This window comes from Corynebacterium senegalense, from assembly GCF_900411315.1.
Taxonomy (GTDB): Bacteria; Actinomycetota; Actinomycetes; order Mycobacteriales; family Mycobacteriaceae; genus Corynebacterium; species Corynebacterium senegalense.
This window is the reverse complement of record NZ_LS990887.1, coordinates 809912-865375: the sequence shown is the minus strand read 5'-3', so window position 1 is coordinate 865375 and position 55464 is coordinate 809912. Positions and strand designations below refer to the sequence as shown.

The 55464-nt window shown below is 67.4% G+C and carries 52 protein-coding genes, 3 rRNA genes, 1 other RNA gene and 2 riboswitches (2 of these 58 only partly in view); of the genes, 29 read left to right on the top strand and 27 right to left on the bottom strand.

From position 1 onward, the window contains the following. Window positions 1-951, top strand: partial view of a BCCT family transporter gene (locus DYZ02_RS04230; RefSeq protein WP_115685123.1) — the 3' portion only. The gene continues 858 nt to the left of window position 1, outside the view; the window shows 951 of its 1809 coding nt (coding positions 859-1809); its start codon lies beyond the left edge, outside the window; it ends in the stop codon at window positions 949-951. On the opposite strand, the gene DYZ02_RS04225 is transcribed toward DYZ02_RS04230, so the two are convergent. The 9 genes from DYZ02_RS04225 to DYZ02_RS04185 form a co-directional block, all read right to left on the bottom strand. After that, on the bottom strand, window positions 948-1730 hold the full coding sequence (locus DYZ02_RS04225; protein WP_115685122.1) for a thiazole synthase: 783 nt from the start codon (window positions 1728-1730) through the stop codon (window positions 948-950). The two genes, DYZ02_RS04230 and DYZ02_RS04225, sit on opposite strands and share 4 nt — an antisense overlap. 2 nt (window positions 1731-1732) lie before the next feature. Next, window positions 1733-1936, bottom strand: a complete 204-nt coding sequence (gene thiS / locus DYZ02_RS04220) for a sulfur carrier protein ThiS (protein ID WP_115685121.1) — start codon at window positions 1934-1936, stop codon at window positions 1733-1735. A gap of 16 nt (window positions 1937-1952) precedes the next feature. Continuing rightward, complete coding sequence (thiO, locus tag DYZ02_RS04215) at window positions 1953-3044, bottom strand: glycine oxidase ThiO (protein ID WP_115685120.1); 1092 nt, start codon at window positions 3042-3044, stop codon at window positions 1953-1955. 8 nt (window positions 3045-3052) lie between these two features. Then, the gene (locus DYZ02_RS04210) at window positions 3053-3496 is read right to left on the bottom strand and encodes a GNAT family N-acetyltransferase (RefSeq protein WP_115685119.1); all 444 of its coding nucleotides are present in this window, start codon (window positions 3494-3496) and stop codon (window positions 3053-3055) included. 10 nt (window positions 3497-3506) lie between these two features. Then, a complete protein-coding gene (locus tag DYZ02_RS04205; RefSeq protein ID WP_115685118.1) occupies window positions 3507-4667 on the bottom strand; it encodes an MFS transporter in 1161 nt (386 codons plus the stop codon). A 9-nt stretch (window positions 4668-4676) separates the two neighbouring features. After that, window positions 4677-5330 (bottom strand): thiamine phosphate synthase, encoded by a 654-nt coding sequence (locus DYZ02_RS04200; protein ID WP_115685117.1) that lies wholly within the window; start codon window positions 5328-5330, stop codon window positions 4677-4679. Next, window positions 5320-5610 carry a DUF7218 family protein gene (locus tag DYZ02_RS04195; RefSeq protein ID WP_115685116.1) on the bottom strand — a complete coding sequence of 97 codons (291 nt, stop codon included), beginning with the start codon at window positions 5608-5610 and terminating at the stop codon, window positions 5320-5322. The genes DYZ02_RS04200 and DYZ02_RS04195 overlap by 11 nt, the downstream gene beginning before the upstream one ends. A 33-nt stretch (window positions 5611-5643) precedes the next feature. Continuing rightward, entirely contained in the window at window positions 5644-7440 is a 1797-nt protein-coding gene (gene thiC, locus DYZ02_RS04190; RefSeq protein ID WP_115685115.1) for a phosphomethylpyrimidine synthase ThiC, read from the bottom strand. 1 nt (window position 7441) lies between these two features. Then, window positions 7442-7555: riboswitch (TPP riboswitch) on the bottom strand. A 4-nt stretch (window positions 7556-7559) separates the two neighbouring features. Then, a complete protein-coding gene (locus tag DYZ02_RS04185; protein WP_245945638.1) occupies window positions 7560-8837 on the bottom strand; it encodes a DUF418 domain-containing protein in 1278 nt (425 codons plus the stop codon). A 137-nt stretch (window positions 8838-8974) separates the two neighbouring features. On the opposite strand from DYZ02_RS04185, the gene DYZ02_RS04180 reads away from it, so the two are divergent. After that, window positions 8975-10009, top strand: a complete 1035-nt coding sequence (locus tag DYZ02_RS04180) for a S1 family peptidase (protein ID WP_115686368.1) — start codon at window positions 8975-8977, stop codon at window positions 10007-10009. On the opposite strand, the gene hisN is transcribed toward DYZ02_RS04180, so the two are convergent. After that, window positions 9996-10793 carry a histidinol-phosphatase gene (gene hisN / locus DYZ02_RS04175; protein ID WP_115685114.1) on the bottom strand — a complete coding sequence of 266 codons (798 nt, stop codon included), beginning with the start codon at window positions 10791-10793 and terminating at the stop codon, window positions 9996-9998. The two genes, DYZ02_RS04180 and hisN, sit on opposite strands and share 14 nt — an antisense overlap. After that, window positions 10786-11592 (bottom strand): inositol monophosphatase family protein, encoded by an 807-nt coding sequence (locus DYZ02_RS04170; RefSeq protein ID WP_425451002.1) that lies wholly within the window; start codon window positions 11590-11592, stop codon window positions 10786-10788. Before DYZ02_RS04170 ends, hisN begins: the two co-directional genes overlap by 8 nt. A 37-nt stretch (window positions 11593-11629) precedes the next feature. Between DYZ02_RS04170 and prfB the strand changes: the two genes are divergently transcribed. From prfB to rrf, 13 genes are all read left to right on the top strand, one after another. Next, the gene (prfB, locus tag DYZ02_RS04165) at window positions 11630-12724 is read left to right on the top strand and encodes a peptide chain release factor 2 (RefSeq protein ID WP_115685112.1); all 1095 of its coding nucleotides are present in this window, start codon (window positions 11630-11632) and stop codon (window positions 12722-12724) included. A gap of 36 nt (window positions 12725-12760) precedes the next feature. Next, window positions 12761-13453: a cell division ATP-binding protein FtsE gene (gene ftsE / locus DYZ02_RS04160; RefSeq protein ID WP_115685111.1), complete on the top strand. Its 693-nt coding sequence runs from the start codon at window positions 12761-12763 to the stop codon at window positions 13451-13453. Next, window positions 13453-14355 (top strand): permease-like cell division protein FtsX, encoded by a 903-nt coding sequence (gene ftsX / locus DYZ02_RS04155; protein WP_115685110.1) that lies wholly within the window; start codon window positions 13453-13455, stop codon window positions 14353-14355. Before ftsE ends, ftsX begins: the two co-directional genes overlap by 1 nt. A gap of 34 nt (window positions 14356-14389) precedes the next feature. Further along, window positions 14390-14881: an SsrA-binding protein SmpB gene (smpB, locus tag DYZ02_RS04150; RefSeq protein ID WP_115685109.1), complete on the top strand. Its 492-nt coding sequence runs from the start codon at window positions 14390-14392 to the stop codon at window positions 14879-14881. Then, window positions 14878-15516, top strand: coding sequence for an SDR family NAD(P)-dependent oxidoreductase (locus DYZ02_RS04145; RefSeq protein WP_115685108.1), 639 nt, complete (start codon window positions 14878-14880; stop codon window positions 15514-15516). The genes smpB and DYZ02_RS04145 overlap by 4 nt, the downstream gene beginning before the upstream one ends. A 52-nt stretch (window positions 15517-15568) precedes the next feature. Then, window positions 15569-15948: a transfer-messenger RNA gene (gene ssrA, locus DYZ02_RS04140) on the top strand. Between the two features lie 204 nt (window positions 15949-16152). Continuing rightward, window positions 16153-17172, top strand: a complete 1020-nt coding sequence (locus DYZ02_RS04135; RefSeq protein ID WP_115685107.1) for a siderophore ABC transporter substrate-binding protein — start codon at window positions 16153-16155, stop codon at window positions 17170-17172. A 158-nt stretch (window positions 17173-17330) separates the two neighbouring features. Further along, on the top strand, window positions 17331-18299 hold the full coding sequence (locus tag DYZ02_RS04130; protein WP_115685106.1) for an ABC transporter permease: 969 nt from the start codon (window positions 17331-17333) through the stop codon (window positions 18297-18299). Window positions 18300-18357: 58 nt separating this feature from the next. Continuing rightward, window positions 18358-19302, top strand: coding sequence for an iron chelate uptake ABC transporter family permease subunit (locus tag DYZ02_RS04125; RefSeq protein WP_115685105.1), 945 nt, complete (start codon window positions 18358-18360; stop codon window positions 19300-19302). Continuing rightward, entirely contained in the window at window positions 19299-20054 is a 756-nt protein-coding gene (locus tag DYZ02_RS04120; protein WP_115685104.1) for an iron ABC transporter ATP-binding protein, read from the top strand. The genes DYZ02_RS04125 and DYZ02_RS04120 overlap by 4 nt, the downstream gene beginning before the upstream one ends. 617 nt (window positions 20055-20671) lie before the next feature. Further along, window positions 20672-22190 (top strand): 16S ribosomal RNA (locus DYZ02_RS04115). Between the two features lie 367 nt (window positions 22191-22557). Then, window positions 22558-25634, top strand: a 23S ribosomal RNA gene (locus tag DYZ02_RS04110). A gap of 130 nt (window positions 25635-25764) precedes the next feature. Beyond that, window positions 25765-25882: ribosomal RNA gene (gene rrf / locus DYZ02_RS04105) — 5S ribosomal RNA — on the top strand. Together the 16S, 23S and 5S rRNA genes form the textbook arrangement of a ribosomal RNA operon. A 479-nt stretch (window positions 25883-26361) precedes the next feature. Here rrf and DYZ02_RS04095 read toward each other — a convergent pair. From DYZ02_RS04095 to DYZ02_RS04080, 4 genes are all read right to left on the bottom strand, one after another. Then, a complete protein-coding gene (locus DYZ02_RS04095; RefSeq protein ID WP_115685102.1) occupies window positions 26362-28440 on the bottom strand; it encodes a YhgE/Pip domain-containing protein in 2079 nt (692 codons plus the stop codon). A gap of 152 nt (window positions 28441-28592) precedes the next feature. Then, window positions 28593-29243 (bottom strand): DUF3239 domain-containing protein, encoded by a 651-nt coding sequence (locus DYZ02_RS04090; protein WP_115685101.1) that lies wholly within the window; start codon window positions 29241-29243, stop codon window positions 28593-28595. Window positions 29244-29262: 19 nt separating this feature from the next. After that, the gene (locus tag DYZ02_RS04085; RefSeq protein WP_425451001.1) at window positions 29263-30897 is read right to left on the bottom strand and encodes a DNA repair helicase XPB; all 1635 of its coding nucleotides are present in this window, start codon (window positions 30895-30897) and stop codon (window positions 29263-29265) included. 9 nt (window positions 30898-30906) lie between these two features. Further along, entirely contained in the window at window positions 30907-32979 is a 2073-nt protein-coding gene (locus DYZ02_RS04080; protein WP_115685099.1) for a helicase-associated domain-containing protein, read from the bottom strand. A 52-nt stretch (window positions 32980-33031) separates the two neighbouring features. Here DYZ02_RS04080 and DYZ02_RS04075 point away from each other — a divergent pair, with 52 nt between their 5' ends. Both DYZ02_RS04075 and DYZ02_RS04070 read left to right on the top strand, forming a co-directional pair. Beyond that, on the top strand, window positions 33032-33223 hold the full coding sequence (locus tag DYZ02_RS04075; RefSeq protein ID WP_115685098.1) for a hypothetical protein: 192 nt from the start codon (window positions 33032-33034) through the stop codon (window positions 33221-33223). Window positions 33224-33376: 153 nt separating this feature from the next. Beyond that, window positions 33377-34831, top strand: a complete 1455-nt coding sequence (locus tag DYZ02_RS04070) for a YeeE/YedE thiosulfate transporter family protein (protein ID WP_115685097.1) — start codon at window positions 33377-33379, stop codon at window positions 34829-34831. Here the strand turns inward: DYZ02_RS04070 and DYZ02_RS04065 are convergent. Further along, the gene (locus tag DYZ02_RS04065) at window positions 34776-35399 is read right to left on the bottom strand and encodes a resuscitation-promoting factor Rpf1 domain-containing protein (RefSeq protein ID WP_115685096.1); all 624 of its coding nucleotides are present in this window, start codon (window positions 35397-35399) and stop codon (window positions 34776-34778) included. The genes DYZ02_RS04070 and DYZ02_RS04065 overlap by 56 nt on opposite strands. A 10-nt stretch (window positions 35400-35409) precedes the next feature. Continuing rightward, window positions 35410-35546, bottom strand: a riboswitch (cyclic di-AMP (ydaO/yuaA leader). A 306-nt stretch (window positions 35547-35852) separates the two neighbouring features. Here DYZ02_RS04065 and DYZ02_RS04060 point away from each other — a divergent pair. Next, window positions 35853-36236: a cold-shock protein gene (locus DYZ02_RS04060; RefSeq protein ID WP_115685095.1), complete on the top strand. Its 384-nt coding sequence runs from the start codon at window positions 35853-35855 to the stop codon at window positions 36234-36236. Window position 36237: 1 nt separating this feature from the next. Here the strand turns inward: DYZ02_RS04060 and DYZ02_RS04055 are convergent, their stop codons facing one another. Then, window positions 36238-36732 carry a DUF2771 domain-containing protein gene (locus DYZ02_RS04055; protein ID WP_115685094.1) on the bottom strand — a complete coding sequence of 165 codons (495 nt, stop codon included), beginning with the start codon at window positions 36730-36732 and terminating at the stop codon, window positions 36238-36240. 9 nt (window positions 36733-36741) lie between these two features. Next, window positions 36742-37506 carry a glutaminyl-peptide cyclotransferase gene (locus tag DYZ02_RS04050; RefSeq protein WP_115686367.1) on the bottom strand — a complete coding sequence of 255 codons (765 nt, stop codon included), beginning with the start codon at window positions 37504-37506 and terminating at the stop codon, window positions 36742-36744. 10 nt (window positions 37507-37516) lie between these two features. Here DYZ02_RS04050 and DYZ02_RS04045 point away from each other — a divergent pair, with 10 nt between their 5' ends. Continuing rightward, window positions 37517-38269: a DUF3027 domain-containing protein gene (locus DYZ02_RS04045; protein WP_115686366.1), complete on the top strand. Its 753-nt coding sequence runs from the start codon at window positions 37517-37519 to the stop codon at window positions 38267-38269. Between the two features lie 6 nt (window positions 38270-38275). Here the strand turns inward: DYZ02_RS04045 and DYZ02_RS04040 are convergent, their stop codons facing one another. Further along, entirely contained in the window at window positions 38276-38971 is a 696-nt protein-coding gene (locus DYZ02_RS04040) for a hypothetical protein (protein ID WP_115685093.1), read from the bottom strand. Between the two features lie 98 nt (window positions 38972-39069). On the opposite strand from DYZ02_RS04040, the gene DYZ02_RS04035 reads away from it, so the two are divergent. Together DYZ02_RS04035 and DYZ02_RS04030 are read left to right on the top strand one after the other, a co-directional pair. Beyond that, window positions 39070-40527, top strand: a complete 1458-nt coding sequence (locus DYZ02_RS04035) for an NCS2 family permease (protein WP_115685092.1) — start codon at window positions 39070-39072, stop codon at window positions 40525-40527. After that, window positions 40527-41327, top strand: coding sequence for a TrmH family RNA methyltransferase (locus DYZ02_RS04030; RefSeq protein ID WP_115685091.1), 801 nt, complete (start codon window positions 40527-40529; stop codon window positions 41325-41327). The genes DYZ02_RS04035 and DYZ02_RS04030 overlap by 1 nt, the downstream gene beginning before the upstream one ends. Here DYZ02_RS04030 and DYZ02_RS04025 read toward each other — a convergent pair whose 3' ends face one another. From DYZ02_RS04025 to serC, 3 genes are read right to left on the bottom strand one after another with little or no spacing between them, the layout of a single operon-like run. Next, a complete protein-coding gene (locus DYZ02_RS04025) occupies window positions 41328-42179 on the bottom strand; it encodes a DUF6928 family protein (RefSeq protein ID WP_115685090.1) in 852 nt (283 codons plus the stop codon). A gap of 18 nt (window positions 42180-42197) precedes the next feature. Beyond that, the gene (gene sepH, locus DYZ02_RS04020; RefSeq protein WP_115685089.1) at window positions 42198-43064 is read right to left on the bottom strand and encodes a septation protein SepH; all 867 of its coding nucleotides are present in this window, start codon (window positions 43062-43064) and stop codon (window positions 42198-42200) included. A gap of 58 nt (window positions 43065-43122) precedes the next feature. After that, on the bottom strand, window positions 43123-44256 hold the full coding sequence (serC, locus tag DYZ02_RS04015; protein ID WP_115685088.1) for a phosphoserine transaminase: 1134 nt from the start codon (window positions 44254-44256) through the stop codon (window positions 43123-43125). Window positions 44257-44427: 171 nt separating this feature from the next. On the opposite strand from serC, the gene DYZ02_RS04010 reads away from it, so the two are divergent. The 5 genes from DYZ02_RS04010 to DYZ02_RS03990 all read left to right on the top strand — a co-directional run bounded on the left by DYZ02_RS04010 (window position 44428) and on the right by DYZ02_RS03990 (window position 49248). Beyond that, window positions 44428-45723 (top strand): citrate synthase, encoded by a 1296-nt coding sequence (locus DYZ02_RS04010; RefSeq protein ID WP_115685087.1) that lies wholly within the window; start codon window positions 44428-44430, stop codon window positions 45721-45723. Between the two features lie 109 nt (window positions 45724-45832). After that, window positions 45833-46192: an FKBP-type peptidyl-prolyl cis-trans isomerase gene (locus DYZ02_RS04005; RefSeq protein WP_115685086.1), complete on the top strand. Its 360-nt coding sequence runs from the start codon at window positions 45833-45835 to the stop codon at window positions 46190-46192. Between the two features lie 16 nt (window positions 46193-46208). Then, on the top strand, window positions 46209-47045 hold the full coding sequence (locus DYZ02_RS04000) for an aldo/keto reductase (protein ID WP_115686365.1): 837 nt from the start codon (window positions 46209-46211) through the stop codon (window positions 47043-47045). Window positions 47046-47310: 265 nt separating this feature from the next. Continuing rightward, window positions 47311-47589 (top strand): DUF485 domain-containing protein, encoded by a 279-nt coding sequence (locus tag DYZ02_RS03995; protein ID WP_115685085.1) that lies wholly within the window; start codon window positions 47311-47313, stop codon window positions 47587-47589. 3 nt (window positions 47590-47592) lie between these two features. Then, on the top strand, window positions 47593-49248 hold the full coding sequence (locus tag DYZ02_RS03990) for a solute symporter family protein (RefSeq protein ID WP_115685084.1): 1656 nt from the start codon (window positions 47593-47595) through the stop codon (window positions 49246-49248). Window positions 49249-49298: 50 nt separating this feature from the next. On the opposite strand, the gene DYZ02_RS03985 is transcribed toward DYZ02_RS03990, so the two are convergent. Then, complete coding sequence (locus DYZ02_RS03985) at window positions 49299-50138, bottom strand: DUF1906 domain-containing protein (RefSeq protein WP_115685083.1); 840 nt, start codon at window positions 50136-50138, stop codon at window positions 49299-49301. 66 nt (window positions 50139-50204) lie between these two features. After that, on the bottom strand, window positions 50205-51206 hold the full coding sequence (locus DYZ02_RS03980; protein WP_115685082.1) for an IS481 family transposase: 1002 nt from the start codon (window positions 51204-51206) through the stop codon (window positions 50205-50207). 146 nt (window positions 51207-51352) lie between these two features. On the opposite strand from DYZ02_RS03980, the gene DYZ02_RS11330 reads away from it, so the two are divergent. Then, entirely contained in the window at window positions 51353-51718 is a 366-nt protein-coding gene (locus DYZ02_RS11330; RefSeq protein WP_181896889.1) for an MBL fold metallo-hydrolase, read from the top strand. Continuing rightward, window positions 51627-52148, top strand: a complete 522-nt coding sequence (locus tag DYZ02_RS11325; RefSeq protein ID WP_181896888.1) for an MBL fold metallo-hydrolase — start codon at window positions 51627-51629, stop codon at window positions 52146-52148. The genes DYZ02_RS11330 and DYZ02_RS11325 overlap by 92 nt, the downstream gene beginning before the upstream one ends. A 1-nt stretch (window position 52149) precedes the next feature. On the opposite strand, the gene DYZ02_RS03970 is transcribed toward DYZ02_RS11325, so the two are convergent. Further along, a complete protein-coding gene (locus DYZ02_RS03970; protein WP_115686364.1) occupies window positions 52150-52491 on the bottom strand; it encodes a hypothetical protein in 342 nt (113 codons plus the stop codon). 40 nt (window positions 52492-52531) lie between these two features. Between DYZ02_RS03970 and panC the strand changes: the two genes are divergently transcribed. Further along, window positions 52532-53332: a pantoate--beta-alanine ligase gene (panC, locus tag DYZ02_RS03965; RefSeq protein WP_115685081.1), complete on the top strand. Its 801-nt coding sequence runs from the start codon at window positions 52532-52534 to the stop codon at window positions 53330-53332. Here panC and panB read toward each other — a convergent pair. Both panB and DYZ02_RS03955 read right to left on the bottom strand, forming a co-directional pair. Then, window positions 53329-54147 carry a 3-methyl-2-oxobutanoate hydroxymethyltransferase gene (panB, locus tag DYZ02_RS03960; protein ID WP_115685080.1) on the bottom strand — a complete coding sequence of 273 codons (819 nt, stop codon included), beginning with the start codon at window positions 54145-54147 and terminating at the stop codon, window positions 53329-53331. The two genes, panC and panB, sit on opposite strands and share 4 nt — an antisense overlap. 12 nt (window positions 54148-54159) lie before the next feature. Next, window positions 54160-55464, bottom strand: partial view of a GntP family permease gene (locus DYZ02_RS03955; RefSeq protein WP_115685079.1) — the 3' portion only. 96 nt of this gene lie beyond the right edge of the window; only the last 1305 of its 1401 coding nucleotides appear in the window; the start codon falls outside the window, past its right edge — the gene reads right to left on this strand; it ends in the stop codon at window positions 54160-54162.

The window sequence follows — 55464 nt, the reverse complement described above, 5'->3', positions numbered from 1 at the left end:
CTGATCGGGCAGATCACCGAGTCCTTCGGCATCTACGCCGACTCGCTGCCCGAGCTGATGTTCTGGGTCGACTCCTACAACGACAACCCCGGCTGGCACGCCACGTGGACGGCCTTCTACTGGGCGTGGACGATCTGCTGGGCGCCGTTCGTGGGCATGTTCTTCGCCCGCATCTCCAAGGGGCGCACCGTGCGCGCCTTCATCGGCGGCACGCTGCTGCTGCCCACGGCCTTCGACATGATCTGGTTCTCCATCTTCGGCCGCGCCGCCACGGAGATCGAGACGGCGAACCCCGGCGTCCTCACCGGCCCAGTGGTGGAGCAGGGCGATACCCCGCAGGCGCTGTTTACCCTCCTGGCGCAGTACCCGCTGTACGCGGTGGTGGGCTCGATCGCGCTGGGCGTGATCGTGCTCTACTTCGTCACCTCGATGGATTCCGCCGCGATAGTGCTGGACATGTTCGCCTCCGGCGAGGAGAACAAGACGCCGACGTTCTACAGGGTCGGCTGGGTCCTCGCGATCGGCGTGGTCACCGCCGCGCTGCTGTTCATCAACGACACGGGCATCGAGGCCCTGCAGCAGGTGGTGATCATCATCGCCCTGCCGTTCTTCATCACCTACTTCTTCATGATGTACTCGCTGATCAAGGCGATGAACGACGACTCCGCGGCGCGCCGCCGGGTGCGCACCCGCCAGTGGGAGAAGACCGACAGCGCGGAGAAGCTGGAGGCGGCGGAGAACAGGCCCGCGCCGGGCTACGACGCCGAGGGCAACGAGGTCGACCGCCCCGAGCTGGAGTACGACGCGGAGGAGGGCAGGTGGAAGCTGTCCGAGTCCCTCATCGTCGAGGGCGACCTATCCGTCGGGGGAGCGGTGGACGACGAGTGGAGCGCGGACGCCGACCCGGGGTTCACGGTCGTCGACCAGGAGAGCCCGAGGAGCCACAGCTAGAGAACCTGGTCGGCCCAGCTGGCCAGGCCCTCGAAGCTTGACGACGCCACCGCGTGCTCCCGCCGCGGAATCCGCCCCGCACCGCGCGCCAGCCGACCCGCCTCCACGGCCAGGCGCATCGCCCGCGCCATCGCCTCCGGGTCCTGGCAGCGGTTCACCGCGCTGGCCAGCAGCACCCCGTCGCAGCCCAGCTCCATCGCCAGGGCGGCGTCGGAGGCGGTGCCCACGCCGGCGTCGACGAGCACGGGCACCTCGGCGCGCGAGCAGATCAGCTCGATGTTGTGCGGGTTGAGCACCCCCAGCCCGGTGCCGATGGGCGCGCCGAGCGGCATGACGGCGCTGGCCCCGGCGTCCTCCAGGCGCTTCGCGGCCACCGGGTCGTCGGAGGTGTAGGCCAGCACGGTGAAGCCCTCGTCGACGAGCGCCTCGCAGGCGTCGAGGGTCTCCACGACGTCGGGCAGCAGCGTCCTGTCGTCGGCGATGACCTCCAGCTTCACCCACTCGGTACCCAGCGCCTCGCGGGCGAGGCGGGCGGTGATGACGGCGTCGCGCGCGGTGCGGCAGCCCGCCGTGTTGGGCAGGGCGGCGATGCCGAGACGGCTCAGCAGCCCGAAGACCGACTCGCCCGCCCCCGGCGACGCCGCGTGGCGGCGCATGGCCACCGTGGTCAGCTCGGTGCCCGAGGCGACGAGCGCGCGCTCGAGCATGTCCATCGAGCTCGCCCCGCCCGTGCCCATGATCAGGTGCGATTCGAACTCGCGGTCCGCGATCCTCAACACGCCTAGCCCCCCTGCACCGCGGTGAGGATGTCCACCCGCGCGCCCTGGTCCAGCCCGGTCGAGGACCAGGCGGAGCGGGGCACGACGGCGCCGTCGACGGCGACGGCCGTGCCGGCCGCGGGGACCTCCCCGAGCACCTCCGCCACCAGGGCCTCCACGGTGCCCGCAGCGGTCTCGCGGGGCGAATCATTGAGCGTAATCTTCACAGGAACCTCCACATTCTCACGCGTGGCGCAGCGGCGCGCACGCGGCCAAGTCTATTGAGGGACGGCGCTTCTCGACGAGCTCCGCGCCGCACCGGGCCGCCACCGAAGTGAGCAGGATGCCGTGGCGGAAATACCCCGTCGAGACGACGACCCGCTCGCTCACCCGCCCCAGGTAGGGCAGGTCGTCGGGCGAGCCGGGGCGCGCACCGGCGGTGGACTCCAGCACGTCGCACTCGTCGATGGCCGGGACGACGTCGATGGCGTCGCGAAGCAGCTGGTGCACCCCGCCCGCCTGGGGGAGGGGTCGGTCGTCCTCCCGGCTGGTCGCGCCGAGGGTCAGGGTGCGGTCGGAGCGGGGGATGAGGTAGACGGGGCGGTCCTCCACGAAGCCGCGCACCACGTGGTTGAGCAGCGGGAACTGGTGCTCCGGCACCCCCAGCTGGAGCACGTCGCCGTAGACGGGGCGCAGCTTGAGCGGGTTGGGGCCCTCGAACCAGCCGCCGACCTCCCGCGCGCCCAGCCCCGCGCAGATGATCACCTGGTCGGCGTCGACCGCGCCGACGTCCGCGACCTTCTCCTCGCGGAAGCTCACCCCGGCGCGGGCGCAGGCGTCGTAAAGCGCGCGGGTGAACAGGCGGGGCTGGACCTGGTGGTCCCCCGCGATGCGCACCGCCCCGGCCAGGGCCGGGGACAGGGCCGGCTCGAGGGACCGGGCCTTCCGGGTGCTCAGCGCCTCGACGACCATGCCGTGCGCGTGCTGGTAGTCGCGCAGCTCGTCGAGGTGGGTGCGGTCGGCACGGTCGCGCGCCACCACGAGCGTGCCCTCCGTGCGGTGGCCGGTGGGCAGCTCGCTGTACGCGTTGGTCAGGGAGATGAGCTCCGGGTACCACTCGGCCGCGCGCGCCATGAGCGGGAAGAGCGGGTCCTGCTTGTACACCACCTCGGCGGTCGGGGCGAGCATCCCGCCCGCGTGGTGCGAGGCGCCCGAGGCGGGGGCCGGATCGAAGACCGTGACGCGGTGGCCCCGGTCGGCCAGGGTCAGCGCCGTGGCCAGGCCGATGATGCCCGCGCCCACGACCCCGACGTCGAGGGAGGTGAGGTGTTCCATAACGCGGTTCAGTCTAGCCCGCGCCGCAGCCTCATCCGGCGGTGGGCGATGCCGGTGTCCAGGAACTCCTCGCCCTCCGCCACGAAGCCGAACCCGGAGTAGTAGCCCACGAGGCCGGCCTGCGCCTCGATGACGAGGTCGCCCTCCCAGCGCCGCGTGTACTCGATGCTGCGGGCCAGGATCTCGGCGCCCAGGCCCGTGCCGCGCGCCTCGGGGGCGACGACGAAGCGGCCGAAGCACGAGCCTTCAGCGGTGGGGAAGACCCGGGCGCAGCCGAGCAGCCTCCCCTCGCCGCCGCGCGCGAGCACGTGGCGGGTCTCGGGGTGCGCGTCCGTGTCGTCCAGCTCGTTGTAGGGGCAGTCCTGCTCGGCGACGAAGACGTCGACGCGCAGGCGGAACAGCTCGTAGGCCTGCGGCGCGCTGAGCTGCTCCAGCGTGGAGAATTCGATCATCGTGCCCACCCTAGCGGCGCCCCAGGTAACCGGAGCGGATCTGCCGGGTGCGCAGCGCGACGGCGCAGGCGGCGAGGCCGGCGAGCACGAAAAACGGCAGCGAGGGCCCCACGCGCGGCTCGAGCCACTGGATCAGCGGCGGCAGGCTGAAGCCGATGTAGGTGGCCGCGTAGTAGGCGCCGAGGACGCGGCCGCGGTGCGAGGGAGGGGCGTATGCGTTGACGTCGAGAAGCCCGTCGCGCAGGCACAGGCCGTATGCCCCGCCGAGCAGCACCGTGGAGAAGAAGAACAGCGCCAGCGGCGGGGGCGCCCCGCCGAGGCCGACCACGAGGAACCCTGCGGCGGCCAGCGCGATCCCCGCCACGCCCGAGTACGGGCCCCAGTTGAAGCGCCGGCCGAGCGCCTGCATGACCAGGCCGGTGCCGAAGCCGACCACGGCGGCGATGCCGGGCAGGAAGACGCCCGTGGTGAAGTACTCGGCGACCCGCGCGGCGAGGCCGACGAGCGAGGTGGTGATGGCAGCGAAGACCCACACCGCCACGGGCACCGCGGTTGCCAGGGCCTTGACTGCCGACGCCCCCGGCTCCAGGCGCGTCTGCGTCTCCTGCTGCTCCGCCACCATCCGGGCGCGCGGCAGGTCGCCGGCGGCGGCGGAGAAGGCGATGGCCGCGAGCGAGGCGACGATGGTCAGCGCGAAGGGCACCCACACCGGGGTGAAGGTGTAGGCGGCCACGCCCGAGATCACCGGCCCGAGTGCGAAGCCGGAGGTCAGGACGATGCCCGCCACCGTCGCGCCGCTCGCCCCGCGCAGCCGCGCCGCCCAGGCGGTGCCGGGGCTGATGACCAGGCCCACGCCGAGCCCGACGATGAGCCGGCCCACCATCAGCCCGGCCGGGCCGTGGAAGATCATGAGGACGAGGTTGCCGAGCGCCGCCGCGAGGCTGCCCACGATGACGATGGGCCGGCCACCGAAGCGGTCCGCCAGCGCGCCTCCGGCGAGAAGCGAGGGGAGCAGCCCGAGCGCGTAGATGCCGTAGGCCCCGTTGACCAGCAGCTGGGAGAGGTGCAGCTGCTCGCGCAGCACCACGAGCACGGAGGCGAAGTGGTTGGCCGCCCAGCCGGCGGTGACCAGGAAGACGACGACGCTGGCGAAGACCCTACGGCTACTCATGTGTTCTATTTAACAGTTTCTGCCCCGCTCAAATTCGGAAATCGTGTGCCGAACGTAGGCCGTTGCGTCCGGCGCATTCATGATGGCGCGCACGATGGCCAGCCCGTCCACGCCCGTGCGGGCGAGGTCGGCGGCGTCCTCGGCGGTGATGTCACCGATGGCCACCACCGGGACCGCCGAGGCGCGGACGAGCTCGGGGTAACCCGTCAGCCCGAGAAGCGGGCGCCCGGAGTCCTTCGTCGGGGTGGCGCGGAAGGGGCCGGCGCCGATGTAGTCGATGACCTCGGCGACCTCGTTGGCCTTCTCCACCAGCTCGAGGGTGCCGGTGGTCAGGCCGATGATTGCCTCCGGGCCGAGCAGCTCGCGCACGACGCGCACGTCCAGGTCGTCCTGGCCGACGTGGACGCCCGCCACCCCGTACTCGCGCAGGGCGAGGGCGACGTCGACGCGGTCGTCGATAAGCACGCGCGTTTCAGGGTTGGCCTCCCGCACCGCGAGCGCGACCTCGCGGCCCAGCTCGTAGAGTTCGCGCGCCGAGATCGGCTTGCTGCGCACCTGGATCATCCCCGCGCCGCCGAGCGCGGCCTCGCGCGCCCGCCTGACGACGTCACTGCCCGCGCCCGTGACGAAGTAGCAGCGCAGGTCAAGCGCCCTACTGGCCATCGCGCAGCACTTCGATCAGCTCGTCCTTGTTCATGTCCGAGCGGCCCTCGATGCCGAGCTCTTTGGCGCGCTCGTAGAGCTCGTCGCGCGTCCAGTCCTCGTAGGAGCCGGCCTTGCCGCCCTTTTTGCCCACCGCCGAGCGGGAGGTTTTGGCGGCCTGGTTGGCGATGGCCGCCGCCTTGGACTTCGAGTTGCCCTCCTCGCGCAGCTTCTCGTAGAGCTCGCCGTCCTTGACGCTCGGCCCGCCGGCGGTCTTTTCCGGGTGTGTGTCCTTACTCATACCGGCCAGTGTAGGAACTTTCTCGCGCGGACCCTAGGAGTTCGCGCCCTCGGGCAGGTAGACCTGGGAACCGTGGTCGCGGAACTCCTCGGCCATCTTCGCCTCGCCCTCCCGGCTGGACAAACCCGGCTTCAGGCTGGGCATGCCGAGGTCGGCAACGATGGAGGCGTGCTCGTCGGCCAGCGCCTCGTCGAGGGAGTCGCCGAACTCGTCGCGGATGTCCTGGCTGATGCGCATGGAGCAGAACTTCGGGCCGCACATGGAGCAGAAGTGCGCCGTCTTCGCCGGCTCCGCGGGCAGGGTCTCGTCGTGGTAGGCCTGCGCGGTGTCGGGGTCGAGGGAGAGCGCGAACTGGTCGTGCCAGCGGAACTCGAAGCGGGCCTTGCTCATCGCGTCGTCCCACTCGTGTGCGCCGGGGTGGCCCTTCGCCACGTCGGCGGCGTGGGCGGCGAGCTTGTAGGTGATCACGCCCGTCTTCACGTCGTCCTTGTTGGGCAGGCCGAGGTGCTCCTTCGGGGTGACGTAGCAGAGCATGGCGGTGCCGCCGGCGGCGATGTGGGCGGCGCCGATGGCGGAGGTGATGTGGTCGTAGCCCGGCGCGATGTCGGTGACCAAGGGGCCGAGGGTGTAGAAGGGTGCGCCGCCGCACCACTCCTCTTCCTTCTCGTTGTTGACCTGGATCTTGTTCAGCGGCACGTGGCCGGGGCCCTCGATCATCACCTGGACGTCGTGGTCCCAGGCGCGCTTGCACAGCTCGCCGATGGTCTTGAGCTCGGCGAACTGGGCAGTGTCGTTGGCGTCGGCGATGGAGCCGGGGCGCAGGCCGTCGCCGAGGGAGAAGGAGACGTCGTAGGCGGCGAAGATCTCGCAGAGCTCGTCGAAGTTCTCGTAGAGGAAGGACTCCTTGTGGTGGGCGAGGCACCAGCCGGCCATGATGGATCCGCCGCGCGAGACGATGCCGGTGACGCGCTTGGAGGTCAGCGGCACGAACGGCAGGCGGACCCCGGCGTGGACGGTCATGTAGTCCACGCCCTGCTCGGCCTGCTCGATGACGGTGTCGCGGAAGATCTCCCAGGTGAGCTCCTCGGCGATGCCGTTGACCTTCTCCAGCGCCTGGTAGATTGGCACGGTGCCGATGGGAACGGGGGAGTTGCGCAGGATCCACTCGCGGGTGGTGTGGATGTCGTTGCCCGTGGACAGGTCCATGACGGTGTCCGCGCCCCAGCGGGTGGCCCAGCGCAGCTTGTCCACCTCCTCGCGGATGGAGGAGGTCACCGCCGAGTTGCCGATGTTGGCGTTGATCTTGGTGAGGAACTGGTTGCCGATGATCATCGGCTCGCTCTCGGGGTGGTTGACGTTGTTGGGGATGATCGCGCGCCCGCTCGCGACGGCTTCGCGCACCTTCTCGACGTCACAGTGCTCGCGCAGCGCCACGAACTCCATCTCCCGGGTGATCTCGCCGCGCCGGGCGTAGTGCATCTGGGTGACGCGCTTTCCCTCCCGGGCGCGCAGCGGGGCGCGCTTCACGCCGCGCCACTCCTCGCTGGCTGCGCCCCGCTTGGCGGCCCGGGTGCCGTCGTCAAGCAGGTTGCGCTCGCGTCCGGCGTACTCCTCGACGTCGCCGCGGGCGGTGATCCACTCCGTGCGCAGGCCCGGCAGCCCGGCCTCCGGCTCGGCCCAGGGGCCGCGGGTGCGGTAGATGCGAAACGGCGCGTTCGGCCCGGTGGGCGAGTCGTCGAGGTCGATCGCGGTTTCGGGGACCTCGAGGCCGTCGCTGACAATCGGCGCGTAGCGGTGCTTGGGGTGGATTTCGGACTCGTAGATGTCCATGCAGGATTCTCCTTCAACTTCCTTCGCTGGTGCTAACCAGGCAGGTTCAGACGGTGCCCGCGCGGCCATGAGCGCGGTCTCAGCCCCTCGGCGTGGGGCGCCCGTGTTCGGTCGAGAATCTAGGGTAGCTGCTCGCGCCCGGCTCGGGGCGCGAATGGCTCAATCCGTCCGGTGGGGCCGTAGGAGAGGCGGCGGTGCGCCCACTCGAACGGGCCCTGCCTGCCCGCTGCCTCAAGGGCGGCGGCGAGGCCGAGGGTGATGAGCCAGACGAGCGCCCCGACCGCGGTCTTGCCGGTGATGGTCGCGTCCTGGGCCAGGCCGAGAGTGAACGGCATGACCAGCGCGACGAAGAGGAAGGACTGGGCGAGGTAGCCCGTCATGGAACGCTTGCCCAGCGCCACGAAGGGGTACGTCCACGCCGGCGGTGCGGCCACCCCGGTCTCCTCGTAGCGGCGGTACATCCGCTTCTGGAGCGGGTTGGTCAAAAGCGCCAGCCCGGCCAGGATGCCGGGGCCGGTGAAGGCACCCAGCCCGGTGTTCGCCACGTACAGGGGCGCCTCGAGCGCCGGGTCGATCACGCCGATGGCGGCCAGGCCGAGGGGCAGGCCAATGAGGAGGACCACCGCGGCGGCGACGCACACCCAGGTGACGAGGACGCGGCGGTGCCTGTCCACGTCGACGAGGTAGCCCTCGCGCGCCCAGACGAAGCCGAGCAGGACGAGCCCGCCGAGCGAGAGGACCCCGAGCGGCAGGCCGCTCAGCGCCGTTGAGCCGGCGGCGGCGTTCTCCCGGAGGTAGGTGAGCGGGTCGGTGAGCTCCGCTGTGGGTGGGGCGATCTGGAGGCCGAGGCCCGCCTCCTCGACCCCCATGTAATAGATGCCCACCGCGCCGAGGATGGTGAGCAGCACGGAAAAGAGGAGTGTCGAGTAGGCGATGATGCGCAGCGCTTTCGATTTCAGGGTGATCATGAGAGCGACGAGTGCGCCGATGACGCCGTACATGGTCATGATGTCGCCGTAGAAGAGCAGGAAGGTGTGGGCCAGGCCGAAGGCGGCGAGGACGAGGTAGCGCCGCACGAGCACCGCGCGGGCCCGGGCGACGGGGTAGCCCTTCCGGTGGAGGCTGGCCACGATGAGGCCAATGCCGAAGCCGAGCAGCGTGGAGAACATGGGCAGGCCGCGCACGTGCACGAAGAGCGCCGCGAACACCGCGAGTACCTCGTCCGCGCTCTCGCCCGGGCGCACCCCGCCGAGGGTCCAACCGGGTTGGCCGGGTTCGCTCGCGGGGTTCATGATCCACGCCTGGGTGACGTTGGCGGCGGCGATGCCGAGAAGCGCGAGGCCGCGGGCGAGGTCGGGGACGATGAGTCTGGGCTTGGGCCGGGCGATTGTTTCCACGCGGCAACATTAACAGCCGCCGGCGGGTGGGGCGGGGGTGGAAAAGGCGGCCGCGAAAGGGGGACAAAGTTGCGCGTGTTTGGCAGAGTGAAAAGGGTTCACCATTGAGCACCTCCGAGCCGAAGGGAAAGCACCACATGCCTCGCCGTTTCCACGGGCGCAGCCTCGCGCTGCTTCTTGCCACTGTCCTCGCCGCCGGGGCTGGAGCCCCCGCCGCGCACGGTCAGGAGGTGCCCGATGTGAGGCAGCTGCTTGACGACGCCACCTCGCGCGCCCAGCAGCAGGTCGATGCCCAAGTTGCCCAGGTCGCCCAAGTTGCCCAGCGTGTCGGTGCTCTCGGCGAGCCGGAGGGCTTCGACGTCCCCGGCACCAACCCGGAGCCGCTGGGCCTGCAGCCGGGCGACAACGCGGACCCCGACTACGTCGACCCGAACTACGTGTGGGCCTCCGACCCCGCCTCGAAGGTCCTGGCCGGCAAGCCCTTCGCCGACGAGGTCCTGCACCGCGTCCCCGGCTCCTACCACGACGCCCCGCGCATCCCCGCGGAGTCCGACGCCGCCAAGGAGCAGGGAGCCTCCCTCTACGGTCCCGGTACCCCGGTCTACGTGGGAGGGAGCATGTGCACCGTGGCGGTCGCGGGCTACGACGAGGCCGGGCGCAAGATCGCCCTGACCGCAGGGCACTGCGGCGAGCCCGGCACCCCGGTCGCCTCGGCGGACTCGCCGCAGCTCGGCGTGTCCGGCACGGTGGTCTCCACCAACCCGGACCTGGACTACTCGGTCATCGAGCTCGGCTCGAACACGGAGGTCAGCCGCTCTTACAACGGGGTCACCGTCAATTCCCTGGGCGGGGAGCCCGCCGCGCCGGGCGATGTGGTGTGCAAGGAGGGCGTCGCCTCGGGGCGCACCTGCGGGATGACCTTCTACGACTACGGGCGCGACAACATCAGCCAGGTGTGCGCGATGTACGGCGATTCCGGGGCCCCGCTGGTCGCGGGCGACCGGGTCGTCGGCCTGGTCACGGGCGGGGTGCTGCCCCCGGGCGCGAACGTGCCCTGCTACAGCCCGCTGCAGGGTGCGCTGCACACGCCGACGCTGAGCACGCGCATGGACACGGTGCTCACGGACATGGACGGCAAGTCCGAGCCCGGACGGGGGTTCAGGCTCCCTTAAGGGCGGTGAGGGTGGCGTCGTGAAGCCGGCCGTTCGTGGCCACCGCGTCGCCGCCGTGCGGGCCGTCCTCCCCGGCCAGGGAGGTGAACCGTCCGCCCGCCTCGGTGACCAGGACGGACAGGGCGGCGAGATCCCAGAGCGAGACCTCGGGCTCGGCGGCGATGTCCACGGCGCCCTCGGCGACGAAGCAGTAGGAGAGGAAGTCGCCGTAGCCGCGCAGGCGCCACGTCTTCTCGGTCAGGCCGATGAAGTTGTCGCGCAGGTCGCGCTCCGCCCAGCCCTCGAGGGAGGACATGGACAGCGAGGCGTCGGCGAGCTCGGAGACGGCGGAGACCTCCAGGCGTTTCAGCGCCCCGCCGTTGAAGGTGCGCCACGCTCCCGACCCGGCGGAGGCGTACCAGCGCCGGGCCAGGGCGGGGGCGGAGACGACGCCGACGACGGGGGTACCGTCGACCAGCAGCGCAATGAGGGTGGCGTAGACGGGAACGCCGCGCACGAAGTTTTTGGTGCCGTCGATGGGATCGATGACCCACTGGCGCCCCTCGAAGGTGGCGTCCCCGCCAAATTCCTCGCCGAGCACGGCGTCGCTCGGGCGCGCCTCGGCCAGCCGTGCCCGCAGCGCCTCCTCGACGGCGAGGTCGGCGTCGGAGACCGGCGTCATGTCGGGTTTCGATTCGACGGTGAGGTCCGCGGCCTCGAAACGGTCGAGCGTGATCGCGTCCGCGATATCGGCCAGCTCGAGGGCCAGGGCGAGGTCGTCGGCGTAACTGGGGGTATCAGACATGTCCGTCAAGCCTAGCCGTTATCTCCTCCACGATCCGCCGGTTTCCGGCGACGCACCAGGTCACGCCCCCAGCGTCGACCTTGACGGCGGATCCGCCGGCGGCCTCGATGAGCGCCTTGCCCGGCAGCCAGTCCCAGTCGGCGACGCTGTGCTGAAGCCAGCCGCCGAACTGCCCGGAGGCGATGGAGGCAAGGTCGACGGAGCCCGCGCCGAGCATGCGCAGGGTCGCCGCGTCGCGCGCCGCGCGCAGCCACGCCCCGCGGATCTCGTCGTCGCGCAAGAAAGTGGGGTGGAGGTAGGTGACCAGAGCTTTCTCGCCTAACGACGCCTCCTCCAGCCGCCCCAGCTCGACGCCGTTGCGCGTCGCCCTCCCGCCGGCCGCGAGCCAGGTGGTGGCCGTGGCCGGGCGGTGCACGGCGCCGACGAGGGTCTCGTCGCCCTCGGTCAGGGCGAGCGCGGAGCAGAAGTAGTCGGAGCCCTGGGAGAAGTTGAAGGTGCCGTCGACGGGGTCGATGACCCAGACCCGCCCGGACTGCGAGTCCTTCGCGGCGCCTTCCTCGCCGAGGATCCCGTCGGCGGGGCGCAGCCGCGCCAGCGCGGCGGCCACGAACTCCTCGGCGGCGCGGTCGGCGTCGGTGACGACGTCCGAGACGGAGGTCTTGTAACCCAGGTCGAGGCCGCCCGGGTCCGCGTCGCGCATGCGCAGGGCGAGGGAGCCGGCGTGGGTGACGAGGGCGTCGGCAAGCTCTGCGTCATCTGACGTTCGGTGGGCTTCGATGAACTCTTCGGTGGTTGGCATGCTTCCCATTATGGGCGCTCCGCTAAAGTGGGGCCTTATGCATCCCGAGACCTCTTCGCGCATCCAGGACCTCGATTCCACGCTCACGACCATCGAGAAGGTGATGGATCTCGACGAGCTCGGGGCACGCGCGCGCGAGCTGGAGCAGCAGGCGGGTGACCCCTCCCTGTGGGACGACCCCGAGCACGGGCAGAAGGTCACCACCGAGCTGTCCAACGTCCAGGCGCGCCTGCGCAAGGTCTCGTCCCTGCGCGGGCGGGTCGACGACCTGCCGGTGATGTACGAGCTGGCGGAGGAGGAGGGCGACGCCTCGCTCGCCGACGAGGAGCTCGCCGCCCTCGAGGAGGCCGTTTCCTCCCTGGAGGTGCAGACCATGCTCTCCGGCGAGTACGACGAGCGCGAGGCCGTGGTGAACATCCGCTCGGGCGCCGGCGGGGTCGACGCCGCCGACTGGGCCGAGATGCTCATGCGCATGTACGTGCGCTGGGCGGAGAAGAACGGCCACAAGGTCGACGTCTACGACATCTCCTACGCGGAGGAGGCAGGCATCAAGTCCGCGACCTTCGTGGTGCACGGGGACTACATGTACGGCCAGCTGTCGGTGGAGCAGGGCGCGCACCGGCTGGTGCGCATCTCGCCCTTCGACAACCAGGGGCGGCGTCAGACGTCGTTCGCCGAGGTGGAGGTGCTGCCGGTGGTGGAGCAGACCGACCACATCGACATCCCCGACTCGGAGATCCGCGTCGACGTCTACCGTTCCTCCGGCCCGGGCGGGCAGTCGGTGAACACCACCGACTCGGCAGTGCGCATCACCCACATCCCGACGGGCATCGTGGTGACGTGCCAGAACGAGAAGTCGCAGATCCAGAACAAGGCCTCGGCACTCAACGTGCTGCAGTCGAAGCTGCTGGAGCGCAAGCGCCAGGAGGAGAAGGCGGAGATGGACGCGCTCGGCGCGGGCGGCAACGCCTCCTGGGGAAACCAGATGCGCTCCTATGTGCTGCACCCGTACCAGATGGTGAAGGACCTGCGCACGAACTACGAGGTGGGGGACCCGCAGAAGGTGCTCGACGGGGACATCGACGGGTTCCTGGAGTCGGGCATCCGCTGGCGGATGGCCGAAAGTGAGTAGTTTTCTGTCACACCAGTAACAGGTAGGGTGGGGCGGGTGATTAGATTCTCGGACGTCACCAAGATCTACCCGACCTCGACCCGCCCCGCGCTCGACCACGTCTCCTTCGAGATCGCCGACGGCGAGTTCGTCTTCCTCATCGGACCCTCGGGCTCGGGCAAGTCGACTTTCCTGCAGCTGATGATCCGCGAGGAGAACGTCTCCAGCGGGGACATCTACTTCAACGACTTCCACGTCAACGCCCTGAAGGGCCGCGAGGTCAACGCGCTGCGGCAGTCCATCGGCTACGTGTTCCAGGACTTCCGCCTGCTGCCCAAGCTCAACGTCTACGACAACGTCGCGTTTGCGCTCGAGGTGACGGGCAAGTCGAAGGCGAAGATCGCCAAGCTCGTGCCCGAGGCGCTCGAGCTTGTCGGCCTGGACGCGAAGGCGAACCGCATGCCCAACGAGCTGTCGGGCGGCGAGCAGCAGCGCGTGGCGATCGCGCGCGCCTTCGTCGACCGCCCCCCGCTCGTGCTTGCCGACGAGCCGACAGGCAACCTGGACCCCGCGACCGCGGACGAGATCATGGCGCTTCTGGCCCGCATCAACCGCCTCGGCTCGACGGTGGTGATGTCCACCCACAACGCGCGCGCCGTCAACGACATGCGCCAGCGCGTGATGGAACTGCACCTGGGCAAGCTGGTGCGCGACGACAAGCACGGCGTGTACGGAACGGAGGGCCGCTAATGAACTGGGGTTTCATCGTGCGCGAGGGCCTGCGCGGCCTGGGGCGCAACATCACCATGACCATCGCGCTGATCATCACCACGGCGCTGTCGCTGGTGCTCGTGGGCGCCGGCATCATGATCTCGCAGGCGACCGCCGAGACGAAGGACCTGTACCTGGACCGCGTCGAGGTGATGGTCGAACTCGACGAGGCCATCTCCTCCTCCGACAAGGACTGCTCCTCGGCGGAGTGCAGGGAGGTCCGCGACACCCTGCAGGGCGACGACCGCGTGGAGCAGGTGACGTTCCGCTCCCGCGAGCAGTCCTACGAGCGCTTCGTCGAGCTGTTCCAGGACACCGAGCCAGAGCTGGTCCGCGAGACGAGCCCCGACGCCCTGCCGGCGGCGCTGCACGTGCGGCTGAAGGACCCCGCGGACACCGCGCCCATCGACGCCATCCGCGACATGCCGCAGGTCGCCGTCGTCACCGACCAGGCCGACACCGTGCGCCAGGCGGCCCACACCATGGACACCTTCCGCAACGTGGCGTTCCTCGTCGCGGCGGCGCAGGCGGTGGCGGCGGTGTTCCTCATCGCCAACATGGTGCAGCTGGCGGCGTTCAACCGCCGCGAACAGATCGGCATCATGCGCATGGTCGGCGCCTCGCGCTGGTTCACCCAGGCCCCGTTCGTGCTCGAGGCGGTTATCTCGGTGCTCATCGGCGGTGTGGTCGGCACCATCGTGGCGTGGGCCTCGAAGCGCTTCCTCGTCGACCCGATGCTGGGGGACCTCTACGCCTCGCAGCTCGTGGCCCGCGTGCCCGACTCGAACGTCTGGACGGTGATGCCGCTGGTCACCCTCGCGGCGGTCGTGCTGGGTGGGCTGGCGGCGCAGGTGGCACTGCGCAGCTACGTGCGCAAGTAGCCCGCTGGACGCCCCGGGTAGACTGTGAGGGGTTATGGCCAAGAAAAAGAAGAAGCAGACCCCCGGCGACGTGATCGCGTCGAACCGCAAGGCGCGGCATGACTACACGATCCTGGACACCTACGAGACGGGCATCGCTCTCGTGGGCACCGAGATCAAGTCGCTGCGCGAGGGCCGGGCCAGCCTGGTCCAGGCCTTCGCCACGATCGACAACGGCGAGGTGTGGCTGCGCAACCTGCACATCCCGGAGTATTCGCGGGGCTCGTGGACGAACCACAGCCCGCGGCGCACCCGGAAGCTGCTGCTGCACCGCCGCGAGATCGACTCGCTCGAGGGCAAGATCAAGGACGGCAACCGCACCCTGGTTCCCCTGTCGCTCTACCTCAAAGAGGGCAAGGCGAAGGTCGAGCTCGGTCTGGCGCAGGGCAAGCAGGACTACGACAAGCGCCAGGCGATCAAGCGCCGCACGGAGGACCGCGAGATCGCCCGCGACCTGGGCAGGAAGTTCAAGGGGATCAAGGCATGAGAAAGGCACTCGTCACCGGCGCATCGCGCGGCATCGGCCGGGCCATCGCCGAGGAGCTGGGCAGGGATCACCACGTTTACGCGGGTGCGAGCGGGGACGCCAGCGGGGTCGTCGCCAAGCTTGGCTCGGCCGAGCCCTTCGAGGTTGACCTCCGCGACCCGGCAGCGATCCGCGAGGCCGCCGCGGGGATCGAGGAACTCGATGTCCTCGTCCACGCCGCCGGGCTCTACCCGAAGGGGAGCTTCGAATCGCTTGACGACGCCCAGTGGCGCGAAGCCTTCGAGGTCAACGTCTTTGCCGGCATCGAGCTCACGCGGGCGCTCCTGCCCGCTCTGCGGCGCTCCAACGGCCTGCTCATCACCATCAACTCCGGCGCCGGCTTCCACGGCTTCGAGGGCGGCACGGCCTACTGCGCGACGAAGTTCGCGCTGCGCGGCTTCACGGAGGCGCTGCGCCTGGAGGAGGCCGGGCGCATCCGCGTCACCTCCCTGCACCCGGGCCGCACCGACACGGACATGATCGCCGCGGACGAGCGGCCGAAGATGCCGGCTGAGGCCGTGGCGAGGGCGGCCCGCCTCGCCGTCGACGCCGCCGCGATGGGGGCGACCCTCGAGTTCTTGCGCATCGCCCCGTAGGGCGCTAGAGTTATCTCTCCTACGGTCAATGCATATCCCGCCGTAGCGCAATGGGGATGATTTTGGTTTCGACTCCATTGATCAATCCAGGGGAAGCGTGCCGGTGCAGGCTGGAGACCACCGTGAGCGTCGCAGCAAACAATAAACGCAGAGAAGAACTCTCAGCGTGACTACGCCCTCGCTGCCTAAGTAGCGACCGCGTGTCTGTCAGGCCGGGCTCGCCCCCGTCCCGGTACCTGGCATCGACTTAGGGGGCTTGCCTTCCGGCCTTGTTGGCGGGGCTCGGAAGGGACACCTCACACCAACTGGGCCCGTCATCCGGACATGTTCGCCTGATCCGGAGGGCCGAGCAGAGGCGTCGCGCGAACTGCGCACGGAGAAGCCCTGGTGCGGTAATGGAGGACCCGGGTTCAATTCCCGGCATCTCCACCGAAACCCCCGGTCACAAGGTTGTGGCCGGGGGTTCTCCTTTATGCTGCGGCCGTTTCCGGCTACCCCCGCCCCGCATTTAGGAAACACGTGTGTACTGTAATTACGTGAAAGGCCGGGGGTAAGGATTGGCTAACTTTCAGCGGCCTTGTACCTTTTCCAAGGTAACCCTTACCTAAGTTCCCGAACGTCAAAGGAGCGGATCCCATGTCCCGATTCTCTGCCCGCACCGCGCTCGTCGCGGTTGTCGCCGCCACGGCCCTCGGCCTCGGCGCCTGCTCGACCGCCGAGGACGGGGCCAGCTCGTCCTCCTCCGCCAGCAGCAGCCAGGCCGCCGAGTCCGCCGGCACCGTCACTGTCGAGGACAACACCGGCACGAAGGAGGTCCCGAGCCCGCCGAAGAAGGTCGTTGCCCTCGACAACCGCTCCTTCGAGATCCTCGACGCGTGGGGGATCAAGCCGGTCGCCGCCGCCCGCGCCCTCGTTCCCACCACGATCCCGGGCATCGGCGACGACGAGAACATCATCGACATCGGCAACCACCGCGAGCCCAACCTCGAGGCCATCGTGGCCGCCGACCCCGACGTCGTCGTCTCGGGCCAGCGCTTCCAGGAGTACGACCCGGAGATCGAGAAGCTCGTCCCCGAGGCGGTCGTCCTCGACTTCGAGCCGCGCGACGGCGAGAGCCTCGACGCCGAGCTCATCCGCCAGACCGAGGCCCTCGGCGAGGTCTTCGGCAAGCAGGAGGAGGCGCAGAAGCTTGTCGACGACTTCACCGCCGCCATCGAGCGGGCCAAGGCCGCCTACGACCCGAACCAGACCGTCATGGCCCTCAACGCCTCCGGCGGCGAGCTCGGCTACGTCGCCCCGGGCATCGGCCGCGTCTGGGGCCCGATCTTCGACATGCTCGGCCTGAAGCCCTCCCTCGAGGTCTCCAACTCCTCCGACGACCACCAGGGCGACGACATCTCGGTCGAGGCCATCGCGCAGTCCAACCCGGACTGGATCCTCGTCCTCGACCGCGACGCGGGCACCCGCTCCGACGAGGGTTCCCCGGCCGCCAAGCAGGTCATCGCCGACGCCGCCCCGCTGCAGAACGTCACCGCGGTGAAGGAGGGCCACGTCTACGTCGCCCCGGCTGACACCTACACCAACGAGTCGATCATCACCTACACCGAGATCCTCAACGAGCTCGCCGACTCCTTCGAGGCCGCGAAGCAGGGGTAGCGGGAAAGCTACGTACGAAATCTTGCGCCCGCCCCGATTCAGCCACCGGGGCGGGCGCGCACCATGCACACCCCGGGCGTATTTAGGAAACTCAACTGTGGTGTAATTGCAGCCACGGCAACTGGGTGCGTGTACTGAAAAGGGAAGGAGCCCCGAGTATGGCCCGAACATCGCTCCGCGCGCTTCTGAGCTGGAAGCTTCTGGCGGGTGTTGGTGCTGTCGCAGCCCTTCTGGTCGTCTCGCTCTTCGTGGGTCAGTACGACATCTGGCGCAGCGCCGACGGCTGGGAGATGTTCCGCGCCACGCGCGTGCCCCGCACCATCGCGCTCGTGCTGGCGGGTGCGGCGATGGCGATGAGCGGTCTGATCATGCAGATGCTCACGCAGAACCGCTTCGTGGAGCCGACGACGACGGGCACCACGGAGTGGGCCGGCCTGGGTTTGCTTACCACGCTGGTGTTCGCGCCCCACGCGTCCATCCTGGTGCGGATGGTGGTGGCGGTCATCTTCGCCTTCGTGGGCACCATGGTCTTCTTCCTGTTCCTGCGGCGGGTCACGCTGCGCAGCTCCCTGGTGGTGCCGATCGTCGGCATCATGCTGGGGGCGGTGGTGAGCTCGATCTCCACGTTCTTCGCGCTGCAGACGAACCTGCTGCAGTCGCTCGGCGTCTGGTTCGCCGGCTCCTTCACCAGCGTCATCTCGGGGCAGTATGAGGTGCTGTGGGTCGTGCTCCTGGTGGTCGTCGCGGTGTTCTTCTACGCGGACAAGCTCACGGTCGCCGGGCTGGGGGAGGACATTGCCACGAACGTGGGGCTGAACTACGGCCGCATCGTCCTCGTCGGCACCGGCCTCGTCGCCGTCGCGTCCGGGGTGGTCACGGTGGTGGTGGGCAACCTGCCCTTCCTCGGGCTCATCGTGCCCAACATCGTGAGCATGCTGCGCGGCGACGACATGCGCTCCAACCTGCCCTGGGTGTGCGTCCTCGGCGTGGGCATCGTCACCGTGTGCGACCTGCTCGGGCGGACGATCATCGCGCCGTTCGAGATGCCCGTTTCCGTCATCCTCGGCGTCGTGGGCGCCGTGGTGTTCGTGGCACTGATTGTGAGGCAGACGCGCCGTGGACGTTAACCGTAGGCACGTCGGCGCTTTTCAGACGTCGACAAGCAAAAGGCGATACTGGCTGGCGATGGCCGGCCTCATCGTCCTCGCGGCGCTGTTTGTCGCGGGGCTGATCGGCTACGACAACCCCGTGGACTTCGGCACCCGCGGCTACTGGCTCATCGCCCAGCGGCGAATGAACTCGGTGGTGGCGATGCTCATCGTCGCCCTGTGCCAGGCCGTGGCCACCGTCGCCTTCCAGACGGTGACCAACAACCGCATCCTCACGCCCTCCATCATGGGCTTCGAGTCCCTCTACGTGGCGATTCACACCGCCACCGTCTACTTCCTCGGCGCGGCGGGGCTGAACAACGCCCGCACGATGGAGATGTTCGTGGCCCAGCTCGTGCTGATGGTGGGGCTCTCGCTGATCCTGTACTCGTGGCTGCTCGCGGACTCGAGCTCGAACATGCACGCCATGCTGCTCGTGGGCATCGTCATCGGCGGCGGGCTGGGCTCGCTGTCGACGTTCATGCAGCGCATGCTCACGCCCAGCGAGTTCGACGTGCTCACGGCGCGCATGTTCGGCTCCGTCAACAACGCCGACCCGCAGTACTACCCGGTGGCGATCCCGCTGGTCCTCGTGGCGGTGGCGCTCATGTACGCCAATTCGCGCCGGCTGAACATCCTCGCGCTGGGCCGCGACGTGGCCGTCAACCTCGGGGTGAGCCACCGCGCCCACGCGATTCTCACCCTCGTGCTCGTCTCGGTCCTCATGTCCGTGTCGACCGCGCTGGTCGGGCCGATGACCTTCCTCGGCTTCCTCGTGGCCACCCTGGCGTACCTGTTCACGGACACCTACGATCACCGCTACATCTTCCCGATGGCCTTCCTCCTGGGCTTCGTGATCCTGAGCGGGGCGTACTTCATCATGAACCACATCTTCTACGCGCAGGGCGTGGTGTCCATCATCATCGAGCTGGTGGGAGGGCTCACCTTCCTCGTTGTCATCCTCAGAAAGGGGCGCTTGTGATCACGCTTACCGACGTCCGCAAGGACTACGGCGACGACGTCGCCATCGGACCCGTCAACCTGCAGATCCCCTCCGGCGGCATCACCGCCCTCGTCGGCCCGAACGGCGCCGGCAAGTCGACGCTCTTGACCATGATCGGCCGGCTCCTCGCCGTGGACTCCGGCACGGTGGAGATCGCGCAGATGGACGTCACCGAGACGAAGTCGAAGGACCTGGCCAAGATCATCTCGATCCTGCGGCAGGAGAACCACTTTGTCACCCGTCTCACGGTGCGCCAGCTCGTCGGCTTCGGCCGTTTCCCGTACACCCGGGGCAGGCTCAACGCCGAGGACGAGCAGATCATCTCGAAGTACATCGACTTCCTCGGCCTCAAGCCGCTGGAGAACCGCTACCTCGACCAGCTCTCGGGCGGGCAGCGGCAGCGCGCGTACGTGGCGATGGTCCTGTGCCAGGAAACCGACTACGTGCTTCTCGACGAGCCGCTGAACAACCTCGACATCGCCCACTCCGTGGACATGATGCGCCACCTCTACGACGCGGCCCACGACCTCGGCCGCACCATCATCATCGTCCTCCACGACATCAACTTTGCCGCGCGATACGCCGACTACATCTGCGCGGCCAAGGACGGCCAGATCGCCGCCTTCGGCACGCCCGCCGAGATCATGCGCGACGACCTGCTCACCGAGATCTTCAACACGGAGGTCACGGTCATCGAGGGTCCGCACGGTCCTATCGCGACCTATCACTAAGCCTATCGACGCCGATTTAACGCCATTCACCTGCGGGTTTGTGTTGTTGGTGGGTTGGGGTTAATGTTTCTCCTCGTCGCCGCGGCCGGGTTGGTTCGGTTGGGGTGAGTGGGATGTTTTAAGTGCATAACGGTGGTTTCCGAGGGTTGTCGGGGTTGTTGTTTACTTCGATTTTGACTTTTGGTTACTGGTTGTGTAGATTCATCTCTTGCTGCTTGACTGGCCTGGTTTTTGCTGGGTTGTGTTGGGTGTGCGTGTGTTGTGTGAGAACTCGATAGTGTGCCAATGTACTTTTTTTGTTTGTGGGTTGGTTGTGTGCTGTGTGTGCTTGCTGCTGCTGTTGTGGTGGTGGGTGTGTGCCGGTGGGTTGTGCCTGAACCATTTGATGGGGCGCGGCTTTGTTGGTGTTTGCATGGTGCGTGATTGATTCGCGTTTGTGACAGATACTTTTTTGGTTGCCTTTCCCTGTTTTTTCCCTCGTCAGGGTGGGGAGGGGTGGCCGGTAATTTTGTGGATTGCCAGCGCGCTTGGTGCCTGCTTTTTGGTGGGTGTTGGGTGTGGTGGTTTGTTTTGGTTGGGTTTTGGGCTTTTCACGGCCTGTTTCTTCTGAAGCATTTTTTGTGGAGAGTTTGATCCTGGCTCAGGATGAACGCTGGCGGCGTGCTTAACACATGCAAGTCGAACGGAAAGGCCCTGCTTGCAGGGTAATGGAGTGGCGATCGGGTGAGTAACACGTGAGTGATCTGCCCTGTACTTCGGGATAAGCTTGGGAAACTGGGTCTAATACCGGATAGGACTGCATCGTGGGTGGTGTGGTGGAAAGCTTTTGCGGTATGGGATGAGCTCGCGGCCTATCAGCTTGTTGGTGGGGTAATGGCCTACCAAGGCGTCGACGGGTAGCCGGCCTGAGAGGGTGTACGGCCACATTGGGACTGAGATACGGCCCAGACTCCTACGGGAGGCAGCAGTGGGGAATATTGCACAATGGGCGCAAGCCTGATGCAGCGACGCCGCGTGGGGGATGACGGCCTTCGGGTTGTAAACTCCTTTCGCCAGGGACGAAGCGTAAGTGACGGTACCTGGATAAGAAGCACCGGCTAACTACGTGCCAGCAGCCGCGGTAATACGTAGGGTGCGAGCGTTGTCCGGAATTACTGGGCGTAAAGAGCTCGTAGGTGGTTTGTCGCGTCGTTTGTGTAAGTCCACGGCTTAACTGTGGGACTGCAGGCGATACGGGCATAACTTGAGTGCTGTAGGGGAGACTGGAATTCCTGGTGTAGCGGTGAAATGCGCAGATATCAGGAGGAACACCGATGGCGAAGGCAGGTCTCTGGGCAGTAACTGACGCTGAGGAGCGAAAGCATGGGTAGCGAACAGGATTAGATACCCTGGTAGTCCATGCCGTAAACGGTGGGCGCTAGGTGTGAGTCCCTTCCACGGGGTTCGTGCCGTAGCTAACGCATTAAGCGCCCCGCCTGGGGAGTACGGCCGCAAGGCTAAAACTCAAAGGAATTGACGGGGGCCCGCACAAGCGGCGGAGCATGTGGATTAATTCGATGCAACGCGAAGAACCTTACCTGGGCTTGACATACACCGGACCGGGCCAGAGATGGTCTTTCCCTTTGTGGCTGGTGTACAGGTGGTGCATGGTTGTCGTCAGCTCGTGTCGTGAGATGTTGGGTTAAGTCCCGCAACGAGCGCAACCCTTGTCTTATGTTGCCAGCACGTTGTGGTGGGGACTCATGAGAGACTGCCGGGGTTAACTCGGAGGAAGGTGGGGATGACGTCAAATCATCATGCCCCTTATGTCCAGGGCTTCACACATGCTACAATGGTCGGTACAGCGCGTGCGCGAGTTCGTGAGGATGAGCTAATCGCTGAAAGCCGGTCGTAGTTCGGATTGGGGTCTGCAACTCGACCCCATGAAGTCGGAGTCGCTAGTAATCGCAGATCAGCAACGCTGCGGTGAATACGTTCCCGGGCCTTGTACACACCGCCCGTCACGTCATGAAAGTTGGTAACACCCGAAGCCAGTGGCTCAAACTCGTTAGAGAGCTGTCGAAGGTGGGATCGGCGATTGGGACGAAGTCGTAACAAGGTAGCCGTACCGGAAGGTGCGGCTGGATCACCTCCTTTCTAAGGAGTTTTTGTTTTTGTGTGCCCCACGGTTGTGGGGTGTGTGGTTGAGTGCCCGTGTGTGGTGCTGCCGCGTTTTTTGTTGAAATCCGGGTGGAGGCATGCCGGCATCATTGTGTGTGGTGCTTTGTGCGTGTGGTGTGCAATTGTTGCCTGCAAGCGAGTGGTCTTTTGTGGACGGGTATGTTGGTGCGCTGTCGGGTGTCTGGGATGATACGCGTTTGTGTGTTGTTTCCTTAGGCCCTGCATGCTTGGGCACGTCCGTGTGGTGTGTTTTTGGTGTGTGGGTGTGGTGTGTGAGAACTGTATAGTGGACGCGAGCATCTTTATTCTTGTGTGCGTGCCTGCCTTGTGGTGGGTGCGTGTTGTTAGTGTTTTTTAAGGGCGTACGGTGGATGCCTTGGTATGCTGAGCCGATGAAGGACGTGTGAGGCTGCGTTAAGCCTCGGGGAGTTGCCAACAAAGCGTTGATCCGAGGATGTCCGAATGGGGAAACCCGGCACCAGTTGTGTGGTGTGACCTGCAGGTGAATTCATAGCCTGTGTGGGGGTGACGCGGGGAAGTGAAACATCTCAGTACCCGTAGGAGAAGAAAACAATTGTGATTCCGTTAGTAGTGGCGAGCGAAGGCGGATGAGGCTAAACCATGTGTGTGTGATACCTGGCAGGGGTTGCGCATGTGGGGTTGTGGGGATGCATGTTGCAGGTACTGTCATGCCTGTGCACATTCAGCGCGTGTTAGCGGAAGTTGCCTGGGATGGTGCGCCGTAGTGGGTGAGAGCCCCTGTACGTGAAGGCGTGTGTTGGTGTGTTGTGTGTTTCCCGAGTAGCAGCGGGCTCGTGGAATCTGCTGTGAATCTGCCGGGACCACCCGGTAAGCCTAAATACTCAGTGTGACCGATAGTGGATAGTACCGTGAGGGAATGGTGAAAAGTACCCCGGGAGGGGAGTGAAATAGTTCCTGAAACCGTGCGCTTACAATCCGTCAGAGCACCTCGTGTGTGTGATGGCGTGCCTTTTGAAGAATGAGCCTGCGAGTCAGCGGCATGTCGCGAGGTTAACCCGTTGGTGGGGGAGCCGTAGCGAAAGCGAATCCTAATGGGGTGTTGCAAGTGGCATGTCCTGGACCCGAAGCGGGGTGATCTACCCATGGCCAGTGTGAAGCAGCTGTAAGAGGTTGTGGAGGCGCGAACCCACTTAGGTTGAAAACTGAGGGGATGAGCTGTGGGTAGGGGTGAAAGGCCAATCAAACTCCGTGATAGCTGGTTCTCCCCGAAATGCATTTAGGTGCAGCGTCATGTTAGCTTGCCGGAGGTAGAGCTACTGGTTGGTTGAGCGGGACTATCATCTTAGCAATGTCAGCCAAACTCCGAATGCCGGTTGAAGTGGTGCATGGCAGTGAGACTGTGGGGGATAAGCTTCATAGTCGAGAGGGAAACAGCCCAGATCGCCGGTTAAGGCCCCTAAGGGTGTACTAAGTGGAAAAGGATGTGGGATCGCGAAGACAGCCAGGAGGTTGGCTTAGAAGCAGCCATCCTTGAAAGAGTGCGTAATAGCTCACTGGTCGAGTGGTTCCGCGCCGACAATTCAGTGGGGCTCAAGTACACCGCCGAAGCCGCGGCATAACATGTGTTATGGGTAGGGGAGCGTCGTGCATGGGGTGAAGCAGTACCGGAAGGGGCTGTGGACTGTGTGCGAGTGAGAATGCAGGCATGAGTAACGAGTGATAAGTGAGAATCTTATCCGCCGGATGACTAAGGGTTCCTGGGTCAAGTTCGTCTTCCCAGGGTGAGTCGGGTCCTAAGGCGAGGCCGACAGGCGTAGTCGATGGTCAACGGGTTGATATTCCCGTACCCGTGTATACGCGCCCAAGACTGGACCGGTGATACTAACCACGCCGAGTGCTGCTGTCACTTGCTCTTTGAGTGGTGTGGTGGGACGAGGTGTGGGGCCTGATCCGTAGTAGGTCAGTGATGGGGTGACGCAGGAAGGTAGCTACGCCGCTTAATGGATTGCGGTGCAAGCGTGTGGCACGGGCCCTTGTTAAATGCGGGGCTCATTATGTGTGAGGCGTGATGCGTAGCCCCTTTGTGGGGTGATGGTGGTGATCCTATGCTGTCGAGAAAAGCCTCTAGCGAGTGTGTACACGGCCCGTACCCGAAACCGACACAGGTAGTCAGGTAGAGAATACTAAGGCGGTCGGGTGAACTGTGGTTAAGGAACTCGGCAAATTGCCCCCGTAACTTCGGGAGAAGGGGGACCCTGCTGTGTGCGCCATCTTTACGGTGGTTAGCGTGGTGGGGTCGCAGAGAATAGAGGGGAGCGACTGTTTATCAAAAACACAGGTCCGTGCGAAGACTTTTACGTTGATGTATACGGACTGACGCCTGCCCGGTGCTGGAAGGTTAAGAGGACCTGTTAGGCATGTTGTGCCGAAGCGGAGAATTTAAGCCCCAGTAAACGGCGGTGGTAACTATAACCATCCTAAGGTAGCGAAATTCCTTGTCGGGTAAGTTCCGACCTGCACGAATGGCGTAACGACTCCCCTGCTGTCTCAACCACAGGCCCGGTGAAATTGCAGTACGAGTAAAGATGCTCGTTTCGCGCGGCAGGACGAAAAGACCCCGGGACCTTCACTATAGCTTGGTATTGGTGTTCGGTGCGGTTTGTGTAGGATAGGTGGGAGACTGTGATACGGCCACGCCAGTGGTTGTGGAGTCGTTGTTGAAATACCACTCTGACCGTAGTGGATACCTTAACCTTGGCCCATGATCTGGGTTGGGGACAGTGCCTGGTGGGTAGTTTAACTGGGGCGGTTGCCTCCCAAAGAGTAACGGAGGCGCCCAAAGGTTCCCTCAGCCTGGTTGGCAATCAGGTGGCGAGTGTAAGTGCACAAGGGAGCTTGACTGCGAGACTGACTAGTCGAGCAGGGACGAAAGTCGGGACTAGTGATCCGGCACCTACTTGTGGATGTGGTGTCGCTCAACGGATAAAAGGTACCCCGGGGATAACAGGCTGATCTTCCCCAAGAGTCCATATCGACGGGATGGTTTGGCACCTCGATGTCGGCTCGTCGCATCCTGGGGCTGGAGTAGGTCCCAAGGGTTGGGCTGTTCGCCCATTAAAGCGGCACGCGAGCTGGGTTCAGAACGTCGTGAGACAGTTCGGTCTCTATCCGCCGCGCGCGTTGAAACTTGAAGAAGGCTGTCCCTAGTACGAGAGGACCGGGACGGACGTACCTCTGGTGTGCCAGTTGTTCCGCCAGGAGCACGGCTGGTTGGCTACGTACGGAAGGGATAACCGCTGAAAGCATCTAAGCGGGAAGCCTGTTTTGAGATGAGGTTTCTTTTGAGGTTCCCCACAGACTATGGGGTTGATAGGCCGGATCTGGACACGCAGCAATGCGCGAAGGTGACCGGTACTAATACACCAACAAACACAACAAACAATGAGCACCAAGAATCGTGCCCGCGTCCACTATGCAGTATCTGACACACCACACCACCAACCAGTGCGTGTGTGGAGGCCAGAACAATAATTGAACATGAACCCAACATGATCAACCCAACAAGTGTGTCGGTGGTTGATGGCGGCGGGGAAACGCCCGGACCCATTCCGAACCCGGAAGCTAAGCCCGCCCGCGCTGATGGTACTGCCCCCGGGAGGGAGTGGGAGAGTAAGTTACCGCCGACCCAACAACTTCACAAAAACAAAAGCGCCTGACCCCACCCGGGACAGGCGCTTTTGCCGTACCCGCACTACCAACCCACCACAGACAAGCCCAGTATTGATACGCCACGGGTCTCGCTGTCCTGTTGTGCACCTCTGTGTCGACGCCGCACGTCACGTTCGCGGAATCCCGCCAACCTTGAGGTCAAACGGGGGATGGGGAGTAAGCAGGGGATCTGGGGATAAGGCTTGGCGGATCGATCGTTGCCGCTGGTAGTCCAGTCACTCCTCGATGGCCTCACCTGCCGCCGCGCCGGCTTCTTGATGGGACGCGCGTAACCCCAGGCCTGTGGCCGTGTCTATGGTGCCGGCCTTCACCGCTCGCGGGGCGTCCAGGCTGGCTGGGTGAGTAGTCGCCATGAGGAACAGATCCGCGTGGGCTGCGTCCCGCACACCTGCATAGAAAAAGGGGCCCGGAAGGGCCCCTTTGTGCGTGTGCATCTCTAGTAGGTGACGGAGGTGACCGGTTCCTCGCCGAGGCGGGGCTCCCGGCCCAGGCGGCGATCTTCCTCGAGCTCCACCGCAGCGCCGTGGCGGCGCGCGTTGTAGATCGTCACCGAGAGTGCGAGGGCGACGATGCTGAAGGTGAACAGGACTGCGAGGGCGGTCCAGAAGGTGCCGTCGTAGAGCCCGTCCGTGGCCCGCATGAAGGCGTAGCGGGCGTAGCTCATCGGGTGGACCGTGTGGAAGAACTGCAGTGGGGCGGGGATCGTGGAGATGGGCCATACGCCGCCGAAGACGAAGAGTCCGAGGGCGAAGAAGCCCACCGAGAACATCCCGCCGACGAGGCGGCCGAAGAGGACGCGGAAGAACTGGTACATGGCAGCGCCGTTCGCGGCGATGAGCGCGATGACGGTGCCCATTGCGAGCCAGTTCGCTGGGCGCCAGCCGGTGAGGACCGAGATGGCGGTGAAGACCGCCATGACGCCGAGGTTGATCAGGAACATCAGCCCGAAGGCGCGCAGGACCGGGCCGAGGGGGGTTCGGCTTTCGGCGCGGCGGCCGACAACGTGGGGGAGGAGGGCGGAGAGGACGGCCATGACCAGGTAGCCGAAGATGAGCATCACGATGAGCGAGAAGCCGCTTTCGATCTTCTTGACGGTCGGGTTGGATTCGTCGACAAGCCCCTGCGTCGGGTGCATGTTGGCTTCCTCGAAGACGATCGGCACGGCCATCTGGCGGGCGGAGTCGGGGACGCGGGACACGACGGGCGCGCTCTCCGCGCCTTCCTTGAGCTTGTCGGAGAGCTCGGTCGAGCCGTCCTTGAGCTGGCCGACGCCGTTGTTGAGCTCCGCGCCGCCCTCGACAAGCTGGCCCGTGCCGTCCTTGAGCTGGCCCACGCCCGTGCTGAGGCGGGAGGTGCCGTCGATGAGGCGGTCGGTGCCCGAGCGCAGCTCCGTGGAGCCGTTGGCGAGCTGATGGGAGCCGTCGACGAGGCGGTTGACGCCGTTGAGGTAGGGCGCGTCCGGGCTGTTGAGGTTGTAGCTGAGCTGGGCGGTGCCGTCGCGGAGCTTGTTCAGCTGCGCGACCATGTTGGTCTCGTTGGCGGGGTCGAGCTTGGAGATGGAGCTGTTCAGCTTGTCGGCCTGCTCGGTCATGCCGACGGCGTAGAGCGTGTCGACGACCGGTCGGACCTGCCCCACGACGCCCTGCACCTGCTCGAGGAGGGGGATGAGGGTTCCGGTGAGCTGCTGGACGCCCCCGTCGATCTGGGCGGCGCCGTCGCCGAGCTGGCGGGTGCCGTCCTTGAGAGTGAGCAGGCCGTTGTTGAGCTCGTGGGCGCCGCCCTCGAGGCGCTTGGCGCCGTCGTTGAGCTGGCCCGCGCCGGTGCTGAGCTCGGCGGCGCCGGCGTTGAGCTGCGTGGCACCGTCATCGAGCTTGCCGATGCCCTCGACGGCGCGGCCGGTGCCGTCCTGCAGGCGGCCCAGGCCGTCGTCGATCTGTGCGGAGCCGTCCGCGGCGCGGCGGATGCCGTCGCCAAGCTGGTTCATGCCCGTCAGAGTCTCCGTGGCGTAGGTCTCGGCGATATTCGCGGAGATCTGCGCCTGCAGCTCGGGGATGAGGCCGGCGGTGAGGACCGAGCCGTTCGTGCCGCCGTAGTCGTTGTAGTCGATGAGGATCTGGGACTGGCGGGGCTCGTCGGAGATCAGCGAGACGGCCCGGGCGGAGAAGTCCTCGGGGATGGTGACCACGAAGAGGTAGTCACCCTTCGTCAGGCCCAGCCGGGCGTCCTCGGCGTCCACCTCCTCGAAGTTGAGGTAGTCCTTCTCCAGGAGGCCCTTGACCACCTCGTCGCCGATCGCGCGGAACTCGCCGTTGTTCTCCGCGCCCTTGTCCTCGTTGACGATGGCGAGGGGGACGTTGGGCAGGGTCTTGCTCGGGTCCCACATGGCCCACATGAACGTCGCCGACATGAGCAGCGGGACGACGAGGGCGAGGACGATGAGGATGCGCGCGAGGACGCTGGCGGGGCGCCAATCGAGAAGGCGGCTGAGCCTTCCCCTGGGTGTGGTTGTGGACAATGCCGTTTCCTTTCACATCGCACCCGCCACCGATAAACAGACACGAACGACGGGTCGCTTTTTGCTTAGGAAACTAAATTAATCCAAATCCTTTGCTGGGGGAAGTAATTTAGGAAATATCGCCCAAAAAAGTGTAGCCCCGATCACACCCGCTACTTCTCGACGGGCAGGAGGTTGTGCTTCGCCGCCTTCACCTCGTCCAGGCGCGTGCGGGCCCGCTCCAGAATGTGCCACTGCTCGCGGGGAATGGCGTCGCGCGCCGTCTCCACCACCGCCCGGTCCGGGGTGCCCCACGCGATCGGCATCGGGGTGATGACCTGCCAGCGGCCCTTGTCGTGCACCGAGCGCTGGCCGCCCACCGCTGCGACCGGGACCTTGGTACCCACGGCCTCCGCCGTGTTCGGCAGCGCGTGGACGTTGCGCGAGGTCACCGCCCACACTGCGGGCTGGTCCGGGTCTACGGTCGTGTTGACTAGGGCTAGCAGGGTGAAATCGGTGCCCTTGCGCTCGGCGACGATGGCCGGGGCGAGGGGGTGGGCGTCGTAAAGCTCCTGCGCCGTGCCCACCGAGCGGGGAATGAGCAGGCCGACGACGAGCATCATCACCCCGAAAAGCACCAGCCCCAGGGTGCCGAGGAGGTGCCAGGGGGAGGAGGCGTCGACGAGGAACCAGACCAGCGCCGCGCCGAGGAGGGAGAGCACGAACAGCGCGATGCCGGAGACCACCAGATTCCGGGTGTCGCGCAGCAGCTCGTTGTGCTGCTTTGCGTAATCCTCGTCGACGTCGAAGCGGAACACCTTCATTGAGCTCATGGGGCCGATTCTATAGGTCGGCCGCGTCGACCAGCCGGTAGGCGTAGCCCTGCTCGGCGAGGAAGCGCTGACGGTGCATCGCGTACTCCGCGTCGAGGGTGTCGCGCGCAACCACCGTATAGAACAGCGCCTCGCCGCCGTTGGCCTTGGGGCGCAGCAGCCGGCCGAGCCGCTGCGCCTCCTCCTGGCGGGAGCCGAAGGTGCCCGACACCTGGATGCCGACGGCGGCCTCGGGCAGGTCGATGGAGAAGTTCGCCACCTTCGACACCACGAGCGTCCGGATCTCCCCGCGGCGGAACTTGTCGAAGGCCTCCTCGCGCTTCCGGTTGGAGGTGGTGCCGTCGACAAGCGGGGCGCCCGTGCGCTCGGCGATCTCCTCCAGCTGCTCGAGGTAGGCCCCGATGATCAGCGTCTGCTGCCCCTCGTGCCTCGCCAGCAGCTTATCGACGACACCGAGCTTGCCCCGGGACGTCGCCGCGACCCGGTAGCGCTCCCGCGTTTCCGCGGTGGCGTAGACCATGCGCTCCTCCTCGCCCATGGTGGTGCGCACCTCGACGCACTCGGCGGTGGCGATGTAGCCCGCCATCTCGAGCTCCTTCCACGGCGCGTCGTAGCGCTTCGGCCCGATGAGGGAGAACACGTCGTCCTCCCGGCCGTCCTCGCGCACGAGCGTGGCGGTGAGCCCGAGGCGGCGCCGCGACTGCAGGTCGGCGGCCATGCGGAACACCGGTGCGGGAAGGAGGTGGACCTCGTCGTAGATGATCAGGCCCCAGTCACGCGAGTCGAACAGCTCCAGCGCCCGGTACTCGCCCTTCGTCTTTCGGGTGACCACCTGGTAGGTGGCGATGGTGACCGGGCGGATCTCCTTGCGCTCACCCGAGTACTCGCCGATCTCCTCCGGGGTCAGCGTGGTGCGGCGGAGCAGCTCGTCGCGCCACTGCCTGCCGGCGACCGTGTTGGTGACGAGGATGAGGGTGGTGGTCTGCGCCTGTGCCATCGACGCGGCCCCGACGATGGTCTTGCCGGCGCCGCAGGGCAGGACCACGACGCCCGAGCCGCCCTCCCAGAAGGACTCCGTGGCGTACTGCTGGTAGTCGCGCAGCTGCCAGCCCTCGGTGTCCAGCGCGATGGGGTGCGACTCCCCGTCGACGTAGCCGGCGCGGTCGTCGACGGGCCAGCCGATCTTGGTCAGCTCCTGCTTGACGCGGCCGCGCTCCGAGGGGTGGACCGCGATCGTCGTGTCGTCGATCGCCTGGCCGAGCAGCGGGCGGATCTTCTTGTGGCGCGTGATCTCGGTGAGCAGGGCAGCGTCATCGGCCTCCAGGACGAGCCCGTGCGCGGGGCTCTTGAGCAACCTCACCCGCCCGTAGCGCGCCATCGTCTCGGCGACGTCGACGAGCAGGGCCTGGGGCACGGGGAAGCGGGAGAAGCGCTCGAGCACGTCGACGGCGGTTTCCGCGTCGAAGCCGGCGGCGCGGGCGTTCCACAGCGCCAGCGGGGTGATGCGGTAGGTGTGCACGTGCTCGGGGGCGCGCTCCAGCTCCGCGAAGGGCGCGAGCGCCGCCCGCGCCAGGCCCGCCTGCGGGTGGGCGACGTCGAGGAGGACAGTCTTATCCGATTGGACGATGAGCGGGCCGTCGAGCATGGGGATCCATTATGCCAGCACCGCGCCCGTCACCCGAGGCAGCGCGATGCGCACCACATTGCCGCTGGACTCCTCCACGACGTCCGCCTGCCCCGCGCCCACGCTGAGGGGCAGGACCGTGAGGGTGCGGCCGCGCCCGTTACGGTCCACGTAACCGAGCTTGACGTGCCGCCGGGCGCGCGCCGCCGCCCGCAGGACGCCGAGGGTGTCGGTCTCCGGGTGGTCCCCCTCGCCCGCGGCCTCGCCCGACCGCAGGGCGGTCAGAACGGCCGCGGTGTGCTCGGCGTCGACGGTGCGTTCCCGGGGCAGGGTCGAGGGCGTCGCCGCCACCAGCTTCGGCTCCGGGGCCATGCGCAGGACAGCCCCGGAGGAGTCCTCGGCGCTGGGCTGCAGCCCGGCGGCGCGCAGCTGCGCGAGGAGCTCGGGCAACGGCAGGGTCGAGACGGCGACGGTCGGGGCGAGCACGCTCAGCGACGCCACCCTTCCCGCCGCCTCCGCCAGCAGCGCCGCATCCTCGCTGCGCACGTAGCTGGCCACGGCTCCGGCGCGAAGGCTCCCGTGGTGGCGGGCCACGTCCGTAACGAGGAAGCTCAGCGCCTGAGGCACCTCCCCGATGGAGTGGGTGCCCAGCCATGAAAGGATCTCCTCGGCGCTGCCGCCGGCGTCGAGAGCCCGGCGCACCGAGGCCTCGCTGACGCGGTACACGCTGGCCAGGCCGGGGGACTCGAGCTCCGCGAAGGACTCGATCATCCGCGCCATCGCGGGGGTCAGCGGGCCGGGGGCGAGGATGGTCATATCGGCCTGCGGGATGACGGAGTCCACCTCCGCGGGCACCAGCTCCCGCGCAGCCTGCGCGGCGTCCCCGCCGTCGAGCAGCGCGAGAAGGACCGAGGAGGGCGCCCCGTCCGCCAGGGCGCCGACCGCGTGGGCCTCGGCCGAGACGGCCTCGATGAGGGCGGGGGACATGCCCGCGGCGGTGAGCGGGGCGGTGTAGAGCAGGCGGGCCATGAGGTCCCCGCCGGCGGCGCCCAGGATCGCCGTCCGCGCGCCGCGCACGTCGGGCACGTGGGTGTCCTCGGACAGCAGGCGGTGGGCCTCGCCGAGGTCGGAGCGCCAGGGCGAGGCCATCCACCCGGCGATGAGGATCGCCCACTGGTCGGGCAGCGCCGCGTCGAGCCACGTCAGCGCGTCGGGCGTGGCGGCGAGGACGTCGGCGTCCCCGGCTGCGTCGACGCTGCCGCGGCCGATCAGGCCTGCCGCCTCGCCGACGGTGACCGGCAGCTCCGGCGCGAACCCCAGGGTCTTGCGGAGCGCGGCGAGCGCGCGCACGCCGACGGAGCCGTCCTTGTTCAGGGGTACGGGGGACTGGAGGAGCAGCGTGAACAGCTGGCGCATCTGCCGCACCGCGTCGAGCCCCTGGGCTGTGGCGGAGGCGTCAACCGCGCCCTGGTCGCGCGCCGGGATGTGCGAGGGCCGCACTGGGTAGACGCGAGGCTCGCCCCCGCGCAGCGCCTCGCGGACGGGTCGGGGCAGGCGGACGGTCGACTCGTCAACGCGCACGAGCAGGCCCAGCTCGACGAGGCGGGCGACCGCCCCCTCAGTGGCGCGGGTGGTGCCCACCCCGCCGGAGGCGGCGAGGGTCTCGAGGACCCGGCGCTCGCGCTCTCCCAGCGCCGCCAGCTTCTCCGCGAGGCCGTCTGGGGCGGGGTCGAGGATCCGCCAGCCCGCGGGCAGACCGCTCAGCGCGCCGGGGGAGACCCGCAGCGCGTCATCCGGACCGAAGATCAGCGCCGCCGCGCGGAGCTTCTCGACGCCCGCAGCCACGTCCAGGGGCAGGTCGGCGAGCCGGTCCGCGGGGACCGGCTCGAGCTCGGCGCCGAGGTCGCCCAGGGTTTCCAGCACGGCGATCTCCGCGGCGTTGAGGCGGCGCACCGCCCGGGCGACCGAGGCCGGCAGGCTCAGCCGGGTGGCCAGGGATGCCAGCGAGGGCGGGGTGGGGAAGGTGGCGTCTGGTCGGGCGTCGATAAGCCTGCGGAGCTCCTCGTCCGACATTGCGGCGAGCGCTGAGGTGATGTCATGCATTATGGGGGTATTTTACGTGCGTTTTTGACCGCGGCATGAAAGAATACGAGGTATGGCTAAAGACGTTGAGAAGATTGGTCGCGCGAACCCGGCGTGGCCCGAGCACACCCCCACCGGTCACCCCGTCACCGAGATCACGTCCACCCTCGCGGGCGCTTCGAGCCCCTTCGGCGACGACCTCGTCCTGCCGCGCCCCTACGAGGAGATCGGCTACGTGCACCCGACCACGCGCATCAACCGCTAGTCGGCGCGACACCCTCGACCCCGCTTCGGCGGGGTTTATTTTTATTCGCCCCATATAGACAACTAGGTCTAAGGATTCTAGACGGCAACGTTCAGCGGGTGTACTCTCTGGCCCCAGTTCCCAACGTCACCATTTCCACAGAGAGGACCCCACATGCTTCTATCCGGTCTCGCCCTCGGAGCGGTGCTCGGCGCCGTCATGCAGAGGGGGAGGTTCTGCGTCACGGGGATGCTGCGCGACCTGTTCACCCTGCGGCAGAGCCGCGGCCTCGTGGCCCTGTTCGTCGTCATCGCCGTCCACGCCGTCGGGCTGGCCGCGCTCACCTCGGCGGGCGTCATCGCCCCGGAGTACCCGACGTTCCGCCCCGCCGCCGTCATCGTGGGCGGCTTCATCTTCGGCCTGTCCATCATCCTCGCCGGCGGCTGCGCCTCCGGCACCTGGTACCGCTCCGCCGAGGGCCTGGTCGGCTCCTGGTTCGCGCTGCTGTTCTACGGCCTGTCCGCCGCCGCGATGAAGACCGGCGCGCTCAGCGGCTTCAACACATGGATGAAGACGTGGGACACCGACTGGACCACCCTGCCGGAGACCCTCCACGTCTCCCCGTGGTGGTTCGCCGTCCCGCTCGCCCTCGGCACCGCGTGGGCGGCCCGCTCGGCTCTGCGCCACGACGCCGCCCGACCCAAGGCGGAGCTCGACCAGCCGTGGTACCGCAAGCCGCTGCACCCGTACGTGGCGGGTGCTGCGATCGGCCTGCTCGGCGTGATCGCCTGGCCGCTGTCTGCGGCGACCGGGCGCAACGACGGCCTGGGGATCACCACGCCCACCGCGCACGTCGTCGGTTACACGGTCACGGGGGAGGCGAAGTTCCTCAACTGGGGCACCCTCCTCGTCCTCGGCCTCTTCGTCGGCGCCTTCGCCGCGGCCAAGGCGTCGGGGGAGTTCCGCGTCCGCGTCCCAGACGCGACCACCACCCTCCGGGCCACCGTCGGCGGCATCGGGATGGGCGTCGGCGCCTCCCTCGCCGGGGGCTGCACCGTGGGCAACGGAATGGTCCAGACCTCCCTGTTCAGCTACCAGGGCTGGATCGCCCTGGCGATGATCGCCGCAGGCGTGTTCGTCGGCTCGAAGCTGTGGCTCAAGCCGGAGGCCGCCCCCGCGAAGCCGCAGCCCTTCCAGATGGCCACCGGCCTGGTAACGCTGCCGCAAACGAAGGCCACGAAGACCCGCCCGCTCGGCGACGGCCGCTACGCCCTCGACACCCTCGGCGCTGTCTGCCCCTTCCCGCTCATCGAGGCGAAGGACGCGCTGGCGGAGCTCAACGACGGCGAGAAGCTCGTCATCGACTTCGACTGCACGCAGGCCACCCAGTCGATCCCGCAGTGGGCCGCGGACAACGGCCACGGCATCGAGGGGTTCACCCAGAAGGGAGACGCTGGCTGGCAGATCACCGTGGTGAAGAATACATTCGCGGCCACGCCTGTGAGCCGAACGCAACGAAAAGCGCCGCCCGGGGAGGGCGGCGCTTCTTCTGCTGCGAATGAGCTGCTGCGAACTAGCGCAGGGCGGCGAGAACACCCGCGACGTTGCCGGCGAGGGCGGCGTCGATGAGCGCCTTGTTGGCGGTGTAGAAGGCGTTGTAGTCGTCGCGGTTGGCGGCGTAGGAGTCGCGCACCGGGGTCGGGACCTGGATGTTGTAGGCGGCCAGCTTGGTGCTGACCTGCTCGTAGAGGGCGTCGACCTCGGAGGGCTCAGTGGTCTCGGCGATGACGGGTGCCTCGGAGGCCGCGGGGGCGGCCGGGACGTCGCGGTTGGTCGGCGCGGAGTTCAGCCCGAGGCTGGCCGAGCAGGCCGGCCATGCGCCCCAGCCCTGGGCGGCGAGGGTGCGCTCGGCGACGGCGATCTGCTGCTCGCGGGAGGCCTGGTCGGCGGTGGGGGCGTACTCGGCACCGCCGTAGGCGCGCCAGGTGGAGGCGGAGAACTGCAGGCCGCCGTAGTAGCCGTTGCCGGTGTTGATGTGCCAGTTGCCGCCGGACTCGCACTGTGCCAGGCGGTCCCAGTCGGAGTCCGGGGCGGCGGAGGCGTTCGGCGCGACGATGCCGGTGAGGGCCGCAGCGGCGGCGGTGCCCGCGAGGGCCTTGGCAGCGAAGGTGGCGGTCTGCTTGGAGTGGCGTCCCATGAAGTGTGTGTTCCTCTCTTATTGTCCGCCTGCGAAGTTAGCTGTCGGGTTCTGGCGGAGGTGCCAGGCCGCACGCTGTGCGGCTTCACCCCTGCGCGTGCGCGCGGTGGGTTCCCCGCTTCTGTCCTTGATTAACGTGTGTTCGTCGGTCCCTTCCCCGCCAGGCCGGACAGAACTCGGCGTGGCCCCGCAGGGTTGGCATGCGGGCTACTCTAACGGTTTGTAACGATTGAGTCACGTAAGCGACACGGAATGGCCATAGGCGAATCTGTGAAACGGGGGAAACCGCCGGTCAGCAACGATAAAGGTCGTCAATGTGAACTATGTCACTTAACGGCGGATGAGGCCGCGGGAGGCCCTGTACCGCCGCTGGGAACTCGGTGCGGCGGGGAGTAAACTGTGGGCCTTTAGTATCGGTAATGAAAGACACCCACGAGGGAAAGAGGGATAGGGATGCCTGTAGGAAAGGTGAAATGGTACGACGCCGACAAGGGGTTCGGCTTCGCGTCCAACCCGGGCGACGAGGACGTCTTTATCAGCAAGTCCGTCCTGCCGGAAGGGGTTGAGGAGCTCGTCGCCGGGCAGCGGATCGAGTTCGACTTCGCCGCCGGGCGCAAGGGCCCGCAGGCGCTGCGCGTCGCGGTCCTCGAAACCCCCAAGCGCCGCCCGGTCCACCGCCGCGACCCGGAGCAGCTCGGGAGCATGCTTGCCGACGTCATGACGCTCATCGAAACCCAGGTGCAGCCCGCCCTCACGAACGGGCGCTACCCGGAGCGCAAGGAGGCGCGCCAGGTGGCGGAGATCCTGCGCGCGGTGGCGAAGGAGCTCGACGCGTAAGTTACTGGAAGGACACCGACCATGTGGCGACGACGGGCGTTTCCTGCCCGTCGTCGCTTTCGTCTACGGCGAGCAGGGAGACCTCCGCGACGAGGAGACGGGCCCCGTCCTTGACGGACTCGAACTCGGCCTCGGCGGCCTCCCCGGACTGGAAGATCTGCTCGTCGTTGGCGGCGGGGTCGTCGTAGATGGTCAGCAGCTTCCAGCTTGAGGACGAGATCTCCCTCGGCACCGCGAAGGTGACTTGGGCGGAATCGTCCAGGGCCATTGCGGGGGGCTCGCCGCCGTCGCACTCGGCGTCGAGCTCGCAGATCGTGTAGGGGTGGATCTCCTGCTCGGCGGCTCCGTTGGTGACGGTGACTGTGACGTCGCGAAGCGGCGTGGCGGGCCGGTTCTTCTGCCACTCCGTGAAGAAGTAGAAGCCGGCGACGATGACGACCACGCCGAGGGCCAGCACGAGCAGCTGGATCCACGCGGGCTTCCTGGTTGAGCTCATGGCGAAAGTCTAACGGGCGGGCTCGAAGGAAACCCGGTAGAGGTCGGGCCAGCGCTTGCCCGCGAGGTAGAACTCGTCGGTGCCGGGGATGTGGGCGATGCCGTTGAGCACGTTGTTCGGGTCGGGCGCCGCGTTGTTGGGCACGCCGGAGGCGTCGATGACGGCCGTGACCTCCCCGCTGGCCGCGTCAATCCGGAGGATGTCCGTGCTGAGGAACACGTTGGCGTAGACGTCCCCGCCGACGCACTCGAGCTCGTTGAGCCCGTCGACGGGCGCGCCGCCCAGTGTGACGTCGAAACGCTCGCGCTCCTCGAGGGTGTCCGGGTCCATCCGGCGCAGCTGGCTCGTGCCGTCCGAGTAGATCACCTCGCCGTCGCGGGCGCACAGCCCCCAGCCCTCCCCGTCGATGCGGGTGCGCCCGACCTCCTCGAGGGTGGCGGCGTCGCGCTTGATGGCCACGCCCTCCTGCCAGGTGAGCTGCCAGAGGTGGTCGCCCGCGCGGGTGATGCCCTCGCCGAACAGGGCCGGCTCGAGCTGACGGCCAGCGAGCTCGCGGCCCTCCAGATCGCGCACGTAGACGCGCGACTGCCCGCGCTGCCCGGTGCCCACGTAGAGGGTGCCGTCCCCGGCCGCCTCCAAACCCTGCGTGAAGCTGGCGGGGTCGAACCCGTAGCGCTGCTGGACCACCGTCGTCAGGCGCTCCGGCTCCGCGGGGTCCGAGCAGGCAGCGAGAAGAACGGGGAGGAGGAGAGCGAGGCGCAAGAGGTGACCCATGGAGAACATCATGCCCCACCTCACGCATAATGGGGTCGTGTCTGATTCGTCCAGGTCATCCCGCTCCTCCCGCCCCCTGCTGGGAAAGCGCGCCGTCGCCATCGCCCGCGAAGCCCTCGAGGAGATCGCCGAGGGGGAAGTCGGCGGGCACATCGGCGTCGCCGGGGTCACCCCCAACGTCGCCACCCACCGCTTCGCCGCGGACGTGCCGGGCTACCCGGGGTGGGAGTGGAACGCCGTCATCGCCTGCGCCACGGGCTCGTCGTGGGTGACGGTCAACGAGGTTGCCCTGGTGCCCTCGCCCAGCGGGGACGCCCTGGAGGCTCCCGACTGGGTCCCCTACTCGGAGCGTCTGCGGCCCGGCGACCTCGGGCCCGGCGACCTCATGGCCCCGGCGCCGGACGACGAGCGCCTCACCGAGGACTCCTTCTCGCGCGAGGCCGTCACCTTCGCCGGCCGCGACACCAAGCGCTACCTCACCCGCGCCGGGCTGGAGGACGCGAAGACGCGGTGGCGCACGGGGGAGTACGGTCCAAACAGCGACTTCGCGGAGCAGGCCGCCATGCACTGCCGGACCTGCGCCTTCTGGGTGCCGCTGGACCAGCCCGTCGGCGACAACTTCGGGGTGTGCGTCAACGAGTACTCGGCCGACGGGCGCGTCGTGGCGGCGAGCTACGGCTGCGGCGCCCACTCGGATACCGCGGTGGCTCCCGAGCCCTCCGCGGACGCGGCGCTATACGACGACGAAAAGCCGCTGTTCTAGGAACGCCTAGAACTGCACGGCCCGCGCCGCCCGCGCTTCGTTGACCTCCCTGTGCGTGGGCAGCCCCGCCCGGTCGAGCGCGGTGCGGCCGCGCACGACGTTGCCGTACTCGCGCCACCCCGTGACCAGCCGCGCACCGTGGACGGGGTCGACCACCCAGGTCTCGCGCCCCATCAGCTCGGAGACACGGAAGCCCTCGGGGGCCGCGGAGATGTCCGCGCCGCGCCAGGCCAGGATGTCCAGGACCCCGTCCAGCGCGATCGACGGGGTGGTCGCGGGGTGGGAGGACACCGTGACGCGCGGGGTTCCGTCGAGGGCGAGGGTGAGCAGCGGGGCGGCGACAGCCTGGGGGATGCGCGAGGTGGCGTCGTAAAGCAGGCCCTCGTGTGTGGGCAGGGAGGCGAGCGTGAAGTTCTGCCACCCGAGATCGGGCCCGTACAGGCTCGGCTGGGTGCGCTCGTCGCGGATCGGGGAGGACTCGACGGTGATCTCCTCCGGAGTGGGAGTGAACGGGCGCAGGGTCAGCGAGGCCAGACCACCCGACACCTCGATCACTGCGCGCCGCGTCCCGGCGACGAGCGAGAGGCGCACCCGGAGGCGGTTCAGCTCCGCGGCGGAGACGCCGAGGCCGCGCAGGGCGCTGGCGTAGGCGGGCGCGTCGACGACGGCGCCCTCCCTGACCACGAAGGTGAATACCTGCACGAAGATGCTCCTCAAGTTTTGTTTTTTGCCCGGCGCGGTGAGACTCTAAGACGGAAAAACTACATCACGCTCTCAAGCACAACGAAGGGGACCAGTCCGTGAGTACCAGTGACGCCATTTCCCGCAGCCGGCCGGGAGGCGGGCTCGACCGATTTTTCCACATCAGCGAACGCGGCTCCACGGTAGCGACGGAGGTGCGCGGCGGCGTGGTGACCTTCTTCGCGATGGCCTACATCGTCCTGCTCAACCCGCTGATCATCGGCACCGGCGCGGACCGCGAGGGCACCGTGCTGGGCATCCCGCAGGTCGCCGCCGCGACGGCCCTGGTCGCCGGCGTGATGTCCATCCTGTTCGGCGTGGTGGCGAAGTACCCCTTCGGCATCGCCACCGGCCTCGGGCTGAACACCCTGGTCGCCGTGACTCTGGTGGGCCAGCAGGGCCTGACCTGGCCGGAGGCCATGGGCCTGGTAGTCATCGACGGCCTCATCATCTGCGCTCTCGCCGTGTCCGGCTTCCGCACCGCGGTCTTCCGGGCGATCCCGGACTCGATGAAGGCCGCGATGTCCGTGGGCATCGGCATGTTCATCGCCCTGATCGGGCTGGTGGACTCCGGCTTCGTCCGCCGCATCCCCGACGCCGCCATGACCACCGTCCCGGTCCAGCTGGGCATCGGCGGCTCGATCGCCTCCTGGCCCACGCTCGTCTTCGTCATCGGCCTCATCCTCTGCGGCTTCGCGGTGATCCGCAACATCCCGGGCGGACTGTTCATCAGCATCGTGGTCACCACCGTGATCTCCCTGATCGTCGAGCACTTCGTGGGCGCAGGCTCCTCCGCAGACAGTCCGACGGGGTGGTCGCTCGCGGTGCCCGGCCTGCCGGACTCCCTCGGCGGGGTGCCCGACCTGTCGATCGTGGGCAACGTCGACCTGCTGGGCGCCTTCACGCACGCCGGCGTCATCGCCGCCTCGCTGCTCGTGTTCACCCTCGTGCTGGCCAACTTCTTCGACGCGATGGGCACCATGACGGCGCTGGGCCGCCAGGCCAACCTCACCGACGAGCGCGGCGAACTGCCCGACATGAAGCGCGCCCTGGTCGTGGAGGGCTTCGGCGCCGTCGTGGGCGGCGCTGCGTCCTCCTCCTCGAACACGGTCTTCGTCGACTCCTCGGCCGGCATCGCCGACGGCGCCCGCACGGGCCTGGCCAACGTCGTCACCGGCGTGCTCTTCCTGCTGGCGATGTTCTTCACCCCGCTCTACGAGGTCGTGCCCATCGAGGCCGCCGCGCCCGTCCTGGTCATCGTCGGCTCCCTGATGATGATGCAGGTGGGCACCATCGAGTGGTCCAAGTTCTACATCGCCCTGCCGGCGTTTTTGACCATCGTCACCATGCCGTTCACCTACTCGATCGCGGACGGCATCGGCGTCGGCTTCATCTCCTTCACCCTGATGGCGCTGTTCGCCGGCAAGCGCCGCGAGATCCACTGGATCATGTGGCTCATTTCGGCGCTGTTCGTGCTCTTCTTCGCCCACGGCCCGCTCATGGCGGTACTCGGCTGATGCGGCGCACGCTTATCGACGACCCAGCCGACGCCCGGCTCGACGACATCCGGGACCTGAAGCACTCCGACGCGAAGAAGGACCTCGTCTTCGCCGAGGGCCCGCTGGTCTGCGGCAGGCTCGTCGAGTCGCGCTTCCCCGTGCGCAGCGTGATCGGCTTCGGCGGCCGCCTCGACTCCTTCCTCGCCGACTTCGGTGCGCAGCTGCCCGAGGACGTGCCCGTCTACGAGGTCACCCGGGAGCTGCTCGGGCAGGTCGCGGGGTACGACATGCACCGCGGCCTGCTGGCCGTGGGGGAGCGCCCCGCACCCCTCGCCGTGTCCGACGTGATCGCCGACGCCCGCACCCTCGTGGTGCTGGAGGGCGTGGGCGACCACGAGAACATCGGTTCGATCTTCCGCAACGCGGCGGGCATGGGTGTTGAAGGGGTCCTCTTCGGCGCCGGGACCGCCGATCCGCTGTACCGGCGCAGCGTGCGGGTCTCCATGGGCCACGTGCTGCGCACGCCCTTTGCGCACCTGGAGGGCACCGGCACGACCTGGCAGCGCTCCCTGCAGCAGCTGCGCGAGGAGGGCTGGTGGCTCGTCTCGCTGACACCCGCGGACGACGCCGTCCACGTCAAGGAGGCGATGCGGGGGAAGGAGAAGGTCGCCCTGCTCGTCGGGGCGGAGGGGCCGGGCCTGACCGAGCACGCGATGCGGGCGACCGACGTGCGCGCGAAGATCCCCATGGCCGAGGGCACCGACTCGCTCAACGTGGCGACGTCGGCGGCGATCGCCTTCTACGAGCGGATGCGCTGACTAGCGGTCCGAGTGGCGGATCCGCTCGATCACGCGATCCTTCAGGGCGCGGGCGCGGCGGCCCAGGCTCCGGCCGACTCTCTTGGCGGCGGCGACGGTGGCGTCGGCAAGCTGCGCGAACTCGTCCGCGTCCCCGTCCTCCTCGGCGGGGGAGAGCTCGTAGTCGTCGTAGTCCCGGTCCCGGTCCGCGAAGCGGGCCGCCACCTCCGAGACTGTCTTCGCCGCGGGGGTGGCCTTCTCGATCTTGGGCTCGGGGCGCCCGTCCACCGCGTAGCCCACGACGTGGATGTCCGGCCCCTCGGGCGAGACGTCGACGCCGATCCACGCCTCCTGCGCGGCGCGCGCGAGGTCGGCGGGCACGAAGGGCAGCGCGATCCCGCCAAGCTGCTCCGCCTTCTCGCCCGCCCAGTAGGGCAGCTCGAAGGGGTCGGGCAGGCCGACGTCCTCGAGGACGACCTCGCGGGTGGCGGCGAAGGCCCGGCGCACGCTCTCCCCGGAGTAGTGGGTGAAGCCGGCGAAGTCGCTGTCTGTGCCAGCTGCGAAGATGTAGGTGTCCGCCGACGGCAGGGCCGCGCGCAGCTGGGGCAGCGCCTCGGAGACCGCGGAGACGTCGTCGACGAAGGTCTGCACGACGGCCACGCCCGGGTAGCCGGCGATGTAGAACTCGTCGCGCCCGGGTGTCGACGAGCGGTTCAGGGGGAACTCGCCGATCGGGGTGATCGGCCACGCCGGGTTGAGCTGCGAAAGCAACTTACGCCCGAAGCCGCGGTCAGCGCGCGGCTGCTCGACGAGGACGGAGGCGGGGTCCGCTGCGCTGACGAACCAGAGGGTGACCACGGCGGGGTAGTTCATGGCGGCTGCTCCTGCCTGCTACTTTCGGGGGCGCTTGGTGTTGGCGCGCACGCCCAGGAGCACGTCCTCCCAGTGCGGGGTGACGGCGCGGCGGGCGCGCTTCTGCGGCTGGCCCTCCGGGCTCGGGTGCTGGAGGAAGTCCCCCTCCGCCTCCGCCTCGACGGGCTCGGGGGCCGGGGCGGGCTCCACCGGGGTCAGGGAGCGCACCGGCTGGACGAAGTCCGGGTCCGTCAGGTCCGCGGCCACGGCGTTGCGCGCCTCGGTGCTCGGCGCGGAGCCCATCGAGCGCTTGAAGGACCACAGCGCCTCGTTCTCGGACAGGCCAGCCTGCCAGCGCAGGTGCACCACCCAGTCGTCGCCCGGCTCGCGGGTGGCGTCCCAGGTGGCGTCGGAGACGGAGTGGCCACGCGCGGCGAAGGCGGTGGCGAGGATCTCGAAGAGGGTGAGCTTGGCCGGGCCGTCCTCGCGCACGGGGTGGGACTGCTTCGCCGCCTCCGCCACCTGGGCACGTTCGAGCAGGACGGGGTGGGCGTAGGGCTCGAGGCGGCTGACGGCCACGTCCATCTCGTCGGCCAGCTCCTGGGGCGTGGCGCCCGCGCGGATGCGGGACTGGATCTGGTTGGGCCGCATCGACAGTGGGGTGGAGAACAGGGGGTCGGGCTCGGGCAGGGAGCGGTAGACCGGGGTCTCCTCGTGGTGCGCCTCGGGTTCGGGCTCGGGCTCCGGCTCGAGCACCTCGAGGTCCTCGTCCACGACCTCGACGTCGAGGGGTTCCTCGGCGGGCGTCACCTCGGCGCGCGCGAGCTGGTAGCGGACCCCGTCCGCGTCCCGGAGGACGAAGAAGGTCTCCGTCGACTCCTCCTCGATGAGGTACAGCTCGCGCATCGAATCTCCTTCAGCCGGCGTGCGGGTAACGGACCCAAGCTTAACCGACAGCGGGGCCCTAGTGGGCGCGCCCGACACCCTTCTCCAGCAGGAAGTCGATAGCGGCGGTGAGCTTGTCAACGTCCGCCGGCTCGATCGCCGGGAACATGCCGATGCGCAGCTGGTTGCGCCCGAGCTTGCGGTAGGGCTCGGTGTCCACGATCCCGTTCTCGCGCAGCGCCTTGGCGAGCTCGGCGGCGTCGACGGAATCGTCGAAGTCGACCGTGCCCACGACCAGCGAGCGCGACTCCGCCTCCGCGACGTAGGGGGTGGCGAGCTCGTGCGCGTCGGCCCACGCGTAGAGGGCGGAGGAGGAGGCCGTAGTGCGCTGGACCATTCCCTCGAGGCCGCCGTTGGCGTTCATCCACTTCACCTGGTCGGCGAGCATGAGCAGCGTCGCGACGGCCGGAGTGTTGTAGGTCTGGTTCTTGCGCGAGTTCTCCACCGCGGTCTGCAGGTCCAGGAAGGCGGGGACGAAGCGGTCCGAGGCGGAGATCTTCTCGATGCGCTCGAGCGCGGCGGGGCTCATCGCCGCCAGCCACAGGCCGCCGTCGGAGGCGAAGCACTTCTGCGGGGAGAAGTAGTAGATGTCGGCCTGCGACATGTCCACGGGGAGGCCGCCGGCGCCGGAGGTGGCGTCGACAAGCACGAGCGAGGAATCGTTCGGCCGGGTGACGGGCACCATCGCGCCTGTCGACGTCTCATTGTGCGCCCAGGCCACAACGTCGGCGTCGGTCTCGGCGAGCGCCGCGGGGGAGGGGGCGGTGCCCGGGGCGGACTCCACGACCTCGGGCTCGGCGAGCCACGGAGCCTTCTTCGCGGCCTTCGCAAACTTGGAGGAGAACTCGCCGAAGGAGAGGTGGGCCGACTTGTTTTCAATCACACCGAAGGTCGCCGCGTCCCAGAAGGCGGTGGCGCCGCCGAGGGAGAGGACGATTTCGTACCCCTCGGGCAGGGAGAAGAGCTCGGCGAGCCCCTCGCGGACCTCGCCGACGACGTTCCTGACGGCGGGCTGGCGGTGGGAGGTGCCGATCACGCCTTCCGCGCCGCGGGTGATGGCCTCGATCTGGGCGGGGCGGACCTTGGACGGACCGCACCCGAAGCGCCCGTCGGAGGGGAGCAGTTCGGCAGGAATGGCGGGAAACGCGCTCATGTGAGACCCTTCTGTAGGAAGTTGCAGACTTTGCATAATATTATGCCTTAAGCATATCGGCCGGGGTGAAGTGTGGTGGGCGCAAAATACCTGCAATGTTGTCGTGCGCATCACAACCTTTGCTAGGATGAACCCTCGTATAGTTCCTCCATTTCGTGGAAAGGCAAGAAAGTGGCTTCCGAAAACAACGATAAGGCCGTACTTCACTACCCCGGTGGTGAGTATGAGATGGACATCATGCGCGCCACCGAGGGCAACGACGGTGTCGTGCTGGGCAACTTCCTCGGCCAGACCGGCCTGGTGACCTTCGACCCGGGCTACGTCTCCACGGGCTCCACCGAGTCCAAGATCACCTACATTGACGGCGACGAGGGCATCCTGCGCTACCGCGGCTACGACATCGCGGACCTGGCCAACAACGCCACCTTCAACGAGGTGTCCTACCTGCTGATCCGCGGCGAGCTGCCGACCAGCGAGGAGCTCGAGACCTTCAACCAGGAGATCCGCCACCACACGCTGCTGGACGAGGACTTCAAGGCCGCCTTCAACGTCTTCCCGCGCAACGCGCACCCGATGGCGGTCCTGGCCTCCTCCGTGAACATCCTCTCCGCCTACTACCAGGACCAGCTCAACCCGCTGGATGAGGAGCAGCTGGACAAGGCCACCGTCCGCCTCATGGCCAAGGTGCCGATGCTTGCGGCCTACGCCTACCGTGCCTCCCAGGGCAAGCCCTACATGTACCCGGACAACTCCCTCAACGCGCGCGAGAACTTCCTGCGCATGATGTTCGGCTACCCGACCGAGCCCTACGAGGTCGACCCGATCCTGGTCAAGGCCCTGGACAAGCTGCTCATCCTGCACGCCGACCACGAGCAGAACTGCTCCACCTCCACGGTCCGCATGATCGGTTCCGCGCAGGCGAACATGTTCGTCTCCATCGCTGGCGGCATTAACGCCCTGGCCGGCCCGCTGCACGGCGGCGCCAACCAGGCCGTCCTGGAGATGCTCGAGGACATCAAGAACAACCACGACGGCGACGCCACCGACTTCATGAACCGCGTGAAGAACAAGGAAAAGGGCGTCCGCCTGATGGGCTTCGGCCACCGCGTGTACAAGAACTACGACCCGCGCGCCGCGATCGTCAAGGAGACCGCTCACGAGGTGCTCGAGCACCTGGGCGGCGACGAGCTGCTCGACCTCGCGATGAAGCTGGAGGAGATCGCCCTCAAGGACGACTACTTCATCTCCCGCAAGCTGTACCCGAACGTGGACTTCTACACCGGCCTGATCTACCGCGCGATGGGCTTCCCCACGGACTTCTTCACCGTCCTGTTCGCCATCGGCCGCCTGCCGGGCTGGATCGCCCACTACCGCGAGCAGCTGGAGATGAACTCCAAGATCAACCGCCCGCGCCAGATCTACACCGGCGCCACCCAGCGCGACTTCGTGCCGCGCGACCAGCGCTAGTTTCGTCCTGAACCAGGCGTCGACACCGCCGAGAATCGCGTTTCCCTTATAATCGGGTGCGCATTCTCGGCGGTTATTCGTTGATCCCGTAAACCAAGGAGTATTCATCATGGAAAAGCCCACCATCGAGGTTCCGCAGGAACCGGCCCCGGTAGACCTCGTCATCGAGGACCTCGTCGTCGGAGAGGGCGAGGAGGCCGTCGCCGGCGGCTACGTCAAGGTGCACTACCTCGGCGTGGACTACGAGACGGGCGAGGAGTTCGACTCGTCCTGGGACCGCGGCGAGGCCGCCGAGTTCCCGCTCGCCGGGCTCATCGAGGGCTGGCAGGAGGGCATCCCCGGCATGAAGGTCGGCGGGCGCCGCGAGCTGACCATTCCGCCGGAGAAGGCCTACGGGCCCGCCGGGGGCGGCCACCCGCTCTCGGGCCGAACCCTGGTCTTCGTGATCGACCTGCTCGACGCCAACTAGTGGCACAATGGGGGGCATGCGTATTCCGGTCACAACTCTGAACGACGGCTACGATCTGCCCCTCATCGGCCTGGGCACGTACAAACTCGCGGGGGAGGACGTGGAAACGATCGTCCGCACCGCCATCGAGCTCGGCTACAGGCACATTGACACGGCTTCCTTCTACGGCAACGAGGCCGAAGTGGGCAAGGCGGTCAACGAGGCCATCGCCGCGGGCGACGTCACGCGCGAGGACCTCTTCATCACCACGAAGCTGTGGAACGACGACCAGCACCGCGCCGCCGAGGCCTACCAGGAATCGCTGAAGCGTCTCAACCTCGACTTCGTGGACCTCTACTTGGTGCACTGGCCCTGGCCGCAGCGCGGCCTCTACGTGGAGGCCTTCGAGCAGCTGACCAAGCTGCAGGGGATGGGGCAGCTGCAGTCCGTGGGCGTGGCCAACTTCTACCCGGAGGTGCTCGACGAGATCATCGGGGCCACCGGCGTGGTTCCCGTGCTCAACCAGGTTGAGCTGCACGCCGGGTTCACCCAGCCGGAGCTGCGCGCGTACCACGCGGAGAAGGGCATCCTCACCGAGGCGTGGGCGCCGCTGGCGCGCGGGGAGAACTTCGACGCGCCCGAGATCGTGGCGATCGCCGACAAGCACGGCGCGACTCCGGCCCAGGTCGTGCTGGCCTACCTCATGGGGATGGGATGCTCCGTCATCCCGAAGACGGCCAACCCGCAGCGGCTCGTGGAGAACATCGGGGCGGTGGAGCTTTCGCTTAGCGACGACGAGGTCGCCGCCCTGGACCGCATCGAGGGCGGCCGGATGTCCGGCGATCCGCTGACGTTCCCCGGGGAGGTCCGTTAGGCCCGCGGGGGTGGACATACTATCTTTCGTTCACACAGGTAAACTGGCTTGGCGGGGGTAGCCGGAATCTTTGCTGAAACGTAGCCCCACAAACGTAAGTTCGCGTGCTGTGGATTAGGTTACATTCTTCATGTCTAGTTGCGGGCCGCATACTGCGGCGCGCGGCGGCATGTCATTGATACAGCAAAGAAAGGATGAGGCCGTGTCCCAAGGATCGACCCCAATCCCAACCCGCCGGGAGCCCACCCCGGAGGAATTCGTGGCCATGCAGAAGAGCCCTGAATTCCAGGAACTCCGCAAGGCGTACCGCGGGTTCACCTTCCCCGTCTCTGTCGCCTTCTTCGTCTGGTACGTCTTCTACGTGCTCGTGGCCACCTTCTACTCGGACGCCATGGCCACGCCGCTGCTCGGCATGAACGTCGGAATCTGGCTGGGCATCCTCCAGTTCGTCACCACGTTCCTCATCACGTGGGTGTACGTCAAGTACGCCAACAAGAACATTGAGCCGCGCGCGGCTCACATCCGCGAAGAGATGGAGGGCTAAGCCATGCACACCTTCAACCTGGCCCAGGAGGCCGCGAAGTCCGAGGGCGTGGGCAACCCCGTGCTCAACATCGCGATCTTCGCGGTGTTCATCGTGGTCACGCTCTTCATCGTCACCCGCGCGGGCAAGACCACCAGCGAGTCCGCCGACTTCTACACCGGCGGCGCCTCCTTCTCCGGCACGCAGAACGGCCTCGCCATCGCCGGCGACTACCTCTCTGCGGCGTCCTTCCTCGGCATCGTCGGCTCCATCGCGCTGACCGGCTACGACGGGTTCCTCTACTCGATCGGCTTCTTCGTCGCCTGGCTCGTGGCGCTGCTGCTGGTGGCTGAGCCGCTGCGCAACGTCGGCCGCTTCACCATGGCGGACGTGCTGTCCTTCCGCCTCCGCCAGAAGCCAGTGCGCGTCGCCGCCGCCTTCGGCACCCTGTTCGTCTCGCTGTTCTACCTCATCGCGCAGATGGCGGGCGCGGGCTCGCTGGTCTCCGTCCTGCTCAACCTGCACTCCTTCGCCGCGCAGGCGCTCTGCGTCCTGATCGTGGGCATCGTCATGATCGCCTACGTTCTCATCGGCGGCATGAAGGGCACCACCTACGTTCAGATGATCAAGGCTGTGCTCCTCATCAGCGGCGTGGCCATCATGACTGTGCTGGTGTTCGTGACCATCCGCGGCGGCTTCAACACCCTGTTCACCGACGCGGTGAACATGCACGGCGCGTCCCAGTACATCCAGAAGCAGGGCTACCAGGCGGACGACATCATGGCCCCGGGCCTGAAGTACGGCAAGTCGCTGACCACCCAGATCGACTTCATCTCGCTCGGCCTCTCCCTGGTCCTCGGTACGGCGGGCCTGCCGCACGTGCTCATGCGCTTCTACACGGTTCCCACTGCGAAGGAAGCCCGTAAGTCCGTGACCTGGGCGATCGTCCTCATCGGCGCTTTCTACCTGCTCACTCTGGTACTGGGCTACGGCGCGGCCGCCCTCGTCGGCCCGGACCGCATCCTCGCCGCCCCGGGTGGCGCGAACTCGGCGGCCCCGCTGCTGGCCTTCGAGCTCGGCGGGTCGATCTTCATGGCGCTGATCTCCGCGGTCGCCTTCGCCACGGTTCTCGCGGTGGTCGCGGGCCTGGCCATCACGGCCTCCGCCTCGATCGCGCACGACATCTACAACGCGGTGCTTCGCGACGGCCAGGCGACCGAGGCCGAGCAGGTTCGAGTCTCCCGCGCCACCGTCGTGGTGATCGGCATCGTGGCCATCGTCCTCGGCATCCTGGCCATGAAGCAGAACGTCGCCTTCCTGGTGTCGCTGGCGTTCGCCATCGCGGCGTCGGCCAACCTGCCGACCATCCTGTACTCGCTGTATTGGAAGCGCTTCAACACCACCGGCGCGGTGGCGTCGATGTACACCGGCCTGGTGTCGGCCCTCGTGCTGATCTTCCTCTCTCCGGCCGTCTCCGGCGCGCCGTCCGCGATGTTCCCGAACGCCGACTGGTCGATCTTCCCGCTGACCAGCCCGGGCATCGTGTCCATCCCGCTGGCCTTCCTGGCCGGCATCGTCGGCACCTTCCTGGGCAAGCCCGACAACATGGATGAGCTCCAGGCCGAGATGGAGGTCCGCTCCCTGACCGGCGTGGGCGTCGAGGCTCCGGTCGACCACTAACCCCTACACCAAAAAAGGACCGCGCTCAGCGGTCCTTTTTTCGTGCGCTTCTAGCGGCCGAGGAAGGCGCGGGCCGCGTTGAGCGCCTGGTCGATGGGCAGCTGCGAGGACGCCTGGCTGGCGGCCGGGACCGCCTGCTGGATCATCTCCGGGGAGACGGGCAGGGCGGGCGCGGCGCCCGGGGTCCACTGGCCCCAGTCGGCGGACAGCACGTCGTTGACGTCGCACTCGACGCCGTCGATGGTGGTGCGGCGCTTGGCCACCTGGTGGATGTTGGCGCGGGGGTGGACGCGTCCGCCGGAGCCCCAGTCGTGCATCCAGAAGAAGCTGCCGATGCCGTCCTCCACGCACCACTGGATCACGTTGTAGTTGCCGTACACGCCGGTCTGGTAGCCCGCGGCGCTCAGCGCGGCGGAGAAGGCGCGGAGGTAGGGGCGGATCTGGTTGTCGTACTGGGCGCGGGTGGGGTTGTCGTCGATGGCGATGTAGATCGGCCGCCCGGTGGGCCCGCCCGCGCTGCGGTGCAGCGCGATGGCCTGCGGTGCGTGGGTGGCGGCCGCGGCCGCCCCGCCGAGCCAGTCGGCTGTCTCGGCGCGCCCGAACTGGTAGACGGAGGCGGTGGACAGACCGTTGGCCTTGAAGTCCTCGGTCTCGCCGAGGGTGACGGGCTTGCCCTTCATCCACTCGGCGCCGGGGCGGCGCTGGGAGACGTAGCGCACGGCGCCGAGGTGGCCCGCGGCCCTGACGGAGCGGCCCGAGGGCACCCCGGCGGAGTAGTCGAGGACGGTGCCGACCACGGCACGCTGGGCCTTGGCGACGGGGGCGAGCCCGAAGGCCGCAGCGGTGGTAAGGCCCGCTGTGGCGAGGAAGCGGCGACGGTTCAGGGGCATGGAAACCTCCAGGAGATTGGCAACAGCAGTCACAGTAGTTTACTCCTGAAACTTACCACCTGAGCGCTAGCTGTACTTCCCCGTGACGTTGTGAACGCGTTGTGCGGGGGTGAGGCCGCCGATGGCGGTGTGGGCTCGATGGTAGTTGTAGTCGTGGATGAATGCCGCGTAGGTCTGCTGCCGGGCCCGCTCGCTGGTATAGGGGCGTAGGTAGGCCCACTCCTGCATGAGTGTGCGGTTAAACCGCTCGACTTTGCCGTTGGTCTGCGGCCGGTACGGCTTCGTGTAGAGGTGCTTGATTACACCGCCCAGGGCAGCATCGAATGCTGTCGAGCGGTAGCAGGCGCCGTTGTCGGTCATCACCCGTTTGACCGCAATGCCCTGGGTGGAAAAGAACGCGCAGGCACGCTTCATAAACCCTGCCGCGGTGTCCTTCTTCTCGTCGGGCAAGATCTCGGAGTACACCATCCTGGAGTAGTCATCGACGGCGTGGTGCAGGTAGGAATACCCGCGCCCGGCAGGCGCACCAGCGCGGGTGGCGCGATTGCGGGCACGCCCTGCACGACGGTCCTGTTCGGAGCCGCGCCCGTGCACTCGCCAGCCGCCGCCGTCGGGGATGCGGCCGAGCTTTTTGATGTCGAGATGGATCAACTCCCCCGGTGCGCTGTGCTCGTAGCGCACCGGGGGTTGTTTGCGCACCGGCAGCCCGGTTGCCTGGTCGATGCACGCCAGTTTCGGCATGTTGTAGCGGGCGAGCACCCGCCCGACCGTGGAGCGGGCAATTCCCAAGTGGTAGCCGATGCGGTGCGGGCCCCACTGGCGAGTAAAGCGCAGTTTGATGATGCGGCGCTGCATGCGCGTGGGCAGCTGGTGCGGGCAGGTGCGGGGTCGGCTGGGCCGGTCGGTGAGGTCCTCGCCGTTACGGGCGCGTGTGACCCACCGATTAACGGTGGCTGCAGAAACCTGGAAGCGTTCGGCCACCCGGCGCTGGGACCAGCCGTCGAGGAGGACCAGATCAACCATCTTCTGTCTACCGGCCGGGGTCAAAGGTGCGTTACGGTGTGTCATGGAAGCCTTCGTGGTGGATGTTCGTGTCGTTACCTACACCACTACCGGAGGCTTCCCTCATCCGCTCACACCGTTCACAACCTCCCGAGGAAGTACAGCTAGCTTTGGGGGAGACGATTACTAGCACGTTCTAGGGAACATCCAGCGTGCACCTCACCGACGGAGAAACCGATACCTTCGTCGATGCCTTCCTCACGCGCCCCTCGTTTCCCCGCCTCGCGGTCGGGCACCTGAAACCCACTGGCACCACAATCGACAAGGCGCTGGGCAAGGGCGGCGTCGTCAAGCTCGATGCTCTCTTTGTCGCGCACTCGCACCACGACCACCTCATGGACGCGCCCGCCGTCGTGAAGAAGGTGGGCGGGGCGATGTACGGCTCGGAATCGACGCTCAATTACGGCAGGGGAGAGGGCCTGAGCGATGCGCAGATGGGGGCTCATCGGCGACGGCGACGAGGTCACGGTCGGCAAGTTCACCGTGCGGATCATCGAGGCCCCGCACAGCCCAGGTAACATCGCTCCCGGCTTTATCCACGACCGACTCTGCTCACCGTGCCATACGCTGAAGTTCAAAGACAGCGGCTGCTTCGTCTTCCACTTCAGCCACCCGGAGGGCAACATCCTGGTCGTGCCCAGCGCGAACTACATCCCCGGGTTCCTCGACGGGCTCAAGGCCCAGGTGGTCTACCTCGGCATCGGCGCGTTCGGCCGCCAGTCAGACGCGTTTAGCAACGAGTACTGGGCCAACACCGTCGAGCAGCTCGAGCCGGAGCTGGTCATCCCCGTTCACTGGGACCACTTCGACCCGCTCCCTGTTCAAGCCGCTGCCGTTCCCGGCGGACAACGTTGCCAAGTCGCGCGAATTCCTCGCCAAACGCGACGTCGATGTGCACTTCCCCGAGGCCTTCGAGTCGGTGCAGCTCACGCCCGACGGGCCCCGTGATTCAGTAGGGCATCTGCTCCCAGCGCACGGTAGCGCCCGGGAATGTGCTGAAGTGCTCGAACGCATCCTCGGCGGCGTAGCCGATGGCGTCGGCGACATCTTGGCCGCCGGCGGTGAAGTCGATCACGCGTTGCGTCGGGCTGGGCGCGGGTTTGACCTCCTCGGCAGCCCAGCCGCCGGCCCCGTGGAACCCGTGGACGGCCATGAGGTTGTCGAAGAACTCCGTCACCGCCCGCTTCGACGTGGCGGGGTCGGGAAACTCGAGGTGGGCGCGCAGCGTAACCAGGTCCCCCGGGCGCTTCGTGCCCCACGCCCAGTCGTAATCGACGTTATAGGTGTCCATGGTGTGACTCCTTTGCTGTGCCACGATAGATTTTTAGAGCATGACCGCACTCGTTCATACACCCGCTGAGCTTGAAGCCGCCATCGGCCACCCCCGCACGCTCGCGCTCGTGCCCACGATGGGCGCGCTACACGACGGGCACCTGTCGCTGGTCCGCGCGGCCCAGGCAACCGGATCTCCGGTTGTGGTGAGCATATTTGTGAACCCGCTGCAGTTCGCGCCGGGCGAGGACCTCGACGCCTACCCGCGCACGTTGGGCGCCGACGTCGCACTGCTCGAGCGCGAGGGCGTCGATGCGGTCTTCGCCCCGTCCGTGGCCACCATGTACCCGGCCGGCCCGCGCACGACGATCCACCCGGGACCGGCGGGGATGATCCTCGAGGGGGCGTCGCGCCCGACGCACTTCGCGGGTGTGCTCACGGTCGTCGCTAAGCTGTTTGCGCTCACGCGAGCCACGGACGCGTTCTTCGGCGAGAAGGACTACCAGCAGCTCGTGCTCATCCGGCAGATGGTCGAAGACCTCAACATTCCCGTCGCCGTCCACGGCTGCCCGATCGTGCGCGAAGAGTCCGGCCTCGCGATGTCCTCGCGCAACCGCTACCTCTCCGCCGATGAGGCCAGAACCGCTGAGGTCCTCTCGCGCGCGCTCGCTACCGGCAGCTTTGACAAAGCCCGCTTGCTTCTCGACGCCTCGCCCGACGTCGACCTCGACTACCTGGCGTTAACCACCCCCGACCTGCAGGACATTCCCGCCGGCTACAGCGGCCCCGCCCGCCTGCTCGTGGCCGCGCGCGTGGGTACGACCAGGCTGATCGACAACGCCCGGGTGAGCGTCGGCTAGAAGCTGTGCTCGGCGGCGGGGAAGGACCCCTCGTGCACAGCCTGCTTGTACGCCGCCGCAGCCTGGCCGAGCTCCGACCCGACCTGGCCGAACTGGCGCACAAATTTCGGGCGCCGGTTGCCCGCGGGCAGGTCCACCATGTCGTGCCAGACGAGAACCTGGGCGTCGGTGCCCGCGCCCGCGCCGATGCCGATGGTGGGCACCGGGCACTGCTCGGTCAGCTCGGCGGCGAGCTGCGCCGGGACCATCTCGAAGACCACCATGTCGGCGCCGGCGTCCACCACGGCCTCGGTGTCCGCGCGCAGCGCCTCGGCACCTGCGTCGCGGCCCTGGACCTTGAACCCGCCGAGGTTGTCGACCGACTGCGGGGTAAAGCCGACGTGGGCGCAGACCGCGAGGCCCGCGTTTTTCAGGGCGCGGATGCGTGAGGCGACCCGCACGCCGCCCTCGAGCTTGACCATATGCGCCCCGCTGCGGTGGATGAGCCCAGTAGCGCTAAGCACGGCCTGCTCGTCGCTGGCCTCGTAGGTGCCGAAGGGTAGATCCGCCACCACGAGGGCGTTGCCCGACCCGCGCACCACCGCCGCCGCGAGGTAGGCCATCTCATCGAGCGAGACCTTGTTGGTGGTGTCGTAGCCGAAGACGACGTTGGCGGCGGAGTCGCCCACCAGCATGCACTCGATTCCTGCCTCGGCGAACACGCGGGCAGTGGAGTAGTCGTAGGCGGTGAGCATCGCCCACGGCTCGCGCCGGGCCTTCTTCTCCTTGAGATCGGAGACGCGGACCTTTTTGGTGGGGGTGAGGTAGCCAGTCATAGGGCTTCAACACTAGACCAGGAAGAGTCCAAGTATCCAGATGAAGACCATGGCGGTGCACCCCATCACGCCGGTCACCGCAGTCTGCGAGCGGTACGCCTGCTGCGGGGTCAGCTGGGAGAAGTTGGTGACCACCCAGAAGTGGCTGTCGTTGGCGTGGGAGACCACGAGCGAGCCGGCGCAGATGGCCATCACCGCGAGGCCGATCTGTACGGGCGACTCCAGCCCGAGGGTCGGCAGAAGCGGCGCGACGAGGCTGGACGTGGTGACCATCGCGACGGTGGCCGAGCCCTGCGCCGTCTTGAACAAAACGGAGATGAGGAAGGGGAAGAACAGCCCCAGGCTGGCGAGCTGGGTGGCGTTGTTAGAAATGAAGTCCACCACGTCGGTCGAGGAGATGACGCGCCCGAGCACGCCGCCGGCGGCCGTGATGAGGATGATCGGACCGACCGTGCGCAGGCCGTCCTCGACGAAGGCGTAGAAGCGGTCCATCATGTGCGTATCCGCCAGCAAGAGCACGGCGAAGAGGAAACCGATGCCGAGGGCGATCATCGGGGTGCCGGCGAACACGATCGCGCGGCCGAACCCGCCGCCGAGCCCCGCCGCAGAGGTGATGGACCCAGCCGCCATGAGCACGATGGGAGTAAGGATCGGGGCAAGCGACAGTGCCGTTGACGGCAGCCGGGTGTAGGAGTTCTTCAACTCGTTGTAGGCGGCCTCGACATCGTCATCCGGGATCGCTTCCGTCTCTGGGGTGCGAAGCGTCGGGCCGATCCAGATGGAGTAGAAGTAGGCGGCGATCATCACGGGTATAGACACAAGGGCGCCCAGGGCCATGACGAGCAGCAGGTTGTTCTCCAAGCCGAGGTTCGCCGCCGCCGCGAGCGGCCCAGGCGTGGGCGGGATGAACACGTGGGAGGTGAACAGGCCCGCAGACAGGGCAATCGCCATGGTGGCGGGCGAGGCGCCGGTGCGCTGCGCCAGCGCCTTGCGCACCGGGTTCAGGATGACGAAACCGGAGTCGCTGAACACGGGGATGCAGACCACCCAGCCCATCAGCTGGATAGCCAGGACGGGGCTCTTCGTGCCGATGACGCGCACGAGGGCGTCGGCAAGCTGGAAGGCCGCCCCCGTCTTCTCCAGGATGTAGCCGATGAGCGTGCCGAAGATGATGACCAGCCCGAAGGACTTGAAGGTGGCGGCGAACCCCTCGCCGAGCAGGGTGGTGATGCCCATCGTCGTCACCGTGCCGTCGGCGTCCTTGACGTCGAGCAGCGGGACGCCGCCGATCAGGCCGAAGACAAGGGAGACGAAGAG

Coding starts and splice junctions, on each gene's coding strand:
- thiO (WP_115685120.1), bottom strand. CDS start 3,044: ATGGAACACCTCACCTCCCTCGACGTCGGGGTCGTGGGCGCGGGCATC.
- DYZ02_RS04210 (WP_115685119.1), bottom strand. CDS start 3,496: ATGATCGAATTCTCCACGCTGGAGCAGCTCAGCGCGCCGCAGGCCTAC.
- DYZ02_RS04205 (WP_115685118.1), bottom strand. CDS start 4,667: ATGAGTAGCCGTAGGGTCTTCGCCAGCGTCGTCGTCTTCCTGGTCACC.
- DYZ02_RS04200 (WP_115685117.1), bottom strand. CDS start 5,330: ATGGCCAGTAGGGCGCTTGACCTGCGCTGCTACTTCGTCACGGGCGCG.
- DYZ02_RS04195 (WP_115685116.1), bottom strand. CDS start 5,610: ATGAGTAAGGACACACACCCGGAAAAGACCGCCGGCGGGCCGAGCGTC.
- thiC (WP_115685115.1), bottom strand. CDS start 7,440: ATGGACATCTACGAGTCCGAAATCCACCCCAAGCACCGCTACGCGCCG.
- DYZ02_RS04180 (WP_115686368.1), top strand. CDS start 8,975: ATGCCTCGCCGTTTCCACGGGCGCAGCCTCGCGCTGCTTCTTGCCACT.
- hisN (WP_115685114.1), bottom strand. CDS start 10,793: ATGTCTGATACCCCCAGTTACGCCGACGACCTCGCCCTGGCCCTCGAG.
- DYZ02_RS04170 (WP_425451002.1), bottom strand. CDS start 11,592: ATGCCAACCACCGAAGAGTTCATCGAAGCCCACCGAACGTCAGATGAC.
- prfB (WP_115685112.1), top strand. CDS start 11,630: ATGCATCCCGAGACCTCTTCGCGCATCCAGGACCTCGATTCCACGCTC.
- ftsX (WP_115685110.1), top strand. CDS start 13,453: ATGAACTGGGGTTTCATCGTGCGCGAGGGCCTGCGCGGCCTGGGGCGC.
- smpB (WP_115685109.1), top strand. CDS start 14,390: ATGGCCAAGAAAAAGAAGAAGCAGACCCCCGGCGACGTGATCGCGTCG.
- DYZ02_RS04145 (WP_115685108.1), top strand. CDS start 14,878: ATGAGAAAGGCACTCGTCACCGGCGCATCGCGCGGCATCGGCCGGGCC.
- DYZ02_RS04135 (WP_115685107.1), top strand. CDS start 16,153: ATGTCCCGATTCTCTGCCCGCACCGCGCTCGTCGCGGTTGTCGCCGCC.
- DYZ02_RS04130 (WP_115685106.1), top strand. CDS start 17,331: ATGGCCCGAACATCGCTCCGCGCGCTTCTGAGCTGGAAGCTTCTGGCG.
- DYZ02_RS04125 (WP_115685105.1), top strand. CDS start 18,358: ATGGCCGGCCTCATCGTCCTCGCGGCGCTGTTTGTCGCGGGGCTGATC.
- DYZ02_RS04090 (WP_115685101.1), bottom strand. CDS start 29,243: ATGAAGGTGTTCCGCTTCGACGTCGACGAGGATTACGCAAAGCAGCAC.
- DYZ02_RS04085 (WP_425451001.1), bottom strand. CDS start 30,897: ATGCTCGACGGCCCGCTCATCGTCCAATCGGATAAGACTGTCCTCCTC.
- DYZ02_RS04080 (WP_115685099.1), bottom strand. CDS start 32,979: ATGCATGACATCACCTCAGCGCTCGCCGCAATGTCGGACGAGGAGCTC.
- DYZ02_RS04075 (WP_115685098.1), top strand. CDS start 33,032: ATGGCTAAAGACGTTGAGAAGATTGGTCGCGCGAACCCGGCGTGGCCC.
- DYZ02_RS04070 (WP_115685097.1), top strand. CDS start 33,377: ATGCTTCTATCCGGTCTCGCCCTCGGAGCGGTGCTCGGCGCCGTCATG.
- DYZ02_RS04065 (WP_115685096.1), bottom strand. CDS start 35,399: ATGGGACGCCACTCCAAGCAGACCGCCACCTTCGCTGCCAAGGCCCTC.
- DYZ02_RS04060 (WP_115685095.1), top strand. CDS start 35,853: ATGCCTGTAGGAAAGGTGAAATGGTACGACGCCGACAAGGGGTTCGGC.
- DYZ02_RS04055 (WP_115685094.1), bottom strand. CDS start 36,732: ATGAGCTCAACCAGGAAGCCCGCGTGGATCCAGCTGCTCGTGCTGGCC.
- DYZ02_RS04050 (WP_115686367.1), bottom strand. CDS start 37,506: ATGGGTCACCTCTTGCGCCTCGCTCTCCTCCTCCCCGTTCTTCTCGCT.
- DYZ02_RS04045 (WP_115686366.1), top strand. CDS start 37,517: ATGCCCCACCTCACGCATAATGGGGTCGTGTCTGATTCGTCCAGGTCA.
- DYZ02_RS04030 (WP_115685091.1), top strand. CDS start 40,527: ATGCGGCGCACGCTTATCGACGACCCAGCCGACGCCCGGCTCGACGAC.
- DYZ02_RS04025 (WP_115685090.1), bottom strand. CDS start 42,179: ATGAACTACCCCGCCGTGGTCACCCTCTGGTTCGTCAGCGCAGCGGAC.
- sepH (WP_115685089.1), bottom strand. CDS start 43,064: ATGCGCGAGCTGTACCTCATCGAGGAGGAGTCGACGGAGACCTTCTTC.
- serC (WP_115685088.1), bottom strand. CDS start 44,256: ATGAGCGCGTTTCCCGCCATTCCTGCCGAACTGCTCCCCTCCGACGGG.
- DYZ02_RS04005 (WP_115685086.1), top strand. CDS start 45,833: ATGGAAAAGCCCACCATCGAGGTTCCGCAGGAACCGGCCCCGGTAGAC.
- DYZ02_RS04000 (WP_115686365.1), top strand. CDS start 46,209: ATGCGTATTCCGGTCACAACTCTGAACGACGGCTACGATCTGCCCCTC.
- DYZ02_RS03995 (WP_115685085.1), top strand. CDS start 47,311: ATGCAGAAGAGCCCTGAATTCCAGGAACTCCGCAAGGCGTACCGCGGG.
- DYZ02_RS03990 (WP_115685084.1), top strand. CDS start 47,593: ATGCACACCTTCAACCTGGCCCAGGAGGCCGCGAAGTCCGAGGGCGTG.
- DYZ02_RS03985 (WP_115685083.1), bottom strand. CDS start 50,138: ATGCCCCTGAACCGTCGCCGCTTCCTCGCCACAGCGGGCCTTACCACC.
- DYZ02_RS03980 (WP_115685082.1), bottom strand. CDS start 51,206: ATGACACACCGTAACGCACCTTTGACCCCGGCCGGTAGACAGAAGATG.
- DYZ02_RS11325 (WP_181896888.1), top strand. CDS start 51,627: ATGCGCAGATGGGGGCTCATCGGCGACGGCGACGAGGTCACGGTCGGC.
- DYZ02_RS03970 (WP_115686364.1), bottom strand. CDS start 52,491: ATGGACACCTATAACGTCGATTACGACTGGGCGTGGGGCACGAAGCGC.
- panC (WP_115685081.1), top strand. CDS start 52,532: ATGACCGCACTCGTTCATACACCCGCTGAGCTTGAAGCCGCCATCGGC.
- panB (WP_115685080.1), bottom strand. CDS start 54,147: ATGACTGGCTACCTCACCCCCACCAAAAAGGTCCGCGTCTCCGATCTC.